This window comes from Shinella daejeonensis (assembly GCF_024281235.1).
In the GTDB taxonomy this organism is placed as follows: domain Bacteria; phylum Pseudomonadota; class Alphaproteobacteria; order Rhizobiales; family Rhizobiaceae; genus Shinella; species Shinella daejeonensis.
The window spans coordinates 682,469-738,580 of record NZ_JAHWXY010000002.1 but is presented as its reverse complement, the minus strand read 5'-3'; the positions used below and the strand labels follow the sequence as shown (position 1 = coordinate 738,580).

Annotated in this window: 55 protein-coding genes and 1 pseudogene (2 of these 56 only partly in view); 18 read left to right on the top strand and 38 right to left on the bottom strand. The window is 65.1% G+C overall.

What is annotated here, in order from left to right; all coding sequences use genetic code 11:
• Together KYK29_RS09995 and tkt are read right to left on the bottom strand one after the other, a co-directional pair.
• A protein-coding gene (locus tag KYK29_RS09995; protein ID WP_254690731.1) for a xylulokinase crosses the window boundary here: on the bottom strand, nt 1–765 show its 5' portion. Its footprint begins 681 nt before the window's first position; the window shows 765 of its 1,446 coding nt (coding positions 1–765); its start codon is at nt 763–765; its stop codon lies off the left edge, out of view.
• A gap of 29 nt (nt 766–794) precedes the next feature.
• Nucleotides 795–2,789, bottom strand: a complete 1,995-nt coding sequence (tkt, locus tag KYK29_RS09990) for a transketolase (RefSeq protein ID WP_254690730.1) — start codon at nt 2,787–2,789, stop codon at nt 795–797.
• A 444-nt stretch (nt 2,790–3,233) separates the two neighbouring features.
• Between tkt and KYK29_RS09985 the strand changes: the two genes are divergently transcribed.
• Nucleotides 3,234–3,518, top strand: coding sequence for a DUF2934 domain-containing protein (locus tag KYK29_RS09985; RefSeq protein ID WP_254690729.1), 285 nt, complete (start codon nt 3,234–3,236; stop codon nt 3,516–3,518).
• Nucleotides 3,519–3,668: 150 nt separating this feature from the next.
• Nucleotides 3,669–4,046, top strand: a complete 378-nt coding sequence (locus tag KYK29_RS09980) for a YbaN family protein (protein WP_254690882.1) — start codon at nt 3,669–3,671, stop codon at nt 4,044–4,046.
• A 26-nt stretch (nt 4,047–4,072) separates the two neighbouring features.
• Here KYK29_RS09980 and phnN read toward each other — a convergent pair whose 3' ends face one another.
• The 14 genes from phnN to phnG form a co-directional block, all read right to left on the bottom strand.
• Nucleotides 4,073–4,624 carry a phosphonate metabolism protein/1,5-bisphosphokinase (PRPP-forming) PhnN gene (gene phnN / locus KYK29_RS09975; RefSeq protein ID WP_254690728.1) on the bottom strand — a complete coding sequence of 184 codons (552 nt, stop codon included), beginning with the start codon at nt 4,622–4,624 and terminating at the stop codon, nt 4,073–4,075.
• Between the two features lie 20 nt (nt 4,625–4,644).
• Nucleotides 4,645–5,784, bottom strand: a complete 1,140-nt coding sequence (locus tag KYK29_RS09970) for an alpha-D-ribose 1-methylphosphonate 5-triphosphate diphosphatase (protein WP_254690727.1) — start codon at nt 5,782–5,784, stop codon at nt 4,645–4,647.
• Nucleotide 5,785: 1 nt separating this feature from the next.
• Nucleotides 5,786–6,493 (bottom strand): DUF1045 domain-containing protein, encoded by a 708-nt coding sequence (locus KYK29_RS09965; RefSeq protein WP_254690726.1) that lies wholly within the window; start codon nt 6,491–6,493, stop codon nt 5,786–5,788.
• A gap of 83 nt (nt 6,494–6,576) precedes the next feature.
• On the bottom strand, nt 6,577–8,085 hold the full coding sequence (gene phnE, locus KYK29_RS09960) for a phosphonate ABC transporter, permease protein PhnE (protein ID WP_254690725.1): 1,509 nt from the start codon (nt 8,083–8,085) through the stop codon (nt 6,577–6,579).
• Between the two features lie 9 nt (nt 8,086–8,094).
• Nucleotides 8,095–9,057 carry a phosphonate ABC transporter, permease protein PhnE gene (gene phnE, locus KYK29_RS09955; protein ID WP_254690724.1) on the bottom strand — a complete coding sequence of 321 codons (963 nt, stop codon included), beginning with the start codon at nt 9,055–9,057 and terminating at the stop codon, nt 8,095–8,097.
• 74 nt (nt 9,058–9,131) lie between these two features.
• Nucleotides 9,132–10,037, bottom strand: coding sequence for a phosphonate ABC transporter substrate-binding protein (gene phnD / locus KYK29_RS09950; protein ID WP_254690723.1), 906 nt, complete (start codon nt 10,035–10,037; stop codon nt 9,132–9,134).
• Nucleotides 10,038–10,116: 79 nt separating this feature from the next.
• A complete protein-coding gene (phnC, locus tag KYK29_RS09945; protein ID WP_254690722.1) occupies nt 10,117–10,959 on the bottom strand; it encodes a phosphonate ABC transporter ATP-binding protein in 843 nt (280 codons plus the stop codon).
• Nucleotides 10,960–11,095: 136 nt separating this feature from the next.
• Nucleotides 11,096–11,710, bottom strand: a complete 615-nt coding sequence (locus KYK29_RS09940) for a DapH/DapD/GlmU-related protein (RefSeq protein ID WP_254690721.1) — start codon at nt 11,708–11,710, stop codon at nt 11,096–11,098.
• Nucleotides 11,707–12,414, bottom strand: coding sequence for a phosphonate C-P lyase system protein PhnL (phnL, locus tag KYK29_RS09935; RefSeq protein ID WP_254690720.1), 708 nt, complete (start codon nt 12,412–12,414; stop codon nt 11,707–11,709). The genes KYK29_RS09940 and phnL overlap by 4 nt, the downstream gene beginning before the upstream one ends.
• Nucleotides 12,415–12,477: 63 nt before the next feature.
• The gene (phnK, locus tag KYK29_RS09930) at nt 12,478–13,254 is read right to left on the bottom strand and encodes a phosphonate C-P lyase system protein PhnK (protein ID WP_254690719.1); all 777 of its coding nucleotides are present in this window, start codon (nt 13,252–13,254) and stop codon (nt 12,478–12,480) included.
• The gene (locus KYK29_RS09925) at nt 13,251–14,135 is read right to left on the bottom strand and encodes an alpha-D-ribose 1-methylphosphonate 5-phosphate C-P-lyase PhnJ (protein WP_254690718.1); all 885 of its coding nucleotides are present in this window, start codon (nt 14,133–14,135) and stop codon (nt 13,251–13,253) included. Before KYK29_RS09925 ends, phnK begins: the two co-directional genes overlap by 4 nt.
• A complete protein-coding gene (locus tag KYK29_RS09920) occupies nt 14,135–15,235 on the bottom strand; it encodes a carbon-phosphorus lyase complex subunit (RefSeq protein WP_254690717.1) in 1,101 nt (366 codons plus the stop codon). The genes KYK29_RS09925 and KYK29_RS09920 overlap by 1 nt, the downstream gene beginning before the upstream one ends.
• Nucleotides 15,236–15,239: 4 nt before the next feature.
• Nucleotides 15,240–15,848 carry a phosphonate C-P lyase system protein PhnH gene (gene phnH, locus KYK29_RS09915; RefSeq protein WP_254690716.1) on the bottom strand — a complete coding sequence of 203 codons (609 nt, stop codon included), beginning with the start codon at nt 15,846–15,848 and terminating at the stop codon, nt 15,240–15,242.
• On the bottom strand, nt 15,848–16,327 hold the full coding sequence (phnG, locus tag KYK29_RS09910) for a phosphonate C-P lyase system protein PhnG (protein ID WP_254690715.1): 480 nt from the start codon (nt 16,325–16,327) through the stop codon (nt 15,848–15,850). Before phnG ends, phnH begins: the two co-directional genes overlap by 1 nt.
• 197 nt (nt 16,328–16,524) lie before the next feature.
• Between phnG and phnF the strand changes: the two genes are divergently transcribed.
• Complete coding sequence (gene phnF, locus KYK29_RS09905; protein ID WP_254690714.1) at nt 16,525–17,253, top strand: phosphonate metabolism transcriptional regulator PhnF; 729 nt, start codon at nt 16,525–16,527, stop codon at nt 17,251–17,253.
• A gap of 15 nt (nt 17,254–17,268) precedes the next feature.
• On the opposite strand, the gene KYK29_RS09900 is transcribed toward phnF, so the two are convergent.
• The 5 genes from KYK29_RS09900 to ltnD form a co-directional block, all read right to left on the bottom strand.
• Nucleotides 17,269–17,583 (bottom strand): plasmid stabilization protein, encoded by a 315-nt coding sequence (locus KYK29_RS09900; RefSeq protein ID WP_254690713.1) that lies wholly within the window; start codon nt 17,581–17,583, stop codon nt 17,269–17,271.
• Nucleotides 17,584–17,715: 132 nt separating this feature from the next.
• Complete coding sequence (locus KYK29_RS09895; RefSeq protein WP_254690712.1) at nt 17,716–17,931, bottom strand: hypothetical protein; 216 nt, start codon at nt 17,929–17,931, stop codon at nt 17,716–17,718.
• An 88-nt stretch (nt 17,932–18,019) separates the two neighbouring features.
• Nucleotides 18,020–18,277 carry a hypothetical protein gene (locus KYK29_RS09890; protein WP_254690711.1) on the bottom strand — a complete coding sequence of 86 codons (258 nt, stop codon included), beginning with the start codon at nt 18,275–18,277 and terminating at the stop codon, nt 18,020–18,022.
• 61 nt (nt 18,278–18,338) lie between these two features.
• Nucleotides 18,339–19,106 (bottom strand): 2-oxo-tetronate isomerase, encoded by a 768-nt coding sequence (gene otnI, locus KYK29_RS09885; protein WP_254690710.1) that lies wholly within the window; start codon nt 19,104–19,106, stop codon nt 18,339–18,341.
• 2 nt (nt 19,107–19,108) lie between these two features.
• Nucleotides 19,109–20,023 carry an L-threonate dehydrogenase gene (ltnD, locus tag KYK29_RS09880; protein ID WP_254690709.1) on the bottom strand — a complete coding sequence of 305 codons (915 nt, stop codon included), beginning with the start codon at nt 20,021–20,023 and terminating at the stop codon, nt 19,109–19,111.
• A 143-nt stretch (nt 20,024–20,166) separates the two neighbouring features.
• On the opposite strand from ltnD, the gene KYK29_RS09875 reads away from it, so the two are divergent.
• Genes KYK29_RS09875 through otnC form a run of 3 tightly spaced genes read left to right on the top strand, consistent with a single transcriptional unit; the run spans nt 20,167 to nt 23,082 of the window.
• On the top strand, nt 20,167–21,162 hold the full coding sequence (locus tag KYK29_RS09875) for a LacI family DNA-binding transcriptional regulator (RefSeq protein ID WP_254690881.1): 996 nt from the start codon (nt 20,167–20,169) through the stop codon (nt 21,160–21,162).
• A 13-nt stretch (nt 21,163–21,175) separates the two neighbouring features.
• Nucleotides 21,176–22,441, top strand: a complete 1,266-nt coding sequence (gene otnK, locus KYK29_RS09870) for a 3-oxo-tetronate kinase (protein ID WP_254690708.1) — start codon at nt 21,176–21,178, stop codon at nt 22,439–22,441.
• Entirely contained in the window at nt 22,438–23,082 is a 645-nt protein-coding gene (gene otnC, locus KYK29_RS09865) for a 3-oxo-tetronate 4-phosphate decarboxylase (RefSeq protein ID WP_254690707.1), read from the top strand. Before otnK ends, otnC begins: the two co-directional genes overlap by 4 nt.
• Before the next feature lie 4 nt (nt 23,083–23,086).
• On the opposite strand, the gene KYK29_RS09860 is transcribed toward otnC, so the two are convergent.
• The 5 genes and pseudogenes from KYK29_RS09860 to KYK29_RS09840 form a co-directional block, all read right to left on the bottom strand.
• Entirely contained in the window at nt 23,087–23,392 is a 306-nt protein-coding gene (locus KYK29_RS09860) for a DUF6074 family protein (protein WP_254690706.1), read from the bottom strand.
• An 87-nt stretch (nt 23,393–23,479) separates the two neighbouring features.
• Nucleotides 23,480–24,880: pseudogene (locus KYK29_RS09855) on the bottom strand (NAD(P)-dependent oxidoreductase); the annotation flags it as partial.
• A gap of 162 nt (nt 24,881–25,042) precedes the next feature.
• Complete coding sequence (locus KYK29_RS09850) at nt 25,043–28,216, bottom strand: error-prone DNA polymerase (protein WP_437437246.1); 3,174 nt, start codon at nt 28,214–28,216, stop codon at nt 25,043–25,045.
• Nucleotides 28,213–29,733, bottom strand: coding sequence for a Y-family DNA polymerase (locus KYK29_RS09845; RefSeq protein ID WP_254690704.1), 1,521 nt, complete (start codon nt 29,731–29,733; stop codon nt 28,213–28,215). The genes KYK29_RS09850 and KYK29_RS09845 overlap by 4 nt, the downstream gene beginning before the upstream one ends.
• A complete protein-coding gene (locus tag KYK29_RS09840) occupies nt 29,648–30,409 on the bottom strand; it encodes an ImuA family protein (RefSeq protein WP_254690703.1) in 762 nt (253 codons plus the stop codon). Before KYK29_RS09840 ends, KYK29_RS09845 begins: the two co-directional genes overlap by 86 nt.
• Nucleotides 30,410–30,577: 168 nt before the next feature.
• Between KYK29_RS09840 and KYK29_RS09835 the strand changes: the two genes are divergently transcribed.
• The gene (locus KYK29_RS09835) at nt 30,578–30,880 is read left to right on the top strand and encodes a hypothetical protein (protein ID WP_254690702.1); all 303 of its coding nucleotides are present in this window, start codon (nt 30,578–30,580) and stop codon (nt 30,878–30,880) included.
• A 404-nt stretch (nt 30,881–31,284) separates the two neighbouring features.
• Here KYK29_RS09835 and KYK29_RS09830 read toward each other — a convergent pair whose 3' ends face one another.
• The 6 genes from KYK29_RS09830 to KYK29_RS09805 form a co-directional block, all read right to left on the bottom strand.
• A complete protein-coding gene (locus KYK29_RS09830; RefSeq protein WP_254690701.1) occupies nt 31,285–32,244 on the bottom strand; it encodes a sugar phosphate isomerase/epimerase family protein in 960 nt (319 codons plus the stop codon).
• An 8-nt stretch (nt 32,245–32,252) separates the two neighbouring features.
• The gene (locus KYK29_RS09825) at nt 32,253–33,263 is read right to left on the bottom strand and encodes a Gfo/Idh/MocA family oxidoreductase (protein ID WP_254690700.1); all 1,011 of its coding nucleotides are present in this window, start codon (nt 33,261–33,263) and stop codon (nt 32,253–32,255) included.
• Nucleotides 33,264–33,273: 10 nt separating this feature from the next.
• The gene (locus KYK29_RS09820) at nt 33,274–34,248 is read right to left on the bottom strand and encodes an ABC transporter permease (RefSeq protein WP_254690699.1); all 975 of its coding nucleotides are present in this window, start codon (nt 34,246–34,248) and stop codon (nt 33,274–33,276) included.
• A complete protein-coding gene (locus KYK29_RS09815) occupies nt 34,248–35,024 on the bottom strand; it encodes an ATP-binding cassette domain-containing protein (RefSeq protein WP_254690698.1) in 777 nt (258 codons plus the stop codon). Before KYK29_RS09815 ends, KYK29_RS09820 begins: the two co-directional genes overlap by 1 nt.
• A gap of 17 nt (nt 35,025–35,041) precedes the next feature.
• Complete coding sequence (locus KYK29_RS09810) at nt 35,042–35,998, bottom strand: ABC transporter permease (protein WP_254690697.1); 957 nt, start codon at nt 35,996–35,998, stop codon at nt 35,042–35,044.
• A gap of 102 nt (nt 35,999–36,100) precedes the next feature.
• Entirely contained in the window at nt 36,101–37,135 is a 1,035-nt protein-coding gene (locus tag KYK29_RS09805) for a sugar ABC transporter substrate-binding protein (protein ID WP_254690696.1), read from the bottom strand.
• Nucleotides 37,136–37,340: 205 nt separating this feature from the next.
• On the opposite strand from KYK29_RS09805, the gene KYK29_RS09800 reads away from it, so the two are divergent.
• The 7 genes from KYK29_RS09800 (at nt 37,341) to KYK29_RS09770 (ending at nt 45,451) form a co-directional block, all read left to right on the top strand.
• Entirely contained in the window at nt 37,341–38,360 is a 1,020-nt protein-coding gene (locus tag KYK29_RS09800; RefSeq protein WP_254690695.1) for a LacI family DNA-binding transcriptional regulator, read from the top strand.
• 250 nt (nt 38,361–38,610) lie between these two features.
• Nucleotides 38,611–39,714 (top strand): ABC transporter ATP-binding protein, encoded by a 1,104-nt coding sequence (locus tag KYK29_RS09795; protein WP_254690694.1) that lies wholly within the window; start codon nt 38,611–38,613, stop codon nt 39,712–39,714.
• Nucleotides 39,715–39,716: 2 nt separating this feature from the next.
• On the top strand, nt 39,717–40,643 hold the full coding sequence (locus tag KYK29_RS09790; RefSeq protein ID WP_254690693.1) for an ABC transporter permease: 927 nt from the start codon (nt 39,717–39,719) through the stop codon (nt 40,641–40,643).
• Nucleotides 40,636–41,448, top strand: coding sequence for an ABC transporter permease (locus KYK29_RS09785; protein WP_254690692.1), 813 nt, complete (start codon nt 40,636–40,638; stop codon nt 41,446–41,448). Before KYK29_RS09790 ends, KYK29_RS09785 begins: the two co-directional genes overlap by 8 nt.
• Nucleotides 41,449–41,465: 17 nt before the next feature.
• Nucleotides 41,466–42,500: an extracellular solute-binding protein gene (locus tag KYK29_RS09780; protein WP_254690691.1), complete on the top strand. Its 1,035-nt coding sequence runs from the start codon at nt 41,466–41,468 to the stop codon at nt 42,498–42,500.
• 76 nt (nt 42,501–42,576) lie between these two features.
• Entirely contained in the window at nt 42,577–43,758 is a 1,182-nt protein-coding gene (locus KYK29_RS09775; protein ID WP_254690690.1) for a serine hydrolase domain-containing protein, read from the top strand.
• A 19-nt stretch (nt 43,759–43,777) separates the two neighbouring features.
• On the top strand, nt 43,778–45,451 hold the full coding sequence (locus KYK29_RS09770; protein ID WP_254690689.1) for an amidohydrolase: 1,674 nt from the start codon (nt 43,778–43,780) through the stop codon (nt 45,449–45,451).
• Between the two features lie 22 nt (nt 45,452–45,473).
• Here KYK29_RS09770 and KYK29_RS09765 read toward each other — a convergent pair whose 3' ends face one another.
• The 6 genes from KYK29_RS09765 to speB all read right to left on the bottom strand — a co-directional run bounded on the left by KYK29_RS09765 (nt 45,474) and on the right by speB (nt 51,321).
• Nucleotides 45,474–46,256 (bottom strand): carbon-nitrogen hydrolase family protein, encoded by a 783-nt coding sequence (locus KYK29_RS09765; RefSeq protein ID WP_254690688.1) that lies wholly within the window; start codon nt 46,254–46,256, stop codon nt 45,474–45,476.
• Between the two features lie 58 nt (nt 46,257–46,314).
• Nucleotides 46,315–47,112, bottom strand: a complete 798-nt coding sequence (locus tag KYK29_RS09760) for an ABC transporter permease (RefSeq protein WP_254690687.1) — start codon at nt 47,110–47,112, stop codon at nt 46,315–46,317.
• Nucleotides 47,109–47,963 carry an ABC transporter permease gene (locus KYK29_RS09755; protein WP_254690686.1) on the bottom strand — a complete coding sequence of 285 codons (855 nt, stop codon included), beginning with the start codon at nt 47,961–47,963 and terminating at the stop codon, nt 47,109–47,111. The genes KYK29_RS09760 and KYK29_RS09755 overlap by 4 nt, the downstream gene beginning before the upstream one ends.
• Entirely contained in the window at nt 47,960–48,997 is a 1,038-nt protein-coding gene (locus KYK29_RS09750) for an ABC transporter ATP-binding protein (RefSeq protein WP_254690685.1), read from the bottom strand. Before KYK29_RS09750 ends, KYK29_RS09755 begins: the two co-directional genes overlap by 4 nt.
• 104 nt (nt 48,998–49,101) lie before the next feature.
• Nucleotides 49,102–50,190, bottom strand: coding sequence for an ABC transporter substrate-binding protein (locus tag KYK29_RS09745; RefSeq protein ID WP_302795450.1), 1,089 nt, complete (start codon nt 50,188–50,190; stop codon nt 49,102–49,104).
• A 72-nt stretch (nt 50,191–50,262) separates the two neighbouring features.
• Nucleotides 50,263–51,321 carry an agmatinase gene (speB, locus tag KYK29_RS09740; protein WP_254690684.1) on the bottom strand — a complete coding sequence of 353 codons (1,059 nt, stop codon included), beginning with the start codon at nt 51,319–51,321 and terminating at the stop codon, nt 50,263–50,265.
• Between the two features lie 178 nt (nt 51,322–51,499).
• Between speB and KYK29_RS09735 the strand changes: the two genes are divergently transcribed.
• From KYK29_RS09735 to KYK29_RS09720, 4 genes are all read left to right on the top strand, one after another.
• The gene (locus KYK29_RS09735) at nt 51,500–52,516 is read left to right on the top strand and encodes a LysR substrate-binding domain-containing protein (RefSeq protein WP_254690683.1); all 1,017 of its coding nucleotides are present in this window, start codon (nt 51,500–51,502) and stop codon (nt 52,514–52,516) included.
• Nucleotides 52,517–52,534: 18 nt separating this feature from the next.
• Nucleotides 52,535–53,707 (top strand): aminotransferase, encoded by a 1,173-nt coding sequence (locus tag KYK29_RS09730; RefSeq protein WP_254690879.1) that lies wholly within the window; start codon nt 52,535–52,537, stop codon nt 53,705–53,707.
• A gap of 171 nt (nt 53,708–53,878) precedes the next feature.
• On the top strand, nt 53,879–55,312 hold the full coding sequence (locus KYK29_RS09725; RefSeq protein WP_254690682.1) for an aldehyde dehydrogenase family protein: 1,434 nt from the start codon (nt 53,879–53,881) through the stop codon (nt 55,310–55,312).
• A 275-nt stretch (nt 55,313–55,587) separates the two neighbouring features.
• On the top strand, nt 55,588–56,112 hold the 5' portion of the coding sequence (locus KYK29_RS09720; RefSeq protein ID WP_437437245.1) for a DMT family transporter. The gene runs 402 nt beyond the window's last position; only the first 525 of its 927 coding nucleotides appear in the window; its start codon is at nt 55,588–55,590; the stop codon falls past the right edge of the window.

Sequence of the window (56,112 nt, the reverse complement as noted above, 5' to 3'; positions counted from 1 at the left end):
GGATCCGACTTGCAGGATCGTCGAGCCGGGCGTCGTCTGGCCCATGCCGAAAAGGCAGGCAGCCGAATCGGCAAGTCCGGCGGCGACGGGCGTGCCGGCCGGAAGCCCGAATTCGGCGGCCACAGTCGCCGACAGCCGGCCCGCGACCGCGTGGGATTCGACCACCGGCGCAAGGATCGCCGGGTCGATCGAGAGGGCTGCAAGGAAGTCCGTCGCCCAGCAGTCGGCGTTAATGTCGTAGAGCAGCGTCATCGAGGCGTCGGCAGGCTCCGTCGCCACCTCGCCCGTCATGACGAGGCGCAGCCAGTCCTTCGGCGACAGGATGCGGCGGATCGCGGCATAGCTCTGCGGCTCGTTCTCCCGCAGCCATAGCAGGGAAAGCCCCGCCATACCGCTGACCACCGGGTTGGCGAGCGGCCGCCGCACATCTTCCGGCAGTTGCAGGACACGCTCCATCTGCGCGGCCGCCCGCTGGTCCGCCCAGAGGATCGCCGGGCGCAACGGCCTTTCATCGTCACCGAGAACGACCAGGCCATGGGCCTGGCCCGAAAGCCCGATGCCACGGACCGCCCCGCCCCGCTCCCCGCAGCAGGCGCGAACGGCGGCCACCGTCTGCGCCCACCAGTCCGCAGGCGCGCTTTCCGCATAGCCGGGCCGCGGCGAGGAGACGGGATAGGTTCGGGAAGCCTCGGCGACGACCTTTCCGTCGTCGTCGATCAGAAGCGCTTTGACCGAACCGGTGCCAAGATCGATGCCGAGATACATATCCCCTCCCGCAACCCTATCGCGTCGTGTCAGCGCAGAAGCTGCCCGGCCTCGGAAACGATTCTTTCGGCCGTCAGGTTCAATGCGCGATAGATTTCCGGCCCCGGCGCGGATTCGCCGAAGCGGTCGACGCCGACGACCGTACCCGGCCCCTTGAGGAACTGATACCAGTAGATCGGCGACGCCGCCTCGACAAAGACCGCCGGCGTTCCGAAAGCAAGCACGCTATCTTGATATTCACGATCCTGCGCCGCGAAAAGATTGCCGTTGGGAATGGAGACGACGCGCACGGCCTTGCCCTGGCTTTCGAGCGCCACACCGGCCTCCAGCACAAGCGCAAGCTCCGTACCCGTCGCCACGAGGACGATATCGGGCTTGCCATCGGCCTCCCGCAGCACATAGCCGCCCTTGCGAATGCCTTCGAGGTCGTCCGGGCCATGCATCACGGCCGCACCGTCCTGACGGGCCGCGACGATGACGCTCGGCCCCTGGCGCTTCAGCGCGCAATCCCATGCGGCCAGCGCCTCCAGCTCGCTGCCCGGCCGCCACAGCGACATGTTCGGAATGGCCCGCAGCGCCACCAGCTGCTCGCAGGGCTGATGCGTCGGCCCGTCCTCGCCCACACCGATGGAATCGTGCGTATAGACGAAGATCGACTTGAGGCCCATCAGCGCCGAAAGACGAACGGCGTTGCGGCTGTAGTCGCTGAAAACCAGATAGCAGGCGCCATAGGGAATAAGGCCGCCGTGGGCCGCCATGCCGTTCATCATCGCCGACATGCCGAATTCACGCACGCCGTAATGCACGAAATTGCCCGAGAAGTCGTCGGGGGTGATCGAACGCGCCGCGCCGGTCCAGGCCAGCGTCGACAGCGACACGTCGGCCGAACCGCCGATCACTTCGGGAAGGGATTGCAGAAGGTTGCCGAGAACCCGGTTCGAAGCCTTCCGAACCGGCTGCCTGACCGGTCCGGCGGCAAGGATCCGCTCCACCTCTCCCGACACCAGGGCATCGAAACCCTCCGGGAGATCGCCGGCCAGACGACGCTCCAGTTCCGCCGCGAGCGCGGGATGGGCAGCCTTGTAGGCGTCAAAAAGCGCGCGCCATTCGGCCTCCACCTTCTCGCCGCGCGGACGGGCGTCCCAGGCCCGCATGATCGCATCCGGCACGACGAAAGCCTCATGCGGCCAGCCGAGATGCTCGCGGGTGCGGGCGACCTCGTCGGCCCCGAGCGGCGCGCCGTGCACCTCTTCCTTACCCTGCTTGTTGGGAGACCCATAGCCGATGATCGTCTTGCAGCAGATCAGCGTGGGCTTGTCGGACGAACGGCGCGCGGCGGCGAAAGCATCGGCGATGGCCTGCGCATCGTGACCATCGACATCCGCAACGACGTTCCAGCCGAGCGCGCGGAAGCGCGCGGCGCTATCGTCGGCGAACCAGCCGGGCGTCTCGCCATCGATGGATATCTTGTTGTCGTCATAAACGGCGATCAGCTTGTTGAGCTTGAGGGTACCGGCAAGCGAGGCCGCCTCCTGAGCGATCCCCTCCATCAGGCATCCGTCACCGACAAAAACGTAGGTATGGTGATCGACGACGTCGAAACCGTCGCGATTGAACTCCTGCGCCAGCTTGCGCTCTGCAAGCGCCATGCCGACAGCCGTGGCGAAACCCTGGCCGAGAGGGCCGGTCGTGGTCTCGACGCCGGCCGTGATGCCATATTCCGGATGGCCCGGCGTCCGGGAATGCATCTTGCGATGGTCCTTGAGATCCTGGACCGTCAGGCCATAGCCGGAAAGGTGCAGAAGCGAATAGATCAGCATCGAACCATGGCCGTTCGACTGCACGAAGCGATCGCGATTGGGCCATTTCGGATTGGCGGGATTGTGCCGGAGAAAGTCGTTCCACAGGACTTCGGCGATATCCGCCATGCCCATGGCGGTGCCGGGGTGGCCCGAATTCGCCTTCTGCACGACATCGATGGTCAGGAAACGAATGGCATTCGCCAATTCACGGCGGTCAGACATGTCAGATAGCCTCCAGAAATCTTTTCTCATCCTATAATGTTATCATTACAACATGACAAGATGGTATTTGTGGGCATGCGGGCCGCTGCCGGCAAAGGCGTGAAAAGAAATGCCCCATCCCGATTACGTTCCGGACACGAGAGTAAATGCAAGCGATGCGCAACCGGCACCGGCTTTGGCCGTCACCGGGCGGCCAGATCCACAATCTCCACGTGCATAAGGAGAGCACGCAGCCGCGACGCTCTTGAAGACGCGACGCTTTGCGCGCATTCTGACGGGAACGATTCGAAGGGTAAACCTGCTCCCTTCACGGCCGGAAGGCCCGGAGCGAACGGTGCCGGAAATCGGATGAAGCCTGTACGGCTTGCATCCGGGCGTATCGCGCTTCGGATTGCCGATACAACCGCAGCGCGCCATCAACCACTCCGACGCAGAGGACGAGCCATGACGGACGCACACAGGGAATGGATCAGCAAAAGGGCCTATGCTCTCTGGGAAGAGGCCGGCCGGCCGCATGGTCTCGACGCCGTGCACTGGGCGCAGGCGGAGCAGGAACATGAAGCCGCCGGGCAGAACAGACCTGGATCTGCTGCGACCTCCACGAAAGCGGCCAAGCCGCTGATCGAGATTTCGCCGCGGGACGACGCGGGTAAGGCCCCGGGGGCGGGAGCGACAGCATCCCGCGCGAAGCGCACGAAAACTCCGGCGACCGGTCAAGGACCGAACTGAGCCTTTACGCCGCCTCTCCGGACCGGCGGGGCGGCGCATATCGCCGCATGGCCTTCGCGCGGGAATCGCCCTAAATCGATGGGCTGAAAGACCCGGTCCCGGGTCCGTTCGATGCTGTTGCAAGAGGGAACGACCGTGCGGTCCATCTATATGCTGGCGGGATTTGCGATGACGGCGCTCGGCATCGCCGGTGTCTTTCTGCCGCTTTTGCCCACGACGCCGTTTCTTCTGGCCGCCGCCTGGCTCTTCTCGCGCTCTTCCCCGCGTTTCGAACGCTGGCTGCTGGACCATCCCCGGCTGGGGCCGCCGCTTCGCGACTGGCGCCGGGAAGGCGCGATTTCCCTTCGGGCTAAGATTATTTCCATTGGATTGATGGCGGCCGGCTTCGTATTCTTCTGCTACCGGGTCACCCCCTCCTGGCTGCTTGCCGGCGTCGTCGCCCTCATTCTATGCACCAGCGGCCTGTTCATCCTGACACGGCCATTACCCCGCAGAGCCGGCGAGAATCGCCCGATCGGCCGTAAGTAGAGCATTTCCGCTTTCGCGAAACAGCGCTATCCGGTTTGCGGGGACCGCTCCAGGGTTTCTTCCAGCAGTGCGATAAAGGTTGCGCCCGCCTCCGCCAGCGCGCCGCTGTTGTCGATCACCATCGCTCCCGGCGTTTCCGCCACGGCCCGCCGGAGCCGGCCGGCGATGGCCTCGGGGCCTTCGCGTCCGCGCGCGGCAAGGCGGGCGGCCAGGATATCCGGCCGGGCGGTGACCGTGACGACCCGCAGGCGCGGATAGGCCGCGGCGATCGCCGGTAGCGCCGCGCGGCTGCCATTGGCGACCAACGTCATGCCCCTGTCCAGCATATCCAGCGTTTCGCGGGGAAAGGCATAGCAAAGGCCGTGGGCTTCCCAGGAGACCGCAAACGCACCCTCGGCCCGTCGCCGCGCGAACTCCTCGACGCCGACCGCCTCATGCGCCTCGAACCCTCCATCCGGCGGCCGGGTTATGATACGCCGCACGAGGGCAAGGCGCGGATTGCCGGCGAAATGGCGGGCGGCGTAGGCGATCACGCTGTCCTTGCCGGCGCCGCTCGGGCCGACAACGACCACCATCATGCCTGCATCCGCCTGCCCGCTCATGCCACGCGCCGTCCCTCGCGCCAGACCGACCGCACGACCGGCACGCCGGAGGGACGGCGGACACGCACGATATCGGCGCGCTTGCCAGGCGCGATATGGCCGCGATCGTCAAGCCCGACGGTGCGGGCCGGCTTCGCCGAGACCATGGTCACCGCCTGCGGCAGGTCGATGCTCTCGACCGTATCGGCGAGGATGAAGGGCGCATGCAGCAGGCTGAAGGGCACATAATCGGAAGAAAGCACATCGAGCACACCCAGCCGCACCAGATCGCTGGCGGCGATATTGCCGGAATGGGACTGGCCGCGCACGATGTTCGGCGCGCCCATCAGCACGCTCATGCCCGCCTCGTGCGAGGCTCTCGCCGCCGCGACGCTGGTGGGAAATTCCGCAAGGCGCACGCCGTAGCCGATGGCTTCCTCGACGTGGTCCAGCGTGGCGTCGTCATGGCTTGCCACCGTGATGTCGCGCGCCGCGCAGGCCGCCGCGATGGCATCGCGATTCGGCTTGGCGTAGCGGGCGGAAGACGCTTGCTGGCGCGCGCAGAACGTCGCGAACTCGGCGTCCGACATGCCGCGCTTGCCCTGATAATAGGCCGCATATTGCTCCAGCGTCTGGAATTGTCGCTGGCCCGGCGCATGGTCCATCAGCGAGACGAGGCGCACCAGCGGATCGTCGTCAAACGCCCCGAAATGTTCAAGGACGTTGTCGGTCGAAACCTCGCAGCGCAGATGGATGAGGTGCTGGGCGCGCAGCCGGTCCTCGCGCTGGGCTTCGGCAAGGGCATCGGCCATGGCGCGCATCTCGCCCATTTCAAAACCGCTTTCGGCGTCCGCTCCCATGCGCAGGCAATCGAAGACGGTCGTGATGCCGGAAGCCGCCACCTGCGCATCGTGGGCCTGAAGCGCCGCCATCTTGCTCCAGCGCACGCCGGGACGCGGCGCGTAATGGGCCTCCAGATGGTCGGTATGCAACTCCACCAGTCCGGGGAGAAGGTAATCCCCTTCCATGTCCTCGCCCCCGGCCGAAGGCCTGTCGGCAATCTCGGCGATCAGCCCGTCGCGCAGCACGAGCGTGCCGTCGACGATCCGATCCTCCAGGACGATACGGGCATTGGAAAGAATGGTCTCGCGGGTCATGTCATGCGCTCTTTCTGTTGGCCGCTCCACCGAGCGGAAAAAGGGAATGGACGCTGAAATCCGCGCCGCGCGCCGGCTCGCGGAACAGCGCCAGATGATCGATTTCGAGCGGGCGGCCGTGGAAGGCGGCGAAATGGTCGAGAAGCGCCTTTCCGACCGTCTCCCGGTTCTCGGGCGCTACCCGGCCCGTCAACGTCATATGAAAGCGGAATTCGTCGAAAACGTAAGGATAGCCCCATTGGACAAGGTTCTGGCGCTCCGCCGGTCCCAGTTCGTCCGGCTTGCGGCGCGCGATATCGGCCGATGTGAGCGGCGCACGGAACCTTTCGAAGCGGCGCACGGTTTCGGCGGCGAGATCCTGCAACGCATCGCAGGGGTCGGCCGTGACCAGCGCGAAGAAGGAGCCGAGCCGACCGACGACGACTTCCGGTATCCGGACCGGACCGCTTTCGGCGGCAAAGCGCCCCACGGCCTCGATCAGTTCGGCCTCGCTCCGGCCCTCCGCCAGCGTGAAGGGCGCTTTCAGCGTGGCATGAAAACCGTAGCGGCGCGGATCGACGGTCAGGGCGGCAAACGCCTTTGCGTCAAGTCCCGCCACAACGGCCGGATCGACGGCCGCGCCGGTGAAGGCGTCGCGGCCGAGCCAGCGCCGGGCGGCAAGCGCCAGCGGATCGGCCGCCGGCGGCGTGAAATAAAGGGCGTAACGCAAAGGTTTACTCCTGTTGTCCCCGCAAGGGGCGGCCCGTGGCGCGGCGGAGGACATGGACGGCGGCATCGCGTTCTCTCCTGCCATCATCGCGCCGGCCTTCCCATGAGCCGCGAGCGCAACCTATTGGAAAGGCCGTCGAAGATGAAGACCACGACGAGGATGAGCAGCACCATATAGGCGACATTCTCCCAATCCGAGTTGGTGCGCATCGCCTCCCACAGCTTCAGGCCGATGCCGCCGGCGCCGACCGCCCCGATAATCGTCGCCGAGCGGGTGTTGGACTCCCAGAAATAGAGTGCCTGGGAAGCGAAAACCGGCAGGACCTGCGGCAGCACGCCGTAACGCTGCACCGCGGCGGGCGCGGCCCCAACCGATTTCACACCCTCGCGCTGCTTGTCGTCGATATTCTCCAGCGCCTCGGAATAGAGCTTGCCCAGCGTTCCGGTGTCCGTGAAAAAGATCGCGGAAATGCCGGCAAGCGGCCCCGGACCGAAGGCGCGGGTGAAGAACAGCGCCCAGATCAGCATATCGACGGAGCGCAAGAAATCGAACAGCCGCTTGCTGAGCTGGTTCGACAGCCAGTTGCGGGTGATGTTGCGCGCGGCGAGGAACGACAGCGGAAACGCCGCAAGCATCGCAAAGAGCGTGCCGACGAAGGCCATGACGATGGTTTGCAGCAGCTTGGTCCAGACGTCGAGATGCTGCCATTCCGCGTTGTAGAGGATATTGTCCCAGGCGAGCGACAGATTGGACCGCGCCGGATCGATCCGCTCGCCGGAAAGGACCAGCGAGGCGACCTCTCCCATCGGCCTGCCATGGAACGGCGAATTGATATCGAACAGGAAATTCGCCCAGCCGAAAAACCGCCTGCGAACCGTCACCCCGTCGGTATCGATATCGCCCCGGCCGGAAAAACCGAAGGAGAAGGTGATCTTCTCGCCCGGAGCCTTCTGGGCCGCCCAGCCGGGAAGCGCCCCCTCGACTAAAACCCCTTTCTCCTGATCGAGACGGACGGCGAGCCGCTCCCCGCCATGTTCGACCATCACCCGCTCGGGCCACACATCGATGACACCTGCGGAACCGATGCGGATACGGGCGTGGGTCACGACCTCCTCCTCCGTGCGGACCTCCGTTTGGCCGGAGACGACGGGCTCCGCTCCGCCGGTCGCCGCACCGGGCGCCATGAAGCTGCTTGCCGCCGACGGCTGCGCCGGAGCGGGGACGGCCACGGCCTGCGCCACCGGCTTCACGCGCATCATCATCGCCCGCTCGACATCCACCCAGTCGGGCGAAGCGTCCGGCCCGAGCGGCGAGGAGCGAGGATAGGAAAGCTCCATCGCCCCGTCCGGCGCGATCCTGACGCTCGGGCGGACCTCGTAGGACACCCAGTCCGCCAGATAGGTGCCGGCAATGCCCCAGTTGGCGGAGCCGAGCACCTGGCCGATGGCGAAGAACCACCAGCAATAGACCACATAGAGCAGCACGCCGGCAGCCAGCAGCACGACGCGGAAGCGATGGCGGAAGGGGCTCTTGATGAGGCCGGCGTGGCGGTCGGCGATATCCTGCATGCGGGCGGGGGCGATGACGGTCATATCGTGCTCCTACTGGGCCAGCCGGAAGGCCTGATCACCGACCAGGCGGCGGCGCAACCAGGCGGAAAACTGGTCGACAGCGATAATGGTGGCGAGCAGCAGAAGAACGATGGCGAGCGTCTTGGCCTCGTGCCGCTGCCCGATGGAAAGCCTGAGCAGTTCGCCAATGCCGCCGCCGCCGACCGCGCCGATGATGGTCGAGGCCCGGACATTGATTTCCAGCCGCAGGAGAAAATAGCTGACGAAGTTCGGCAGGACCTGCGGCACGAAGCCGAACCACACGCGTTCGGTCCAGTTCGCGCCGACTGCGCGAAGCCCCTCCTCCGCCTTCATGTCGGCATTCTCGACGACCTCGAAGAACAGTTTCCCGAGCGCGCCCACCGTGTGGATCGATACGGCGATGACCGCCGGCAGCGGCCCGAGCGACAGGATGGCCAGGAAGAAACCCGCCAGAACCACCTCGGGGAAGGCACGCAGGATTTCCATCACCCGGCACGAAAATCCGCGCATGAGGCGGTTCGACATCGTATTGCGGGCGGCAAGGAAGCAGAGCACGAACCCCAGAGCCCCGCCGATGATGGTGGAGAAAAGCGCGATATTCAGCGTCTCCAGCATCTTGTGGAAATATTCCGGCACATAGAGGCTGTCGGTCAGATAGAGGCGGCCCTCTGGATAATTATACTTGAAGCTGCCGTCGTCATAGGGCGAGGCGAGATCGAACAGCGCCCGGATGACCTCCATGCCGTCACGCGGCGCGAGATCGCCGACAAAATCGAAGACATGCGGCAGCCGGTCGAAGAACTTGCCGGCATTGGTTTCGTTGGCAAACCACAGGGAACCCGACAGCGCCAGCGCGAGGACGGCGAAGCCGAGCCAGGAATAGAGCCGGCGGCGAGCGTTCAGTTCCTGCCAGTGGCGCTCGATAAGCGCTCCCTTCTCGCTGAAACCGTGTTGGAACAGGCTCGTGGCCATAGGCGATATCCGATCCGCTGGAAACAGGATGCGCCGGCCGGATACCGGCCGGCGCAAGAAGAATGAGACGAAGCTCAGCCGCCGATCGTCGCCTTGCGGGCGTCGATGATCGGCTTGTAGAAATCCGTGTCGACTTCGACGAAGCCCGTGAAATCGCCACCCATCACCGCGGAGAAGCAGGCCTGGTCCTTCTTCGGCAGATCGAGCATGAACTGCTTGAACTTGACCTTCAGCGCGTCGTCCATGGACGTGCGCACGACGATCGGACCGTTCGGGATCAGCGGCGACTTCCAGATCTCGACGAGATCGTCCATGTCGACGATGCCCTTCTCGACCATCTTGTGCAGGTTTCCGGACGTATAACCGTCCTTCCAGGCGCCAACGCCCGAACCGAAGGTCGTGCCGGCGTCGAAGGTGCCCTTCAGCACTTCCAGAACCAGATTCTCATGGCCGCCGCCGAAACCGGTTTCAGCGAAATATCCCTTGACCGGGCCGCCGATCGCGTCGGGCAGGGTGACGAGCGGAACGAGGTAACCGGACGTCGAATCCGGATCGGCGAAACCGAGTTTCTTGCCCTTGAGATCCGCAATCCCGGTGATCCCGGAATCCTTGCGGGCGACCATGATGGAATAATAGCCGGTCGAACCGTCCGTCTGGATCGTCGTCAGGATGGGCTCGACGGCATCGGCCTTGGCGAGATAGATCTTGGCGAAGCCGGATGCGCCAAGTTCGGCATAATCGAGCGTGCCGCCGAGCAGGCCCTGGATAACGCCGTCATAATCGGCGGCCGGGAAGAAGGAGACCTTCTCGAAGCCGAATTCGGCCTTCAGCTGATCGCCGAGGCACTGGTAGTTGCGCAGGCGGTCGGCTTCGTTCTCGCCGCCGATGATGCCGACGCGGAATTCCTTGAGGTCTTCGGCCTGGACGGGACCGGCAAGCGCGGCAAGCGCGACGGTGCCGAGAAGAATATTCTTCAGCATGGGTCTTTCTCCTGTTTGACCGGCCGCGCCGGACCGGAATGGTATCGACCCTTCACGCGGGCCCCTCGATCCCGGCGGCTCAGAGGCCGGCCAGTGCCAGCGGTTTGGGGCCGGCGGATTCCTTGATCTTCGCCACCGCCGGGCGGATGGCGGTGGAGGTGATGCTTTCGTCGATCCCCGCGCCGTCTTCTGTGGCGCCGTAGATCATGCGCACCGCCTCGGCGTTAAGCGCCTGTGCCGGCCCGTCGAAAACGACGCGACCGGCAGCCATGCCGATCACCCGCTCGCAATAGGCGCGCGCGGTATCGAGCGTATGGAGATTGGTGATGACGGTGATGCCCTCGCGCTCGTTGATGTCGCGAAGCGCATCCATGACGATGCGGGCATTGAGCGGATCGAGCGAGGCGATCGGCTCGTCGGCCAGCAGCATCTTCGGCCCCTGCATCAGCGCCCTGGCGATCGCCACGCGCTGCTGCTGGCCGCCGGAAAGCGTTCCGGCGGGCTGCAACGCCGTCTGCTCGATACCGAGCCGCTCGAGCGCGGCGATCGCCATGATGCGCTCCTCGCGGGTGAAGAGATTGAGGATGCTGAGCGCCGTCGGGCGATGGTTGAGCCTTCCGAGCAGCACATTGGTCAGAACGTCGAGGCGAGGCACGAGGTTGAACTGCTGGAAGATCATGGCGCAGTCGCGCTGCCAGTTGCGCAGGGCGCCGCCCCGCAGCGCCGACACCTCGAGATCATTGAAACGGATCGATCCCTCGCTGACATCGCACAGGCGATTGATCATACGCAACAGCGTGGATTTTCCCGCCCCCGAACGACCGATGACCCCGACCATCTGGCCTTGGGGGATATCGACGGTCACACCGTCCACCGCGAGGCGGTTGCCGAAACGGCGGGTGACATTGTCCAGTCGAAACATGGCGGAACCCTCTTTTGCGGAGATCGGTATCGTCATCTGCCGATCGGCTCTAAACCCGGTTGATGAAGGGGCAGTGTCATTTTCGTGTCGGGATGGTTACAGCCCACAGGGCCGGCTTGCGGGACGCAAGGCCCCCTCAACCGCCGTGGCGCTCAAGAAAGGCCTCGGCATCGAGGGCGCGGAAATCCGCAAGCGCCGCGCGCAGCCGGGCGTGGTCCCAGTTCCACCAGGCAAGCCTGTCCATGCGCTCGGCGATCGCGCGGGAAAAGCGCTCGCGGATGGGTCGGGCGGCGACGCCGCCGACGATCGTGTAGGGTTCGACATCCCTGGTGACGACGGCCCCCGAACCAATCACCGCGCCATTGCCGACGCGCACGCCCGGCAGGATGGTCGCGCCATGGCCGATCCAAACATCATGGCCGATGACGACCCGATGCCGGCGGCGCCAGGCGAAGAATTCCTCCTCGCGATCCGCATCCGCCCAGTAATCGGCGGCGCGATAGGTGAAATGATGCAGCGTCGCCCGCCATACCGGATGGTTCGTGGCGTTGATGCGCACCGACGAGGCGATATTGGCGAACCGGCCGATGGTGGCGCACCAGACGGAGCCGTCCTCCATGATATAGGAATAGTCGCCAAGCTCGGTCTCGCTGATGCGGCAACGCTCGGAAACCTCGGTATAGCGGCCGAGCGTGCAATCGACGATATTCGCCGTCGGATGGATCAGCGGCGTTTCGGACAATCTTGTCATGCGGCGGCCTTTCGTGGCGAGAAGGCGGAAACGTCAACGATATGATCGGCGACCCTTTCACGGACGTCCTCGTCATGGAAAATGCCGAGAAGGGCGACGCCGGCCGCCTTCTTCTCCGCGATCATGCCGACCACGACGGCCCGGTTCTTCGCGTCGAGCGAGGCGGTCGGCTCGTCGAGCAGCAGGATGCGGTGATCGGTGATGAAGCCGCGTGCGATATTGACGCGTTGCTGCTCGCCGCCGGAGAAGGTGGCGGGCGGCAGCTGCCACAGTTCGCGCGGCAGGTTGAGACGCGCCAGCATCTCTTGCGCCCTCGCCCCCGCCTCGGCCGCGTCGATCCCGCGGGCGGTCAGGGGCTCGGCGACCACGTCGACAGCCGCCACCCGCGGCACGGTGCGCAGGAACTGGCTGACATAGCCGAGCGTGACGCGACGGACCGCAAGGACGGTGCGCGGATCGGCGGCTGCAAGATCGACGAGCCTGCCGTCATGATCGATGAGGATCTGGCCGCTGTCGACGCCATAATTGCCGTAGACCATCTTCAGCAGCGAACTCTTGCCGATGCCGGAGGGTCCCCCCAGCACGAGGCATTCGCCGGCCTTCACCGAGAAAGCGACATTCGACATCACCGGCAGGCGGACACCGCCGCGAAGATGCATGGTGAAGCTTTTCGCCACTTCGGAAACAACGAGCGGAGTAGCCATGTCATTTTTCCCTTTCGATGCATGGTCTGGTCCGAAAGCTGGCCCGCTGCGGAGCCTGTGCCTTCACACCTGGAGAATCGAGGAGACGAGGAGCTGGGTATAGGCTTCGCGGGGATCGTCGAGCACGCGGTCGGTCAGCCCCTGTTCGATGACGACGCCATCCTTCATCACCATCATCCGGTGGGAAAGAAGCCGCGCCACGGCGAGGTCGTGCGTGACGATCAGCGCCGACAGGCCCAGATCCTGAACGAGACCGCGCAGGAGATCGAGCAGGCGCGCCTGCACCGACACGTCGAGACCGCCGGTCGGCTCGTCCATGAAGACGAGACGCGGCGCGGTGACGAGGTTACGGGCGATCTGCAGGCGCTGGCGCATGCCGCCGGAGAAGTCGCGCGGCTGGTCGTCGATGCGATCGATCCCGATCTCGACGCGGCCGAGCCAGTTGCCCGCCGTCGCGCGGATATTTCCGTAATGCCGCTCACCGACCGCCATCAGCCGCTCGCCGACATTGGCGCCGGCCGAAACGGCCATGCGCAGGCCATCGGCCGGGTTCTGATGGACGAAACCCCAGTCGGTACGCATCAGGAAGCGGCGTTCGGCCTCGCTCATGCGGGAGAGGTTGCACAATTTTCCGTCCCGCATGCGATAGTCGACAGATCCGGAGCTTGGCGACAGGCGGGTGGCAAGGCAGTTGAGCAACGTCGTCTTGCCGGAACCGGATTCGCCGACGATCGCCAGAACCTCGCCCGGCCAGAGATCGAAGGAGACATTGCGGCAGCCGATCCGCGCGCCGTAGAATTTCGAGATGTCGCGAACCTTCAGGAGGGGCGCATCGGTCATCGGACGATCTCCCCGTCATAAGCAAGAGAACCGCGATGGCCGCTCGCACAGCGTTGCTCGCAATGATCGGTGTCGGAGCAGACGAACATGCGCCCGCCTTTGTCATCGAGCACCACTTCGTCGAGGTAGACATTCTCTGCGCCGCAAAGAGCGCATGGATTCTCGAAGGATTGAATTTCGAAGGGATGGTCCTCGAAATCGAGGCTGACGACCTCGGTATGGGGCGGCACGGCATAGATGCGTTTCTCGCGCCCCGCGCCGAAGAGCTGGAGCGCCTCGGACCTGTGCATCTTCGGATTGTCGAATTTCGGCGTCGGCGACGGGTCCATCACATAGCGGCCCTCGACCTTCACCGGATAGGCATAGGTCGTGGCGATATGGCCGTTCCTGGCGATATCCTCATAGAGCTTGACATGCATCAGGCCGTATTCTTCCAATGCGTGCATCTTGCGCGTTTCGGTCTCGCGCGGTTCGAGGAAGCGCAGCGGCTCGGGGATCGGCACCTGATAGACCAGCGTCTGGCCGGGCTTCAGCTTTTCCTCGGGGATGCGATGGCGTGTCTGGATGATCGTCGCCTCCCCCGTCCTCGTCGTCACCGCCACACTGGCGACCTTCTGGAAGAAAGCGCGGATGGACACGGCGTTGGTGGTGTCGTCCGCCCCCTGGTCGATGACCTTCAGCACATCGTCGGGACCGAGGATTGCCGCCGTCACCTGCACGCCGCCGGTGCCCCAGCCGTAGGGCATGGGCATTTCACGGGAGGCGAAGGGCACCTGGTAGCCGGGAATGGCGATCGCCTTCAGGATCGCCCGGCGGATCATGCGCTTGGTCTGTTCGTCGAGATAGGCGAAATTGTAGGTCGCAAGGTTTGCCGTGTTCATCACTCAGCCGCCTCCGGGAGATCGGTATTCTGTGCGGCCTCATAGTCGCGCCGCATGCGCCGCACGAGATCGAGTTCGGCCTGGAAATCCACGTAATGCGGGAGCTTCAGATGCTCGACGAAGCCGGTCGCCTGCACATTGTCCGAATGGGAGATGACGAATTCCTCGTCTTGCGCCGGAGCGACGACATCCTCGCCGAACTCTTCCGCGCGCAGCGCCCGGTCGACCAGCGACATGGCCATGGCCTTGCGTTCGCCCTGTCCGAAGACGAGACCGTAGCCGCGGGTGAACTGCGGCGGGGTCTTCGCCGAACCCTTGAACTGGTTGACCATCTGGCACTCGGTGACCTGTATGCGGCCGAGCGGGACGGCAAAGCCGAGTTCCGGCAACTCCAGCTCGACCTCCACCATGCCGATGCGGATCTCGCCGACGAAGGGATGGCTGCGGGCGTAACCGCGCTGGGTGGAATAGCCGAGCGCCAGCAGGAAGCCCTCATCGCCCCGGGCGAGCGCCTGCAAGCGCAGATCCCGCGGCATCGGGAATTCCAGCGGCTCGCGCGTCAGGTCGCCCGCGACATGGCCCTCCGGCAAGCCGCCATCCTCCTCGACGAGCCCCTCGCCTGCGAGAATGTCGGACACCCGCATGAGCGGCTCGCCGGTATCCTCGCGTTCCGGCAGCGCTTCCACGGCTTCATCGCCGAGCAGCGACGGATCGAGCAGGCGATGCGTGTAATCGAAGGTCGGCCCGAGCAGCTGGCCACCCGGCAGATCCTTGTAGGTCGCCGATACGCGGCGCTCGACAAGCATCGCACCCGTATCGATCGGCCTGGAATACCCGAAGCGCGGCAGCGTCGTGCGATAGGCGCGCAGGATGAAGATCGCCTCGATCAGGTCTCCGCGCGCCTGCCTGATGGCCAGCGCCGCGAGCGAGCGGTCATAAAGCGAGGCTTCCGCCATCACCCGGTCGACGGCGAGGCCGAGCTGGGCGACGATCTGTCCGATACCGATAGCCGGCAGCGCACGGTCGCCACGGCGGCGGTCGGCCAGAAGACGGTGGGCGTTTGCGATGGCGGCTTCACCGCCCTTGACGGCAACATACATCGGCTCAGGCCTCCAACGGATGAACAACGGTGGTGCGCGGCAGACAGGCGATTTCCTCGCCGGCGGTCAGCACCAGATCGACACCGCAGGGAAAGGCCCGCCGGTTCTCGCTCCACATCTGCGCAAAGAGGTCGGGCAGGCCGCGCGGCGCAACGATCGCCTCGTCACGAATGCCGGGACCGGTAAGGCGGAAAGGACGGCCACCCTCGACGGCCTCGATCTCGACCACGATCGTCGTCGAGCGGTCGGGATAATCCTGGGTTCCCTGCGCGAACAGCGAAAGGCTCGGCAGCAGCGCCGCTTTCTCGATGAAGGCGAAGCGGGCGGTCTGGCGATCGTCCGTCACCGGGGCCCCCGCATGAAAGGCGAGCCAGGCCGGCAGCGCGGAACCGGCGAGGCCCGGCGTCAGCCAGACGGGCGTATCCTGATCGCAAAGCATCAGCGCCACCGCCCCGGCCATCGCCCCGAGCGGCGGCGGCGGGAGAACGGCCGGCGCGATGCGGCCGATCGTTCCCGGTCGCGCCATACAGTCCATGAGCGTGCGGAAAACCGACTGCGACTGGAAAACCGGTTCCCTGAAACCGCCGGTGAAGACAAGCGTATCGATCGTCATCAATCCTCTCCCCGCACCATGGTGAAGAAATCGACCCGCGTGGCGGCCGTCTGTCGGGCCTGCGCCTCATCCTCGCGCCGGAGGCGCGCCGCGACCACGTCGAGCAGACGTTCGACGTCCGCCCTGTGGGCGGGCTGCTGGAAGAGCCCGTCGAATATGGCCGCCAGCCGAACCGTCTCGCGATCGCCGCCGAGCGCATGGGCATGGCCGATCGTGCCGTCTTCGAGGCGGATGCTGGCGCGGCTGACGGTCGCTTCGCCAAGATTGAAGGCGGCACCGCCGCCGCCGATGCGGCCGCGCACCATCACGAGGCCGGTTTCCGGCCCGCGGACCATCCGGGCGGCAGGCTTGCCGGCAAGGCCGTTCCATGCCGCCTCGAGTTCCGCCCGGCTGGCCACGGCCAGCAAACCCATGGCCCGGCGGCGAACGTCGTCCCCGGTATCGTCCCGGCGATCGCCGGCCTTGCCTGTCGATGTCATGGCGTACTCCTGGAGCATTTCCAGCCGAAGCGATCTCGCTTCGACGTCGGATAATGCGGTAAGAACAATATATTAGAGCAATCCCGGCGAGCCGGATTTCACCGCAATTGCCCTAGATGTCTATTAATCTAGACAACCGAACATGTGGGCATTATTATGCCTTCAGCATTACAAGCATGTGACGGACGGGGAATGGCATGATGGAACGGCAGGCCGGCGTGGCGCTCTGGCGGCAGATCGCCGACCGCATGCGCCTTGCGATCAATAACGGGGACTTCGACGAAACCGGAATGATGCCGCCGGAGACCGTCCTTGCGGCGCGTTTCGGGGTCAATCGACACACGGTGCGCAGCGCGCTTGCCTCGCTTGCCGAAGAGGATATCGTCCAGCCCATGCAGGGGATCGGCACGCGGATCCTGCGAAGCCGGCACCTGCGCTTTCCGATCGGCCGGCGTACGCGCCTTTCGCAGGGTCTCGGGGCGCAGGCGCGCGAACTGGAAGGTCTGCTTCTGGAGGCGGCCTGCGAAGCCGCGCCGCAGGCGGTCACCGATGCCCTCACCCTCGCACCGGGTACGGCCTGCGTTCGGCTGGAAACCGTTCATAGCGCCGATGGCCGGCCGGTCTCGCGCTCGACCAGCTTCTTTCCGGCGTCCCGTTTTGCGGGGATCGACGCCGCCTATCGCCGCAGCGGCTCCATCACCGCCGCGCTCCGGGCTTTCGGCGTCTCCGACTATCTGCGCAAATCAACGGAAATTTCCGCCGTTCATGCCGAGGGCGACGACATGCAGAGGCTTCGTCTTTCGCCGGGAGCGATCGTCCTTACCGCGACGGCCGTCAACACCGATCTCGCCGATGTGCCGGTTCAATATGCCCGGACCCGCTTTCCGGCCGACCGCATCAAGCTGACTGTCGAGCCGGAGAGCTGACAGCGGGGCGGGGCGTCAGCTCTGCGCTTTTTCGGCGTTGCGCTTTCGCGTCGCGGCAGCCTTCTTCGCGGAGGCGGAGCGCTCCGCGGCAGACCTTGCCGCACTGGCCGCGCCGCCCTTGCGCCCGCCCTTCCGGGCTGCGGCATGGGTATCCGGCTTGCCCCGGCCGGAACCCGATTTGTTGCCGCCGCCGCTGTCCTTGTTGACGGTCGCCCAGGCCCGGCGCTCCGCCTCATCTTCCGGCACACCGCGTTCCTCGTAGCCCTCCGCGATATGCTCCGCCTTGCGTTTCTGCTTGTCCGTATAGGCTGATTTATCACCACGGGGCATGATCTCGTTTCCTCCGTTGCTAAAGCATTTCCGGCCGAAGCGAGATCGCTTCGGCGTCGGATAATGCGGTCAAAACAATAGACGAGAGAAAATCCATTTCACCGGAATTGCTCTCGTCGCGGCCCGGCGGCATCACCGCAGCCAGATTGCGATATCCGAGGGCTGGCGGGAACGGCCGGAGCGGGATTTCAGATCGAGCCTTTCCCATGCGAACAGCTGCGCCGCCGCGCGCGCCGCGTCGCGGTTCTCATAAAGATCAGGCAGTACGTAGTCTTTCCCGCTGTAGGAAAGCAGGGCCCGGCGGCTGAGGCAGTCGAAGTGAAGCTGAATGGCGTTACGGGTTTCCATGGCGTCCTCCACGCAATCGGGAATCAACGGAGAAGATGGCAAAGGGTTCCCATCCGGCCACCGGATTGCCCGTTTGCGATAAAACGCCTCAAGGCATGGTTTCTTCCACGGGGGCCGTCTGCGGCGGCGAGAGGTCGCCGGCCCCCTCCTCGGGCGCCATCGCATTGCCCCACCATTCCAGAACGGCCCAGACCAGCATCACCAGCACGAGGCTGACGAGAAGAATTTTCAGGACCGGCATGCCGAGAAAGCCTTGCCTCGTCTCGCGGGCGCTATAGTCCTTGCGAGCGGGATCATGGCTGCGGCTGAGAGGAGCGCCGCGTTCGTCCTGTTCATGAGTCATCATGCACCTCCATGTTCGATCCATGGAGGACAACCGTCAGGCTGCGGGAAGGTTCCGGAACAGATCAGTGCCGTGGCATCCAGCCGAGCCCATCTACGGTGCGTCCCTTCGGCCGGTATTCGCAGCCGACGAAACCGTCATAGCCGAGAGCATCCAGTTCCGCGAATATCCGGTCGTCGTCCAGTTCGCCGGTGCCCGGCTCATGCCGGTCCGGCACCGAGGCGATCTGAACGTGGCCAATAACCGGCATCATCGCCCGCAGCGCCATGATCACGTCGCCATGCATGATTTGCCGGTGATAGATATCGAACTGCAACCGGACATGCGGCCGGTTCAGGTCGCGCAGAAAAGAGAGCGCATCCTCGAAATCACCGAGAAAATAGCCCGGCATGTCGCGTGCGTTGATCGGCTCGATTACCAGGCCGATACCGGCCTTCTCCGTTTCGCCGGCCGCAAAGGCGAGCGCCTCCGCATAACGGCGGCGCGCACCGGGATCGGCGGCACTGGCAAGCCCGGCCATCATATGCAACAGCGGCGTGCCGATGACGCCGGCATAGTCCACCGCCTTCAGCACGCAGGCGCGGAACTCCGCCTCGCGACCGGCAAGGGCCGCAAGGCCCCGCTCGCCCTGCGCCCAGTCGCCGGGCGGCATGTTGAAGAGCGCCTGACGCAGCCCCGCCGCACGCAATCGCTCCGCCACCGCCTCCGCCGGATGGTCGTAAGGGAAGAGATATTCCACCGCCTCGAAGCCGGCATCGGCCGCCGCCTGGAAACGGTCGAGGAACGCATGTTCGGTAAACATCATCGAGAGATTGGCGGCAAAGCGCGGCATGCCTAGTCCTCCCCTGTCGCGCCGGGCAGATCGAGGCCGGCGATGCGCGCCAGCAACCGGGCCACGGAACTGTCGTCATCACGTCCCATGCCGGCCGCCTCGGTCATCAAAAAGAGTTGCAGCGCGGCACTGGCGATCGGCAGCGGAAATTTCTGCGCGCGGCCGATATCGGAAACGATGCCGAGATCCTTGGTGAAGATCGAGACGGCGCTGCGCGGCGCATAGTCGCCTGAAAGCACATGGGGAATGCGGTTTTCGAACATCCAGCTGTTGCCGGCCGAGCGGGTGATCACGTCGAACACCCGGGATATGTCGAGGTCGAGGCTCTTTGCGAAGGTTATCGCCTCGCAGGCGGCGGCGATATGCACGCCCGCCAGAAGCTGATTGACGATCTTGAAGGAGGAGCCCACACCCGGCTGGTCACCAAGTTCGTAGACGGTTCCCGCCATCGCGTCGAGAGCGGGACGCGCCCTGGCGAAGGCTTCCGGCGCACCCGACGCCATGAAGGTCAGCTCGCCGCTCGCCGCCTTGACCGCACCGCCGGAAATCGGCCCATCGAGGAAAAGCAGCCCCCGTTCCGCGGCGCGATGCGCAAAGTCGCGCGCTTCGGCGGGCGCGATGGTGGCGCAGGCCACGATGACGGATCCCGGTTGCATGACGTCGGCAATGCCGTCGGGGCCGAAGAGCACGTTTTCCGTCTGCGCCGCATTGACCACGACGATCACGGCGATATCGGCGGCCCGGGCGGCTTCCGCCGGGTTCGCCGCCGCTGCACCGCCGGCCTTGGCCAATCCGTCGAGAGCTGCGGGATCGACATCGAAGCCTGTGACGCCATGGCCTGCGGCAAGAAGCGACCGGGCCATGCCCAGCCCCATGGAGCCAAGTCCGATCACGGCAACTGCATTCCTGTCGGCCATCACCGTCCCCCGTTTTTCGGTCGATTCCAATCGCGCATCTTGCGCCTCGATATTTCCTATTGGAGGGCCTAGCCACGATCAAGAGAAATATGTTAGCGCTGAGATAAATTGTAACCGGACAGGTGGGGAGACAGCAATTGCAGATGGGAAATCCGACGCTCACGGATGTGGCCCGCCTTGCCGGCGTCAGCGAGAACACCGTCTCCCGCGTCGTTCGCGACAAGGGGCCGATCGCTGAAAAAACGCGCCGGCGGGTCATGGACGCGATCGAGCAGCTCGGCTACGTACCGAACCGCGCCGCCGGATCGCTCGCCTCCGCGTCCTCCCCCATCATCGCGGTCCTGCTGCCCTCGCTTTCGAACATCGTGTTTCCGGATGTGCTGCGGGGCATTCATGCCGGCCTTGCCGGCACGGCCTATCAGGCGATGGTGGGCGTAACGGACTACGACCCAGAAAAGGAACAGGCGTTGCTCGCCTCCCTCCTCGCCTGGCGTCCGGCAGCCGTGATAACCACCGGTTTCGACCATACGCCGGAAAGCCGGAAGATGCTCATGGACGACCGCCTGCGGGTCGCCGAACTCATGGATATCGATGGCCAGCCGATCGACATCGCGGTCGGCCTTTCTCATCACGGCGCAGGACGGGCGACCGCCCGCCACCTGCTCGCGCGCGGCTATCGGCGCATCGCCTATGTCGGGCACGACTGGAGCACCGACCGGCGCGCGCGCCGACGCTACGAGGGGATCGTCGCCGGACTGTCGGAAGCGGGCCTGTCGCTCACCGCCAAGTGCCGCCATGACGGACCGAGTTCGACTTTGGCTGGGCGGCGCGCATTGGCCCGGCTCCTGAGCGACAACATCGCCGTCGACGCCGTCATCTTCTCCAACGACGACATGGCGGTCGGCGGCGCCATGCATTGCCTCGCCGAAGGGATCCGCGTGCCGGAACGGCTTGCGCTGTTCGGCTTCAACGGTCTGGAGATCGGCGAAGCGCTGCCCCAGCCGCTGTCCACGATCCGTTCCAACCGCTTCCTGATCGGCCGGAAAGCGGTGGAAACGCTGCTGGAAACACGCAAGCGGCCCGACGAACCGCTGATCATCGATACCGGCTTCGACATCGTCGAAGGCGCAACCGCCTGAAGGAGAACGATCCATGCTTCTGGGAGCCATAGCCGACGATCTCACCGGCGCGACCGATCTCGCGCTCACCCTTTCTCGCGAAGGAATGCGCACGGTGCAGGTGGTGGGCGTTCCGCCGGAAGGTTTCACGGCCGGGGACGCGGAGGCCGTCGTCGTCGCCCTGAAATCACGCACCATTGCGCCGCAGGAGGCCGTTTCGCTCTCGCTTGCCGCGCTTGAACGCCTGCGGGCGGCGGGAGCCCGGCAGATCGTCTTCAAATATTGCTCGACCTTCGATTCCACCGAAAAGGGCAATATCGGTCCCGTGACGGACGCGCTGGCCGATACGCTCGGCACGCAGATCACCATCGTCTGCCCGTCCTTTCCGGCGAATGGACGCACCGTCTATCACGGCCATCTCTTCGTCGGCGACGACCTGCTTTCAGAAAGTCCGATGAAGGATCATCCCCTGACCCCGATGCGCGATTCCAGCCTCCTGCGGCTGATGCAGGCCCAATCGCACCGGCGTGTCGGGCTGATCCGGCGCGAGATCGTGGCCGCCGGCCCGCAAGAGGTGCATGCTGCGCTGGAGGACGCCCGGCTTGCCGGAAACGGCATCGTGGTGATCGACGCCATTTGCGACGAGGACCTGCGGACGATCGGCGCGGCAGTGGCGGACCTCCCCCTTGTGACCGGCGGCTCCGGCATCGCGCTCGGCCTACCGGCGAATTTCCGCCGGCAGGGGCTTCTCGCTCCGCCGGCCACCGCAAAGGCCTTCGGCGCCCTCGCAGGCCGCGCGGTTGTGCTCTCCGGCTCCTGTTCGAAGATGACGCGCGAACAGATCCGCACCGCGGTTCACGCCGGCATGCCGGCGCTGAAGATCGATCCGCTCCAGCTTGCCGGCGGCGACCTCACGCCGCAGGCGGCGGTCGAATGGGCGATCGCGACGAAAGACGCCATTCCCCTTCTCTATTCCAGCGCCGATCCCGCGGAGGTGCAGAAGGCGCAGAACGCGCTCGGCCGGGAACGGGCGGGCGCACTTGTCGAGGCCTTCCTCGCCGAGGTGGCGACAGCCCTGCGCGCGCAAGGGTTTTCCCGCTTCCTCGTGGCCGGCGGCGAGACATCGGGCGCGGTGGTCGAAGCGCTCCGCGTACCCGCGCTCTTCATCGGCCCCGAGATCGATCCCGGCGTCCCCTGGACCCTCGGCATCGGCATGGACCAACCGATCGCGCTCGCCTTGAAATCCGGAAATTTCGGCGGCGCCGACTTTTTTCTCAAAGCCTGGGACCTGTTGAAATGACTGCCATCCTCTCCGAAGAAACCCGTCTTCGCGACGAGATCGCCGACGTCGGGAAATCCCTGTTCGACCGTCTTTTCACGTTCGGTTCGACCGGCAATATCAGCGCGCGGCTGTCCAGCGGAGAATTGCTGATGACGCCGACCAACGCCTCGCTCGGCAATCTCGATCCGGCGCGGCTGTCGAAATTTTCAGCAGACGGCGTGCATATCGGGGGCGACAGGCCGACCAAGGAGGCCTTCCTGCATCAATGCATGTATTGCGCACGCGGCGCGGCGGGCGCGGTGGTGCACCTGCACTCCACCCACGCCGTCGCCGTCAGCATCATCGACGGGCTCGACCCGGACGATCTCCTGCCGCCGCTGACCGCCTATTATGTGATGCGCGTCGGGCGGTTGCCGCTCGTGCCCTATTATCCGCCGGGCGACGCGGCGCTGGCGGAAGCCGTCGCGCAACAGGCGCGCGACAGCCATGCGGTGCTGCTCGCCAACCACGGCCCGGTGGTCGCCGGAGCGAGCCTCAGGGAGGCCCAATATGCGACGGAGGAGCTGGAGGAAACGGCCAAACTCTATCTGATGCTGCGCGGCGAGCGGATACGGCCGCTGACGGCGGATCAGAAGACGGCGCTTCTCCCGCGCGCCTGAGGCCTCATGCGCCCTCGGCCGCCGGCTGGCCGCGCCCGGCCAGTTCCCGCTGCACCTCGTCCTGAAAGGAGAAGACGGCGGCGCGCAAATCCGCGTCGCTGCTGCCGAGCCTGCGCAGTTCCTCGGCGAGTTCGCGGCAAACGCGTATCCAGTAGAGGCGCGCTTCCTCGCCGTGCAACGCATCGAGTTCGTGCGCGCAGCGTCGTACATGGGCGATGCGGCGATCGACCGGGAAGGGAACGACCGGGTTTACGCCAGCGGCGGAGCTGTGTGTGGAACGGCGGCGTTGGGCCGAGGCATGGGATGACATCGATTCGGGCTTCCTGTTCGTCTTCCCATGATTAGGAAGCCCATGGTTAACGCGGGGTTTCCATGAGATGCGAAAGGATAGCCGCCTTCAGCCGTCCTGAGCCGGCCCGTCGAGCCCCAGTTCCTCGACCAATGTGCGATGGCGCAGCAGGCTGCGCGCGAGATAGGCCACTTCCTGCGCTGCCGCCGCCTGTTCGCGGCCGTGGTGGCTGGCGGACGACAGCGTATCGAGGATACCGGCGATTTCCTTGGTCAGGCGGTGAAGCTCGGTGAAGCGCTTGTCGGCAAGGCTGGCAGCCAGCCGCGATGCCGTCAGCCGGCCGATACCGCGCGGGGTCGTGGCCCCGGCATCCGTGTATCCTTGCGGCAGGTCGCCCTTCACGTTGAAAGCCCGCCGGTGCCGGATCAGTTCTTCAATCTGGTCGATGGCCTGACAGGCGCCGGCCACGCGCGACGGGTGGTCCGTATCCGCCGCCGCATGGGGCAGCAGTTCCAGACGACCGAGATAGCGTTCGGCAAGCGGGATATAGGGCGTCAACGGTCCGCTGAGCGCACCGCTTGCTGCATCCTTGAAAAGATCGGCATCAATGGCGGCATGGCGCAGGCGGCCGGAGGCGAGCGCCCGGTCGAGGGCCTGCGTATCCACCACCTCGCCCCGGTCGTAATTCACCAGAACCGCTCCGGGGCGCAGCGCCGAAAGCACCGTTTCGCCGACGATCCCCGCATTGGCGTAACGTCCCGTCCCGGTATCCTGCCGACCAAGACCGACATGGACGGACAACACATCCGCACCGGCAGCCGCCGCCTCCGGCGTCTCGGCATAGAAAAAGCCTTCCGCTTCGATCCAGGGGCGATGGGGCGGCCGGGCATGGACCGTGACCGACATGCCGAAGGCCCGGGCGAGCCGCGCCACCTCGCGGCCGATGTTGCCATAGCCGAGCACGGCGAAACGGCGTCCTTCGAGCTTGGCCGCCGGATAGTCCTTCAGGTCGCGGCCGGTGTCGAAATCGCCGGCGACGACGCGCCGGTGCAATTCTTCGACCGGCAGTTCGGGCAGGACCTTCAGCACGGCTTTCAGCACCATCTGCGCCGTCGCGCGGCTGTTCACCCCCGGCGTATTCATCAGTACCGCGCCGCCGCCTTCGCCATTGCCGCCGCCCCAGGATACCGACCCCATATTGCCGGTGCCGGCCCCGATCCGCACACCGGCAAGCGGGAACACCGCATCCCGGGGGATAACGGTCGCCGCAGCGATCACCGCGTCGTAGCGGCCGTCGCCCGCGGCCTTCAGGATATCCGCCTCGGTGCCGAGATGCGGCTGGTAGAAGAAATGGATCCGGCCCTTTTCCAGCGCCTGCCCTTCGAAGGCGGCTTCGTGGAACGCACCGCCACGCGCTTCGACATGCGCCCGCACCTCGCTATGATCCGGCGCGCCATCCGCCCCCAAGCGCAGGCCCACGAGATCGACGATGAGCACCCGCCAGGCGCGTTCTCCTTCAAGCCCCTCGTCGTTCGACGCGATTTGCCGATCCTGCATCTGGCCCTCCTTCCCGACTGCCGCCTCCGTAAGCCAGTTTTCCGGACGGGGCAACGGAGATCGACTCATGATCGCGCGGCCAAAGGGCAAGAGCAATGCCCGACCGGCCATCCATCAATGAAAATCACGGGTGCGCAGGGTCAGCGTTCCGGCCGGGTCCTCGGAGAGGTTTTCGTCCGCCTGCCCGCGCCGCCCCACACTTGCCAGTTCCGTGCCGAGGTCCGTCAGATGCCGTACGACGATATGCACCACCTCGCCCTCACGCTGGACACGGCCTTTCACACCGAGCATCGGCGCCCCCAGAACGAGGGGGCGATAGGCAAGGAAGACCTTTCGCCAGAGCACGAGGTTGGCGATGCCGGTCTCGTCCTCGATCGTCACGAAGACGACGCCCCGGGCCGAGCCCGGGCGCTGGCGCACCAGCACGACTCCCGCCGTTTCCACCGCCTGTCCGTCACGCAGGCCCGTCGCGTCGGCGCAGGAGAGAACGCCGCGCCGGGCAAGCCCGGCGCGCAGGAAATGCACGGGATGGTCCCGCAGCGTCAGGCCGACATGGCCATAGTCCTGCACGACCTCTCCGCCCGCCGCCATCGGGCGGAGCGCCACCGCCGGCTCGTTCAGTTCCGCCATCGCTTCTCCTGCCTGTGCCGCCGCCGCGAAAAGCGGCAGCGGCTCGTCACGCAGCGCCCGGATCGTCCAGATCGCCTCGCGGCGGGCAAGCCCGAAGGACGGGAGAAAGACGTCCGCCTCGGCAAGCTTCACCAGCGTCGCGGCCGGCAGGTCCGAGCGCCGCCAGAGATCGTCGACGGAAGCGAAAGGCTCCTCCTCGCGCGCCAGAACGAGCCGGCTCGCCTCCTTCGCATTCAGCCCCCTGACCAGCCGCAGGCCGAGCCGCACGGCAAAATGTCCCGCTTCATCCGCCGGCTCCAGCGTGCAATCCCACCGGCTGGCATTGACGCAGACCGGCCGCACCTCCACGCCATGCTCGCGCGCATCGCGAACGATCTGTGCCGGCGCATAGAAACCCATCGGCTGCGAATTGAGCAGCGCGGCGCAGAAGACCTCCGGATGATGGCATTTCACCCAGGCGGACGCATAGGCGACAAGGGCGAAACTATAGGCGTGGCTTTCCGGGAAACCGTAGGAACCGAAGCCTTCGAGCTGGCGGCACATACGCTCGGCGAAATCCTTCGCGTAGCCGTTCGCAACCATGCCGTCGATCAGTTCCTGCCGGAATTTATCGACCCCGCCCGTCTGCTTGAAGGTCGCCATGGCGCGGCGCAACTGATCCGCCCGGCCGGGCGTGAACCTGGCGCATTCGATCGCCACCTGCATGGCCTGTTCCTGGAACAGCGGCACGCCGAACGTTCTTTTCAGCACCTTTTCGAATTCCGGTTTCGGATAGTCCACCGTCTCCAGCCCCTGTCGCCGCCGGAGATAGGGATGCACCATGTCTCCCTGGATCGGGCCGGGCCTGACGATCGCCACCTGGATGACGAGATCGTAGAATTCCCGCGGCTTCAGGCGCGGCAGCATGGACATCTGCGCGCGGCTCTCGATCTGGAAGGTGCCGAGCGTGTCGGCCTTTGAAATCATCGCATAGGTGGGTTCGTCTTCCTTCGGGATGGTGGAGAGCGTCCGTATCTCATTCTTATGTTCCGCAAGCAGCGCGAAGGCGCGGCGCATGCAGGAGAGCATGCCGAGGGCCAGAACATCGACCTTCATGAAATTCAGGGATTCGATATCGTCCTTGTCCCATTCGATCACCTGCCGCTGGTCCATCGCGGCAGGCTCCACGGGCACGAGATCGTCCAGCCGGTCGCGCGTCAGCACGAAGCCGCCCGGATGCTGCGAAAGATGACGCGGCGCATCGAGAAGCTGCCGCGCCAGTTCGAAAAGCAATCGCACCCGGCGATCGTCCACATTGAGGCCGAGGCCCCTGACGTGGGAAACCGGAATTTCCCGCGACCATCCCCAGACCTGCGACGACAGGACCTTCAGCACGTCTTCCGGCATGCCGAGCGCCCGCCCGACATCCCGCATCGCGCCGCGCGAACGATAGCGGATGACGGTGGCGCAGAGGGCCGCACGATCCCGCCCGTAGGTCTCGTAGATCCACTGGATCACCTCCTCGCGCCGCTCATGCTCGAAATCCACGTCGATGTCGGGCGGCTCGCCGCGCTGCTCGGAGACGAAGCGCTCGAACAAAAGCCCGTTCTCGGTCGGCGGCACGGCGGTGATGCCGAGCACATAACAGACGGCGCTATTGGCTGCCGAACCCCGGCCCTGACAGAGGATATCGACGGAGCGGGCATGACGCACGATGGCGTTGACCGTGAGGAAATAGGGCGCGTAATCCATCTTCGCGATCAGCGCCAGTTCCTTGACGAGCTTGGCCCGCACCATCTCCGGAACCCCTTCCGGATAGCACTCCGCCGCACCTTCCCAGGTATATTTCTCCAGCGCCGCCTGCGGCGTCAGCGTCCTATGCAGCCGCTCCTCGGGATATTGGTACTTCAGTTCATCGAGCGAAAACCGGCAGCGCCCGGCCAGTTCCAGCGTGCGGGCGAGCGCCTCCGGATAACGGGAGAACAGCCGGTGCATTTCCTCCGGCGGCTTCAGGTAGCGATCGGCATGGCGCTCACGCAGGAAACCGGCCTCATCAATGACGACATTGTGCCGGATGCAGGTGACGACATCCTGCAACAGCCGACGGTCCGGCTCGTGGTACAGCACGTCATTGGTGACCACGGTCGCAACGCCGTGGGACGCGGCAAGCTCCGACAGTTGCCACAGCCGCATCTGGTCGTTCGGCCGACGCCGCAGCGTCAGCGCCAGATAACAGCGGTCGCGGAAGACGCCCCGCATCCGGCGCAGATGGAAATCCGTCGTCTCGTCCGCCTCATCGGGCAGCAGGACGGCCAGAAGCCCTTCGTTCCACTCTGCGACATCCTCCCAGCCCAGGCGGCATTTGCCCTTGCCCGCCCGCATCTTGCCGATGGAAAGCAGCCGGCAGAGCCGGCCGTAAGCCGCCCGGTCGGATGGATAGACGAGCAGCGACAGGCCGCAGGCCAGATCGAGCCGGCAGCCGATGACGAGACGGACTTTCGCCTCCTTCGCCGCCCGGTGGGCCTGCACGATACCGGCAAGACTGTTGCGATCGGCGATGCCGAGCGTCTCGATCCCGAGTTCCTTCGCACGCCGGAACAGTTCCGCGGGGCTGCTTGCCCCGCGCAGGAAGGAGAAATGAGACGTCACCTGCAATTCGGCATAACGGACGGTCATCAGAATATTCCATGCAGGAACCAGCGTCCAAGACCGCCGCTCACCGCCTTCTCGTCACCGGAACGGAAGAGCCAGAAGCGCTCACCCGCTTCATCCTCGACGTGGAAATAATCGCGCACGGCGGCGCGCTCCGCATCCCGCTTCCACCATTCGCCGAAGATACGCTCCGGCCCGTCCGCCCGCCTGACGATCCGCCGCCGGCCGCGCCAGGTGAAGGACGCCGGCGGATGGTCCGGCAGAAGCGCCATGACCGTGATTTCCTCTGGTCGCGCAAGCAGCCGCGCCGGGCGCGGCCAGCGGCTGTCCCAGGTCGCGCCGTCGTCCGGCGCAAGGGGCGGCACACGCCGGACGGAACGTTCCGGTACGTCGCTTTCGACCGGCGCCATGCGATAGAGGCGTCGTCCTCCGATCCGGTTGGCGATCAGGTCGACCAGTCCGCCGAGATCGGCGTCCTCCATCTCGCCCGGCAGGCAGGTCGCCTGCCGCAAGACGAGCGGTTCGGCCCGGCTTGCGGTGAGGCTCATGACCTCGATGCCGAAGCCGGGATCGACCGTTTCGATCCGGTCGCACAAGAGGCGGACAAGACGCTTCTCATCCCGTTCGGCGCGGGCTGTGCCGATACGGATCGCCTGTAACGTATTGTCGACCCGATAAAACAGCAGGTCGGCTCGGCGCAGGCCGAGCCCCCGGCTTTCAAGCGCGCGGCACAGGTCGCAGACGAGCTTTTGCGTATAGCGGGCGATCGTCTCCGCCGCGCCGATCGGCTCGCCGAACGCCCGGCGCACCGTCACCAGTTCCGGATCGCGGAACGGATCGACCGGTTCGGCGACGCGGCCTTCCAGCTGATCCAGCCGGCAGCCGAGGAGGGGACCGAAGCGCAGCACCAGCGGCGCGCGCGGCGCAAGACGCAGCGCGCCGATCCTGCTGAAGCCGAGAAGCCGCAAGGCCCCTGCCGCTTCCGGCTCCAGCCGGAGCCCGGCGACCGGGAGCGGATCTGCCGCCGCGCCGCCATCGCCCGGTGACGCGGCGAAAACGGGATCCGCATGGAAACGGGCGAGCGCGTGGGCCGCACCCCAGCTATCGGCGATGGCCGCGCGCGCGGCGATGCCGGACGCCTCCAGCCGGTTGACGAGGCCGGACAGCATATGCTTCTCGCCGCCGTGCAGGTGATCCGCGCCGGTCGTGTCGATCACCAGACCGTCCGGGGGATCGGGCGCGACGATCGGCGCATAATGCTGAAGGACCCAGAGCGCCAGCCGCTCCAGCGCCGCCGCATCGGCAGCCGGGGCCGCCGGCATGGTCGAAAGATCCGGCACCAGCGCATGGGCCTTGGCGAGCGGCATGCCGACCCGCACGCCGGCGGCTTCGGCCGCCCGGCTCGCCGCCGTCACGACGCGCCGCGCGCCATCACGCCCGACGAGCGCCAGCCTTGTCTCAGGCGGAGGCGCGGAAGTGCCGAGCGCCCGCCGCAACCGATCGATCGGCCAGCCGGGGAGAAAAAGCGATACGACCCTCGGCATCGGATGCCTCCACTTCGAATTCCGCGGCCTCGCCCGCCCGGCACCGGACCAGTTCCAGCCGCCAGCGCGCGCGCCCGAGGCCAGGAACGGGCAGCGCTGCGGACGGCAGCATCGAGACCCGCCAGCGCGTGAGAGCGGCGGAAGGCTGGCCATAGGGATCGACGCCACTGCGAGAATGCGGCAGCCGCAACGCCAGCCCCAGCGTTCCGCCGGTCTCCGCCGCCAGTTGCAGGCGTCGCGAGGCGGCCATCGGCAGGCGGGAGACCTCCGCCACCACCGCTCCCAGCCCGCCATGGCGCAGGCCCTCCTCGAAGCAGGCGAGCAGGTTCTTCTCGTCTTCCGCCTCCACATAGAGGACCCGCCCCGGCGGCAGTCCCGCCTGGGCCAGCGCCGGCGCGAAAAGATCCGGCCGCCTCAGGCACCACAGGACCTTTCCGCGCGTGCGCGCAGCGATACCGGCGACAAAAAGCGTGGCCGCCGCTCCGTCGTCCATCCGCGTGGCGGCTCCCGCGACCTCATGCAAAGCCGCCAGCGCAAGACCGCCCTCCGGCAGCCGCGCATCGATTTCCGGCACCTCGAACGGTAGCACCCCCCGCCCCCGCAACGCCCGGCCGTCGAGCCGCCGGATACGGTCGCGCAGATCGGCCACGACGGCATTGACGGCGGCGGCGGGCATGGGGCAGCATCTCCTGGTCAGGTCAATTGTTCTCTTTTTGTTCTTAAAGCCATCAAGAGTCAATCGCCTCGCCACGAGGGGCCGATCACAGTTTGAAACGGCCGCGGGAACATAGCGGCGCGCCGCAAGTTTCCCTTGCTGCAATCCCGTTCACCAGGAGAAGAAATAATGGCTGACGAAAAAAGCACCGGCGAAAAGCAACCGCTCGGCCTCGCAGAAGGCGCAAATGGCAACGAAGCCGGGAAAGCCGATGCCGAAGCGGCCGTACGCGAGCAGCTTGAAGCGCTCAAGGCGGAGATGATCCGGCTGAAGGAAACCGCCGGCCTGCTTGCGGAAGGCACCGGTCAACTGGCTGTGGCGCAGGCGCGATCGCTGCGCCAGGACCTGCGCGAGGCCGTTCAGGCCAATCCGCTGGCGACGCTGGCCGGTGCGGCCTTCATCGGTTATCTCTTCGGTCTGCGTCATCGCTGAAGGGGCGTCCGGGAAGCCTTTTGCTTCCCGGCAACTCTCCGGGGGCCGGATGCTGCAAATGCCGGCGGAACGCCAGTCGCATGTCCCCAAATCCCCTATAGCCGGCCCGGACGGAAAGCCGGGAAACCGTGCCGGCCGAAACGCCGCACAACCGGGCCACCGATTGAAGCGTGCCGAAAGCCAGCGCCGCAGGACAATGCAGCACCATGCGCATCACCTGTTCCTGCGGCCCGGTGAAGACGAGTTGACGCCGGACGATCCTCTGCTTCAATTCGTGGACGCTTTGAAGCGGCTCAGCGTGCGAGCGGGACGACATGCCGGACACTCCCTGATGACAACTCCCGCAAGCGGCCTCGTTTCTACCGGCCGACGGCCTTCCCCACCTTGTGAAGGAAGGCCCGATCTCAGATCGCCTGAAGACTGAAATCTCCGGCAGCGACCGGCATCACGCCTTTCAGGAGCGCAACCGACTTTTCGAGCCCTTCGAAACTGTTAAGCAGCACGTCCTCATGCTCGATCGACAGCCAGCCGTCATAGCCGGCCATGCGGAGCCGGTAGCAGAATTGCCGCCACCATTCCTCGCCGTGGCCGAAACCGAGCGTGACATAGGACCAACTGCGCGCGGGGATATCCGTCAGCGAGCCGTTTTCCAGAAGGGAGGCCGTCGCCTGGACCGGGGCGTTCAGCATCGTATCCTTGGCGTGAACGTGATGGATGGCGCCGCCGAGCGCTTCGGCGGCGACAAGCGGATCGGCGCCCATCCAGAAGAGGTGGGACGGATCGAGGTTGGCGCCGATAACCGGGCCGATCGCATCGCGCAGCTTCAACAGCGACGGCACATTATAGACGCATTGGTTGCCGTGCAGTTCGATCGCGATGCGCTCGACACCGCTTTCCCGGGCGAGCGCGCCGATCCCGGTCCAGAACGGCAGGAGCTTTTCCTCCCACTGGTAGCGCAGGATTTCCTGCGTTTCCGGCGGCCAGGAGGAAACGACCCAATTCGGCATGAGATCGCCTTCTCGCCCCGCCGGCAGGCCGGACATGGTGCAGACCGTCCGGATCCCCATCTCGCCGGCGATGCGGATCGTATCCTTCAGGCATTCGGCCTGTTCGGGCTGGGTGGGATGGAGCGGATTGCCATTCGCGTTGAGGGCTGCGATTTCGAGGCCGCGTTCCGCGAAGGCCGCGGCAAAGGCGCGCCGCGCCGCAGCACTCTCCTTCATCGCCGCAAGGTCGAAATGCGGTGCCGTCGACCAGCCGCCCGCATTGATCTCGACACCGCAGACGCCGAGCCTTGCGGCGCTGTCGAGAAGTTCGGCAAAGCTTGCGCCGCCAAGGCTGTCGGAAACGAAACCCAGTTTCATGTCTTTTCCTAACGTCGGTAAAGCGACGGCCTTTCGGCCATCCGGATATCGATACGGCCGCCGGCCTCAAGAGCCTCGACCCCGGCCTCGGCCGCGACCGCGGCGCAATAGCCATCCCAGGCATCCGCGGCGATGGCCGAAAAGAGGCCGGTGCGGACAAAATTCACGAACGCCTTGTTCTGTAGCCTGTAGGCTTCCGCAAAACGCGGCCGCCAGTCCGGCGCATAGCGCTCGAACGCCATGAGGGCGGCATTGTGGCGGCTCGGTGCCGGCGCGTTCAGGAATACCGATCCCTTCTCCCCCACGAGTTCGCCCCGCACGTCATAGCCATAGGCGGCATTGTTGTTGACCTCGATATTGACGAGCTGTCCGGCTTGCGTTTCCAGAACCATGAAGACCGGCGCTCCGGTCCGCGAGGCATCGACACCGGCCGGCTGAAAGACCGAAATCGCGTGGTAATCCGTTCCAAGCACGAAACGCACCACGTCGAATTCATGCGGGGCGGAATTGGTGATCGCCATCTGCCCCGTAAAACTGGGGGGCGCCTCCACGTTACGATGGAAATTGTGCATCATGATCGCGCTGCCGAGGAAACCGTCGTCCAGCGCCATCTTCATTTCGCGGTAGGACGGATCGAAGCGACGCATGAAGCCGACCTGAACGAAGCGGCGGCCGCGCGCGACTTCCGCCTCGATGACGCCGAGGCATTCCGCGGAGTTCTGCGACAGCGGCTTTTCGCACAGGGCCGGCTTTCCCGCCGCGATCGCCGCCTGCGTCAGCGGCGCATGGGTCTCGTCCGGGCTGGCGATGAGAATGGCGTCGACGTCGGAACGCCGGAGCGTCGCGAAAGGGTCGGTCGCGGCATCGGCCGCGCCATGCGCCTCCGCCACCTGTTTCGCCCGCTCCGGCGAGGCGTCGCAGACGACCTGGAGGACGGCGCCGGGCACATCCTCCGCGACAAGCCGGGCATGATCGGCGCCCATGATGCCGGCGCCGATGATCGCTATTCTGACTGACATGCGGAATCCTTTATTTTTTGAGCGCCCATTGGCGCAGCGTCCGGTCGCCATAAGCCGCGATAACGACGACGAGGCCGAGGATCAGGAGGAACCATTGCGGCCGCACTCCCGTGACCACGAGATAGGACTGGATGGACGACAGGACGAAGGCCCCCATCAGCGCGCCGGGCAGGGAGATCCGCCCGCCGGCAAGCAGGCAACCGCCGAGCACGCAGGCGGCGATGGCCTGAAGCTCCATCAGCCGTCCCATCGAGCCGTCGGCAAAGCCGAGCTTGCCCGCCTCCAGCGCGCCGGCGAAGGCGGCCAGCATGCCGCAGATCACGAAAGTGACGAGCTTGACGCGATCCACCCGGACACCGCGGGAATGGGCGCTTTCCGCAGATCCGCCCACGGCAAGCAGCCGGTTGCCGAAGGGCATCGCCTTCAGCACGATCATCAGGACGACGAGGGCGCCGATCAGCCAGTAAAGCGCCGTGTTGAAGCGCAGGAATTCACCGCCTCCGAAGAGGAAATAGGCCCAGCCCTTGCGATCGGCATAGGGAATGGAGAAGGAAAACCCTTCCGTCAGCGCGATGGCGATGCCGCGGAAGATCATCAGCGTTCCAAGCGTGATGATGAGCGACGGCGTGCCGCTGCGGGTGACCAGCAGCCCGTTGAACAGGCCGATGGCGGCTCCGACCGCAAGCGCTGCGAAAACCGCGACGACGGGATCGATCTGCATGGCCAGCCACAGATAGGCCAATGCGCCCATGCCGAAGGTCGAACCGACGGAGATATCGATCTCGCCCGTTCCGATGACCAGCGCCACCCCGAGGCTCATCAGTCCGAGCGTCGCCGTCATCTGGAGGATGGTGCCGATATTGTAGAGATTGGCCCATCGCCCCTCCGAGGTGGTGGCGAAAATGACGATCAGGACCGCCCCGATCAGGAAGATGCCGAGTTCGGAATGGCGGCGGATGAGGGGTTTGGCAGCCTGGAGCGCCATCAGACCGCCTCCTGCTTCTCGATGACCCGGCCGCCCTGGCGGATGACCTCCTCCAGTTCCTCGGCCGACATGGAATCCGTCATGGCGTCGGCGACCTTCTCGCCGTTCTCCATGATGACGATGCGGTCGGCGAGCTTGTGCACCTGGAAGATGTCATGCGTGATATAGATCACCAGCAGGCCCTGCTCCTTCAGTTGCACGGCCAGTTCGTTGACATGCTCGCGCTCGCGCACAGACAGGTGGTTCGTCGGCTCGTCCATGATGACGACGCGGTTCTTGAATTCGACCGCACGGCCGATCTTGACCGATTGACGCTCGCCGCCCGACAGGCGCTCCACCTCGTCGTCGGCCGAAACATTGTCCCGCAGGCCGAACTGCCGGATGACCTTTGTGGACATGTCCCGCATCCGGCTGAAGTCCAGGAAGGGAACGCCGAGGAAACGCTTCACCGGTTCCCGGCCGAGATAGAAATTCCGGGCGATCGACAGGTTGTCGCAAAGCCCGACGGACTGCTGGATCGTCTCGATCCCCTGGTCGATGGCGAGCTTGGGGTGGAATTTCACGATCTTCCGTCCGTCGAAGAACACCTCCCCGGAGGTCGGCGTATGGATGCCGCAGAGGACGCGGATCAGCGTGGTCTTGCCGGCGCCATTGTCGCCGACGAGGCCGACCAGTTCGCCGGCGTGGAAATCGACCGAGACATTCTTGAGGGCGTGAAAGGCGCCGAAGTAGAGATCGAGGTTGCGCACCTGGATCAGCGGTTGATTGTTCGTCATTTACGCGTCCTCCCGCATCACACGCTATGGCCGAGAAAGCGGGCCAGTTTCTGGTTGAAGATGACCGCCACGATTAGGACCGCACCGACGAAGGTGATGTACCAGGAGGACGGCGCACCGAGCGCGATCAGTTCGTAGCGGAAGCTTACCACGATCAGCGCTCCGAGAATGGCGCCGAGGATCGAGCCGCGGCCCCCGCTCAGGAGACAGCCGCCGATAACCGCGGCGGCGATGGCCTCCAGCTCCATGTTCTCCCCGAGCGTGACATGGGTCTGCGGCTGGTTGCAGAGCGTCAGGATACCGGCGAAGCCCGCAAGCAGCGAACACAGCACGAAGGCCCATATCTTGACGCGATCCGTGCGAACGCCGCGCGATTCCGCGCTCTCCCGGCTGCCGCCGGTCGCCAGCAGGCGGTTGCCGAACGGCATGCGCCAGAGCACGACGGACAGAAGCCCCGCCACGAAGACCAGCCAGAAGATCGCCGCCTCGATGCCCAACAGTTCGCCCCCGAACAGCCGGGTGAGCGGATGCAGGCGCGCATCGGCCGAGAAATTATGGATGGCGCCGCCCGTCCAGACGTAGATCACCCCGCGCACGGCGAAGAGACCGCCGAGCGTGACGATCATCGACGGCAACTGCCCCTTGACGACGGCGACACCCTGAAGGACGCCCACAAACGCCGCCATGGCCATCGCGACGAGAAAGGAGCCGGGCACGCCGAGCGCCGGTTCCAGCGTGATGAAGGCCACCCCCGCCAGCCCGTAGACCGAGCCGACCGACAGGTCGATTTCCCTGGTCATGATGACCAGCGCCTGGCCGATGGCCACGAAGGCCAGAATGGCGGTGAACTGGGTGACGTTGGCGAGCGTCTGGATTGTCCACCAACCGGAAAAGTCGATCAGGGTGAAAGCGGCGAGCATGACGGCAACGCCGATGATCGCGCCGAGCCCCTGGCTTCGCACAAGCTGTTTCATGAGATAACGCTCGCTCGTTTCATGGCGCGGCCGCAGGCGCGCGAGAAATCGGGAGCAGCCGGAACCTTGCGGCGACCGGCTGCCCCACGCGGGAGGAACCCCTTACCAGGTGTTCTGCTCGTCGTAGGCCTTGTCGCCGAAGACGCCGCGGACCAGCTCGGCCCATTTGTCGGCGTTATCCTTCGTGATGATGACCGGGCCCGTCAGAATATCCGACTGCGGCGCATAGCCGAATTCCTTGTTCCAGTAGAGCCATTCCATCGGCGCATAGCCCTGCAACCAGAAGCCCTGGCTGTTCGTCGCCAGAACGTGGCCCGCACGCACCCCCTCGATCGAGACCGGACCCTCGTCGACGGTCAGGACCGTCACGCCCTTGTCGTCGACGTCGGGATCGAGCTTCATGTCGTTGGCAACACCCCAGGCCCAGGGCGACGACCAGCCGGCGACGGTGAAGATATAGTTGGTGTCCGGATTGGCCTGGAGAAAGGATTGCAACGTGTTGCGAGCGGTGGCGGGCTCGGCGCCGATGAACAGTTCATCGAACTTGGCGCCTGCGGCCTCCATCACTTCCTTCATGCCGGCGCAGCGCGCCTTGAGGCCCTGGTGGGCGGAATCATGGCTGGCGCAGACGATCCGCGTCGGCTTCGGAATCTCGCCGGCTTCCGCCTGTGCGACCGCATATTCGCCGAGCTTCTTGCCGGTGAGATATTCGTCGCCGCCGACATAGGTCAGATAGGGGATCCGCTCGCCTTCCGGACGGCCGTCGGCGATGTTGAAGGCGACGACCGGAATGCCGGCCTCGATGGCGCGCCGCAGCGGCCCTTCGAAAGCGTCGGAGCTGACGATCGGCACGGCGATGCCGTCCGGCTGGGTGGAGATCGCCTGTTCGAGAAGGCGCACATGCTCCTGCACCGAGTAATTGTTGGTGGAAATATACTCCGTCTTGACGTTCGGGTACTTCTTCTCGAACTCCGCCAGCGACATGGTCAGCCAGTTCATGTTCGGATCGTTCGATCCGATATGGGAAACCATGACGAAGCGATATTCTTTCTCGCTGTCCTGCGCATGGGCGGCGCCGCCGATGAAAATGGCGGCTGCCGCCAGTGCCGAAAGCAGCACGGGTGTCCTGATTTTCATGATGTCCTCCTCCAAATGACATTGTCATTATTCCGGATTCAAAACACATCCTTCAAGTTCGAAGTCGTCATATTTTGATTGGAAATACATCAAAAATTCATATTTGCTAAATTTCACGCCAATGCTTAGGAAAGCAGCGATTGTAAAACCGATGACAGGCAATAATGATGTGCCAGCCATCAAATTTTTTGGAGAATTCGCCCCTATGCGCCTCAACGGACAGGGATGGAAGGGACCGACGATCCCCGAAATCGCAAAACTGGCGGGCGTCGGTCCCGCGACCGTCGACCGTGTGCTCAACAACCGCAACGGCGTGCGGGAGAAGACCCGCACCAAGGTCATGGATGCGCTGAAAAAGCTCTCTTCCGAACATTCCGAAAGAAACAGGCCGCTTCTCATCCGCCTTTTCTGCGATTCCGGGGAAGCGTTCAACGCGGCCATGGAGACCGCCACGACCGATGTGAACCGCTCGGTGCCCGGCATCGACGTCGAGGGCACCTTTATCTTCACCAATGAAGTCGACCCCAACGCCTTCGCCCGGCAGATCGAGAAGGACGGCAGCGAAGCCGACGGCGTCGTCGTCATCGCCCGGGAGCATCCGGCCTTCAATCGCGCCATCCGCAAGCTGCGCAGCTTCGGCATCCCGGTGGTATGCCTGACCTCCGACCTGCCCAGTTCACGCCGCAGCGCCTATGTCGGCAACGACCAATATGCCGCCGGCAGCGTCGCGGCCCTCCTGATCGGCCACGCCCTGCCGAAGGAACCGAACAGCGTCTTGATCGTCATGAGCGCCCCCTTCCGCAGCCAGCAGGAGCGGGAGATGGGGTTCCGGCGCGTGTTGCGCTCCGATTTTCCCTATCTGAAGCTTGAGGAGCGGCTGATCACCAACGACCGCCCCGACGGCACCAGCGAACAGGTGAGCCGCTATTTCGAGACGAACGGCTATCCCGCCGCCATCTACAATGTCGCCGGCGGCAACCGCGGCGTCGCCCGGGCGCTGGAGAAAGCCGGCCGGGCCGACACCACCATCTTCGTCGGTCATGAACTGACGAACTATTCGCGCACCCTGCTGGAAGCGGGCGCCATGGACTATGTCATCTCACACGACTTCACCGAGGAACTGGCGGCGGCGGTGAAATGGATCCGGGACAATCTCGACGGGGTGAACGTGGAGCCGAACTATTCCCAGATCCTGATAAACACCCGCTATAATTGCGGCCTGTGATCCCCCCGCACCAGACCGGAAAGCCGGCTGGGCGCGCCTTTTCATCGGACACGGGCTGCAAACGGGGATTGATGAAAGGCCCGGCGGGTAGCGCGGAAAGACCCCTTTACAGGCCGGCAAAGACTTGCTTTGATCGTGATCATAAACAAGACAATAATATCACATGAAGCCGTGAAACAGAGCCTGTGCCGGCTCGCCGTCCAGAGGGGAAGAGGAGATCCCGGCTGGAGGGATGAAAAACGGGGAACGGATGACCATATCCCGCGCGACCGCAGCCCATGGCGGCACGATCGGCCTGCATGGCATCAAGAAAAGGTTCGGCTCCTTCCAGGCCGTCGACGACGTCACGCTGGATATCCGTTCCAATGAATTCTTCACGCTTCTGGGACCGTCCGGTTGTGGCAAGACGACGCTCCTGCGGATGATCGCAGGCTTCGAACTGCCGACGGAAGGCCGTGTTCTGCTCGACGGCGCCGACATCTCCGGCCTCCTGCCCAACCAGCGGCCCGTCAACACGGTCTTCCAGAACTACGCGCTTTTCCCGCATCTGAGCGTCGCCGAAAACATCGGTTTCGGGCTGAAGATGCTCGGCAGGCCGAAAAGCGAGGTCGGAGCGGTCGTCGCCGACATGCTGAAGCTCGTCCATCTGGAGGGTCGCGGCGACCACCCGGTGACGCAGCTCTCCGGCGGCCAGCAGCAACGCGTGGCGCTTGCCCGGGCGCTGGCGCCGCGGCCCAAGGTGCTGCTGCTCGACGAGCCGCTTTCGGCGCTCGACCTCAAGTTGCGCAAATCGATGCAGATCGAACTGAAGCGGCTTCAGGCGGAAACCGGCATCACCTTCGTCTTCGTCACCCACGACCAGGAAGAAGCGCTGACCATGTCGGATCGCATCGCCGTCATGTCCGAAGGACAGGTGCGGCAGGTGGGCACGGCCCGCGAAATCTACGACCGCCCCGCCGACCGCTTCGTCGCCGATTTCATCGGCGAGACCAATTTCCTGACCGGCACCGTCGAAAGGACGGAAGGCCGGCGGGCGACCCTGCGGCTGGCCACCGGCGCGACGATAACGGCCGGCCTGCCGGACACCGCCACGCCCTCCGGCGCCGTGACGCTGGTGATCCGGCCCGAACATGCCGATCTTGTCACCGCCGGCGCGGGCACGATGGACGGGACGCTCGGCGACATCGTCTATTTCGGCACGGACACCCATTATCATGTGCATCTCGACGACGGGACGGATTTCATCGTGCGCCGGCAGAACAGCCGCGCCGGCAGCGAGGGCGACGCGCCCGAAACCGGCCACCGCATCGGCGTGCGTTTCAGCGACAACGCCGCGCAGATTCTGAAGGACTGATCATGGCGATCGATGCGCGGCAGATCGGCGAGGAGCGCCAGCGGAAAGAGATCCGGGACCGCTGGCTGCTCAGTGCGCCCGCCCTCTTTCTGATCGTGGCGGCCAGCGTCGGGCCGCTCGCCATCGTCGTGCTCTATTCCTTCCTCGCGCCCGGCAACTACGGCGACGTGAAATGGGCGTTTTCCACCGAAGGCTGGTTCAACGTCTTTCTGTCGCGGGACATCTTCGACGGCACGGTCTCGCTGGCCGACGCCCATTTCTCGATCATCTGGCGGAGCGTGAAGCTTGCCTTCATCACGACGCTGCTCTGCCTGATCTTCGGCTTTCCCACCGCCTATTTCATTGCCACACGCACGCCGCATACCCGGTCGCTGTGGCTTTTCCTCGTCACCATCCCCTTCTGGACGAACATGCTGATCCGCGCCTTCGCCATTCAGGAAGCGATCCGCAGCGAGGGCATCGTCAATACCGTGCTCATGACCCTCGGGCTGATCTCGACTCCGATCCAGATGCTGTTCACCGATTTCGCCGTGCTGCTCGGCATGACCTATGTGTTCCTGCCGCTGATGGTGCTGCCGCTCTACGCCAGCCTGGAAAAACTTGATTTCCGGCTGGTGGAGGCCGGCTACGACCTCTACGCCTCGCGCTTCGGCGTGCTCACCCGCATTGTCGTGCCGATGGTCAGGCCCGGCATCGTCGCCGGATCGATCCTCGTCTTCGTCCCCGCCCTCTCCTCCTATGTCATTCCCAGGGTGCTGGGCGGCGGCAAGGCGCTGATGATCGGCAATCTCATCGAATTGCAGTTCGGCCAGGGCCGAAACTGGCCGCTCGGCGCGGCGCTGTCCGTCGCGCTCGTCGTCGTCGTGCTCTTCGTGCTTCTGTTCTACGTGCGCAATACCGGAAAATCCGGAGGCGGCGCCCATGGCTAGGCCGTTCTCGATCAAGCGGCAGCCGGGCTTTGCGACCATCGCGATGCTGTGCTTCTTCCTGCTCTATCTGCCGATCGCCACGCTGGTGGTCTACGCCTTCAACGCCGGCGTCTCCATCGCCGTATGGGAAGGCTTCTCCTTCCGCTGGTTCGAAAGCGCCTGGAACAATGCGCAAGTCATCGAGGCCTCCTGGCGCTCGCTGAAAATCGCGGCGAGTGCTGCCGTCATCGCCACGACCTGCGCCACGCTCGCCGCGCTCGCCACCACGCGCACCGCCCCCTATCGCGGCCTCACCTTCAAATATTCCATCATCAACATGCCGCTGCTGGTGCCGGAGATCGTCACGGCGGTGGCGCTGCTCATTCTTTTCTCGCGCATCAAGGTGTGGACCGGCTATTCCGGCCTCGGCTACCTCATCCTCGCCCATTCGGCCTTCTGCGTGCCCTTCGCCTATCTGCCGATCCGCGCGCGGCTTGAAAGCATGGACCTGTCGCTGGAACGGGCGGCAGCGGATCTCTACGCCAGCCCCTTCCAGACCTTTCGCCATGTCACGCTGCCGTTGCTCTGGCCCGGTATCCTCGCCGGGCTCATGCTCGCCTTCGTGATTTCGCTCGATGACGTGGTCATCACCGAGTTCGTGAAGTCGGGCGGCCAGGACACGCTGCCGACCTATATGCTCGGACAGTTGCGCCGGGTGGTCACGCCGGAAATGAACGCGATCTCGACGGTCTTCCTCGTCCTGTCGCTGGCGATCGTGACACTCTTCTTCTTCCTCAGCAGGAACCCGCAGAAACAAAAGACCTAACCAACAGGAGAACGGCCATGCGATGCAAACTGGGATTGATGGCGCTTGCCGCGGGCCTCATGGCCACGACGGCCGTGGCGCATGCCGAAGGCGAGCTCAACATCTTCAACTGGGGCAATTACACCAGCCCCGAGATGATCAAGAAGTTCGAGGAAACCTATGACGTCAAGGTGACGATCACCGACTACGATTCCAACGACACCGCGCTTGCCAAGGTTCGCCAGGGCGGCCACGGTTTCGACATCGTCGTCCCTTCCGCCAACGTCATGCCGATCTGGATTTCGGAAGGCCTCCTCCTGGAGGCCCGGCCCGACCAGATGGAGAACTTCAAGAATGTCGATCCGCAATGGGTCGACGTGGTGTTCGATCCCGGCCGCCACTATTCGGTTCCCTGGCAATGGGGCACGACCGGCGTGATGGTCAACAAGAAGATCTATTCGGGCGATCCCAACACTTCCGCCATCTTCATGGACCCGCCGGAAGAACTGGTCGGCAAGGTCAACGTTCTGCCGGAGATGTCCGACGTCATTCACCTCGCCGTCGCCTATGTCGGCGGAAAGCCCTGCTCCGGCGATCTCGACATGCTCAAGAAGATGCGCGACAAGCTGAACGAGGCGAAGCCGAAATGGCTGTCGATGGACTACAGCTCCATCGAAAAGGTCGTGAAGGGCGATATTTCCGGCGGTGTGGAATGGAACGGCGCGGCCTTCCGCGCCCGCCTGCAAAATCCCGATATCGTCTATGGCTATCCGAAGGAAGGCTTCCCGATCTGGATGGACAACGCCGCCATCCTTGCCGATGCCCGCAACGTGGAAAACGCCAAGCTCTTCCTGAATTTCATCATGGAGCCGGAAAACGCCGCGATGCTTTCCTCCTTCGCCCGCTACGCTAACGGCATCAAGGGATCGGAAGCCTTCATGCCGGACGACATGAAGGATGCGCCCGAGATCGTGGTCCCCGAAGAACTGAAGGCCGCCGGCGAATTCAATCTCGCCTGCCCGCCGGAAGTCCAGGAGCTTTATACCAGGATCTGGACCGAGCTTCAGAAATAGGCGGCTTGCGCCGCCACCGACCAATAACGACCCACGCGGAAGGGCCACGCGCCTTTCCGCGTCTTGCGGATGGATCATGACCAAGACTTTCAAGGAACGGCACGGCTTTTCCCGCGCCGAGGTGACGCTGGCGAACTGGCGCACCGCCCCCTATAGCCGCTGGAGCTTCCAGAATGTCCGCGACCTCGTGCCGACGGCCGCCATCGCCGCCGCCGCCCCCGTCGCCGAAACCCCTCTCCCCTCGGACACTTTTCTCGATGCGCCGATGGAAACCGGACTTGCCGGCGCCGGCACGGCCCGCGCCTTCCTCGATTACGCCCATACCGACGCCTTCGTCCTGATGCGCAAGGGAGAGATCGTCGCGGAACATTATGCGGCGCATGCCGATAGCGATGCCGCCCACCTGATCTTCTCCATCTCCAAGTCGCTGACGGCCCTCATCTCGGGCATCCTCGAAGCGGAAGGCGTCATCGAGCCCGACCGGCCGGTGACCGACTATCTCCCGGAAGCGAAAGGCAGCGTCTATGGCGACTGCACCTATCGCGACGTGCTCGACATGCGCGTAAGCCTCGACTTCGAGGAAGCCTATCTCGACCCCTACGGTCTCTTCGCGCGCTATCGCCGCGCCATGCTCTGGAACCCGCCGCAGCCGGACACCGAACCGGAGACGCTCGCCGCTTTCCTGCTGACGCTCTCCAAGGCCGAGCGCCCGCATGGCGGTCCGTTCTATTATGCCTCGCCCAATGCCGACCTACTCGGCGTGATCATCGAGCGCGCGACGGGCGCGCGCTTCGGCGATCTCCTGTCGGAGCACGTCTGGAAGCCGATGGGCGCGAAGGGCGACGGCTGCGTGAGCGTCGATGCGATCGGCACGCCGCGCACGGCGGGCGGCGTCTGCGTGCGGGCACGCGACCTCGCCCGTCTCGGCGAATTGCTGCGCATGGACGGCGCAATCGAGGGCCGGCAGATCGTGCCGGCCGCCTGGATCGCCGACATGCGGCAGAACGGCGACCGCGAGGCCTGGCTTGCGGGCATGAATGTCGATCTGCCCAACGGGCGCTACCGCAGCCAGTGGTATCAGTCGGGCGAAGCCGACGGCGCCTTCTGCGCCATCGGCATCCATGGCCAGTGGCTTTATGTCGATCCGAGCGCGGAAACGGTGATCGTCAAACTGTCGTCGCAGCCCGATCCGCTGGGCGACGAGGACAATCAGGACATGTTCGCCTTCTTCCGCGCGCTCTGCCGCCGGACGTTCTGAACAACGGGAGGGATATGCGATGCAGACCGAAGCGAGCTTTATCATCCGCAACGCGCGGGTGCTGACGATGGACGACGCCCGTCCCCGGGCCGAAGCCATCGCAATCGGCGCCAACCGTATCCTGGCGGTCGGCTCGGAGGCGGAGGTGGATGCTTTCTCCGGCCCCGATACCCATGTCATCGACGCCCGGGGCGGATCGGTCCTGCCCGGCTTCAACGAAGCCCATATGCATATATTCGGCGGCTCGGCCGAACTCAGCGAACTGTCCCTGATGGGCATCAGGGGGTTCGACGCGCTGGACGCGGCCATCAAGGCCTATGCCGCGCAATATCCCGAGCGCCGGCTGCTGGTGGCGCAGCAGGCGGAATATACCATCCTCTCCGACCACGAACGGCTGACCCGCCATCATCTCGATCGCATCCTGCCGGACCGACCGCTCTTCCTCTGTGCCTACGATCATCACACCGGCTGGGCGAACACCGCCGCCCTGAAGATGGCGGGCATTCTCGAAGGAGGCGAAGTCGGGGTCGGCAACGAGATCGTCATGGGTGAGGACGGGCTGGCCAACGGCGAATTGCGCGAAAGCGACGCCATGGCGCCGGTCGCCGCTTTCGGCGAGAGCGGCGGACGCGACATGCTGGGTATCACCACCGGCGGCGATCCCGCGCATGTCACGGCGGAAGAGCGCGCAAGCGACATCGAGACACTGAAGAAGGGTCTTGCCTATGTCGCTTCCCTCGGCATCACATCGTTGCAGAACATGGACGGCAGCCTCTACCAGCTCGAACTTCTCGACGAGATCGAACGTACCACCGGGCTGCCGGTACGCGTGCGGATGCCCTTCCACATGAAGAATTTCATGCCGCTTTCCGATCTTACGGAGAAGGCCGCCGTCTGGCGCGCCCGCTTCAGCGGCGACCGGCTGCGCTGCGATTTCGTCAAGCTGTTCATGGACGGCGTCACCGAATCCGGCACCGCCGTCTTCATCGACGACTATTGCCACCGACCCGGCTGGAAGGGCGAACCGCTGTTCTCGCAGACGCATTTCGACACGATCGCCACCGCCGCAGACCGGCTCGGCCTGCAAATCGCCGTCCACGCCATCGGCGACGGCGCGGTGAACATGGTCCTGAACGGCTACGAGGCGGCGATCCGGGCCAACGGCCGGCGCGACAGCCGCCACCGCATCGAACATATCGAGGTGGTGCAGCCGTCCGACATTCCGCGTTTTCAGGCGCTTGGGACGGTCGCCTCGATGCAGCCCGTGCATCCGCCGGGCGTCGCGGGACTGCCGCTCGAACCCTATCTGTCCTATATCGGCGAGGATCGCTGGCCCCATGCCTTCGCATGGAAGACGCTGGTCGACGCGGGCACGAACATCGTCTTCGCCACCGACTGGCCGGTCTCCCCGCTCGATCCGATGAACTGCATCCAATGCGCCATGACCCGTCCCGTCTGGAAGGAGGGACTGGAAGACCAGCGCCTGTCCTTGCAGGAAACGCTCGCCGCCTATACGCGCACGGGGGCCTGGGTCGAATTCATGGAGGATCGCAAGGGCATGCTGAAGGCGGGCTATCTTGCCGATATCGTCGTCCTGTCCGCAAACGTCGAGACCTCACCGCACGACGAACTGGCCTCGATCCGGCCCGTCCTGACGATCTGCGATGGCCGCGTCACCCATCAGGCAGGGTAACGGGGCCGGCCGGCCTTTGCGATCAGCCGCCGAGGCGGGCCAGATCCTGAAGATAGCTGTTTTCGGCGCGCGAAGCCGCAAAATCGGCCGGCCGGATCTCGGCGAACAGCAGCGTCTCGCCTTCGTCCGGCCCGGCCGCCAGAACCGCTCCGTCCGGCGCCGCAATACAGGACAGGCCCGCATAGGAGAAGCGGTCGTCCGCGCCGCAGTGGTTGACATAGGCGACGAACGTCTGGTTCTCGAAGGCGCGCACCCGGATCATATGGCTGGCGATGAACGTTCCCGCGGCTCCCTTGGGCACCGCGGTCGGCACCACCACGAGATCCGCGCCCGCCAGCGCCAGGCGACGGACATTTTCCGGAAACTCCACATCGTAGCAGATCAGCATGCCGAGCCGGATGCCGCCCAGTTCGACCAGCACGGAACCCGGCGCATCGGCGCGGAACCAGCGACGCTCGTATTCGCCATAAAGATGGGACTTGCGATAGACCGCCTGCGTGCCGATGCCGTCGGTAAAGAGCGCACTATTGTAGAGATTTGCCCCTTCCCGCTCGGCGAAACCCGCAACGATCGCCAGACGGTTCTCCCGCGCAATGGCGCCGAGGCGCTGCGCGACCGGCCCCGAAGCCGGCGAACCGAGCCGTTCGAAGGCCGCATCCGCGCCATAGCCGGTGACCGCCAGTTCCGGCAGGATCAGCAGTTTCGCACCACCCGACGCGGCATCCGCCGCCGCCATGGCGATCCGCTCCAGATTGGTGTCCGGATCACCGGGAATCGCATGCATCTGAAAGGCGGCAATCCGCATCGGATCTCTCCCAAAACCCTGTGAGAAACACCGGAAAGCCGGCGTTTCAACGATTATCTCACTCGCGCGACGACATTGCGCCCAAGAGCTTCGGCAGGTCGCCGAACCGGGCGACCAGCCCGAAGATCGTCGCCGCGACGACGACGAACAGGATGGTCACCGACGCCATCGTCGGCGTGTAGCCGTAGCGCAGCGCGTTGAAGATCTTGATCGGCAGCGTCTCCAGCGTGAAACCGACGGTCATATAGGCCACGATATATTCGTTGAGCGACAGCACGAAGGCAAAGGCATAGCCCGAAACGAGATAAGGCCGGATCAGCGGCAGCACCACGGTGCGGAACACCGTCCTGTCGTCCGCGCCCATGGTCGCCGCAGCCTCGACGAGCGAGCGGTCGATGGAGGAAAAGCCGAGCGACAAGGTCACCAGCGGCAGCGTCACGAAGAAGATCGCGTGGCTGATCACCGCCGTCGCCGGCTGGCCGTAGAAGCCCGTCGTCGCCCAGAACGTCAGGAAGCCGAGCGCGGTGATGACCGGCGGCAGGGTGAAGGGCGCGATGCCGAGAAGCTGGAAGACATTGGCCCAGGGCGCATGCCGCCGCCACAGGAACCAGGCAAGCGGCAAGGCGATGATCAGGGCCAGCGCCGCCGAGAGGGCGGCGAGCGTCAGGGAGGCGATCAGGGCGCTGCGCCATTCCGGATTGGCGAAGATCTCACCGTACCAGGACAGCGAGAACCCCTGCGGCGGAAAGGCCAGCGTCTGCTTCTCGTTGACCGAGACACCGGCGACCACGATGAGCGGCATCGCCAGGAACAGGCCGAAGAGCGCGAAATAGCATCGTTGCAGGAACGTGTTCATGCCGCTTCTCCCTTGCGGCCGGCGTAGACCGTCAGCGCGACGAGCGCGAGCGTGACGAGCACGAGGAAGACGGCCATGGCCGCCGCGAACGGCATGTTCGACTGGTAGATCGCCTGATCGGTGATCAGCACCGAGAGCGTCCAGTGCTGCGGCCGGCCGAGAATCTGCGGCAGCAGATAGGAGCCGAGCGCGAAGATGAAGACCATGATCAGCGTGGCGAGGATGGTGTTGCGCAACGCCGGCACCACGACGGTGAAAAAGGCCCGAAGCGGCGATGCGCCAAGCGTGCGCGCGGCTTCGGTCAGGGTCGGATCGAGCCGCACGAGCGCCGGATAGAGGACGAGAACCGTATAGGGCAGCGCCTGATAGACCATGGCGGTCAGCACCGCGCCGAAACTCGGATTGAGCGCCACCGCCTCCGACATCAGGCCGAGGGCGACGAAGAGATTGGTAATGCCGGCCGTGCGGGAAAACAGCGTCGACCAGGCGAAACCGATGATCACCTCCGACAGCGACAGCACGGAAAGGAGCGCCACGAGCCAGAGGACCTGGGTCTTGCGGCGGGTGCGCGCCAGGAGATAGGTGAAGGGCACGGCCAGAACCACACAGCAGATCGCCACGGCGATGGCCAGAAACAGCGAGAAGCCGAGCACCTTGCCGAAGAACAGGCTGAGGAAGCGGGCGTAATTATCGAAGACGAAATCGGGCGTATAGAAGCCCGCCGGATCGCGGCGGAAGAAGGAAACGGCGATCATCGTGGCGAAGGGCACGACGAAGAAGACGATCAGCATGCCCGCCGGAAAGACCAGCGGGCCATAATCAGCGAGCTTCTGCGGCGGTTCGCGTCTCATGATTTCAGCACCACGCAGGCTTCGGGACGCAGCCGGACGCCGACCGGCTGGCCGACCGTCACATCGGGCCGCGCATGGGGCATGGAGACCGCGACGAGCTGCCTGCCGCCAACCTCGACGAAGGTCTCGACGGTGCCGCCGAGATCGCGAAGGAAGGTGACGACACCGGCAAGCGCACCGTTGCCGGGCGCCGTCAGTTCCAGGTCCTCGGGCCGCACGGACAGCACGCCGGAGGCCACGCCCGTTGGCGCGGCGAGCCCTTCGACCGTGGTGCCGAGCACCACGACCCGGCCGGCGCTGTCGACCGTGAAATCGACGAGGTTCGTCGAGCCGATGAAATCGGCGACGAAGGCGTCGGCGGGGCGGCGATAGATATCGACGGGCGGGGCGGCCTGCCGGATCCGGCCGCCATTCATCACGACCACCGTGTCGGCCATGGTCATCGCCTCGCGCTGGTCATGGGTGACGACGATCGTCGTGATGCCGAGCTGTTGCTGGAGCTGGCGCAGTTCCACCTGCATCGCTTCGCGCAACTTGGCGTCCAGCGCCGAAAGCGGCTCGTCCAGCAGGAAAAGCCGGGGCGAGATCGCCAGCGCCCGGGCGATGGCGACACGCTGGCGTTGGCCGCCGGAAAGCTTGCCGACCGGGCGATCCCCGAAGCCCTGGAGATGGATCATCGACAGAAGCTCGTCGACGCGTTTCCTCTGCTCTTCCTTGCCGATACCGCGAATGCGCAGCGAATAGGCGATATTCTCGCCGACGGTCAGGTGAGGAAAAAGCGCAAGCGACTGGAAGACCATGCCAAGATCGCGCTTGTGCGTCGGCACCTGCGTGATGTCGGCGCCATCGAGCCGGATTCCGCCGCTCGTCGGCAGGTCGAGGCCGGCGATCATGCGCATGAGGGTCGTCTTGCCGCAGCCCGAAGGGCCGAGCAGGCAGACGAAAGTGCCATGCGGCACCGAAAGGTCGACCTTGTCGACGGCCGTAAACGAGCCGAACTGCTTCGTCACGTTTTCGAGGGTCAGTCCGGGCATGGTCTCTCCGTTCGGCGCGCTCCGGTTTCAAAAGATCGAACCGGCATGCCGCGCCCCGAAGGACGCGACACAGCCGGCTGAAGGCAACAAGGTCTTCGGGCCTCTCAGCCCGCGATCATTTCCGTCCACTTCTGGTTCAGCCAGTCGGACTTGCTGGTATAGAGATCGTAACGCGGGATGATCGGCTCGATCTCGGAGGAAACGGCGGCAAATTCCTCCGCCGTCAGATCCAGCAGCTCGCGCTTGATCGTGGGGGCGGTGCCGACCTTGCGCGACAGCGCCGCCTGGATTTCCGGCTGGCACATGTAGTTGACGAAGAGATGGGCTTCTTCCGACTTCGTCGAGGCCCGCGACAGCGCCCAGCAGCCGGAATCCATGATGCCGCCCTCCTTCGGGAAGGTGGAGCGGACGGGATGGCCATCCATTGCCGCAAGGCCGGTCACGTCGTGATAATATTGCCCCATCGGGATTTCGCCGGACTTCAGGGCCTGTTCGAATTGCGCCTCGTCACGATACCACAGGCGGACGTTCGGCTTGACTTCCGCGAGTTTCTCGAAGGCCTTGATCTGGCCTTCCTCGGTGTCGAGCGCATTGGTGCCGCCGAAGAACGTCTTGGCCGTCACCTCCAGAAGGAAGGAGTTGGAGACCAGCGCCAGCAGGCCGAGCTTGTCGGCATTCGCCGGATCCCACAGCGCTTCCCAGGAGGTCGGCGCTTCGGGATAGACGTTCGTGTTGGTGACGAGCGTGATGTACCAGGCCACGGCCCCGATACCGGCGACGCGCCCGTCCGGATACTTGTTGACGAAATGGTCGATGAGATTGTCGTAATTGGAAAGCTTGGCCGGATCGAGAGGCGCCCAGAGGTCCGTCGCCTGGCCCTTCAGCATGGCCACCTGCGACATCATCGACAGGTCGGCGGGCGCCTGACCGGCGCGGGCCGCCTGCTCGAGTTGTACGAGCCAGGCCTCGCCCGTCGGCTCGGCGACGGATTCGACCGCGATACCGGTCGCCTTGGTGAATTCCGGGAAGATGTTCTTGTCGAAGGAATCCTTGAAATAGCCGCCGTAAACGCCGATCTTCAGCGACTTGTCCTGCGCGCGCAGCACCGCCGGCATCGCGAGCATCGATGCGCCGGCCACGCCTGCGCCGAGTATCGCGCGGCGGCTGACATTGGTCTTGAGGATATCACGCATATTGTTTCTCCTTTTTTCCGGACTGGCGGCGCCGGTCCGGTTCGTTCCCGGTTTTGCTGTGGTTATTTTACGTCAGGCAGTAGCCTGAACGGAAGGGCTGAAGACCATGAGGCTCAGGATTTCGAAAAGAACCTGCGCGCCGGCATGGGCGGTATTGGTCGTGGCGTCATATTGCGGCGCCACTTCCACCACGTCTCCCCCCACCAGATTGACGCCCTTGAGGCCGCGGATGAGTTCCAGCACCTCGCGGGTGGTGAAGCCGCCGATCTCCGGCGTTCCCGTACCGGGGGCGAAGCTCGGATCGAGGCTGTCGATATCGAAGGAGAGATAGGTCGGGCCGTCGCCGACGACCGCCCTGGCCTTCTCGATGAGCGCCGGAATGCCGATGCCGGAAATCTCCTCCGCATGGATGACCGTCATGCCGGATTCATAGGAGAATTCCCACAGGTACTCCGACGAACCGCGAATGCCGATCTGGATCGTCCGGGTCGGGTCCAGCACGCCGTCGAGGACCGCATTGCGGAACGGCCCGCCGTGGTGGAACTTGGTCTGGTCGAAAGCGCCGCCGGTGTCGCAATGGGCGTCGATATGGATCAGGCCGACCGGCGCGTTCTTGCCGACCGCCTTCATGATCGGATGGGTGATGGAATGGTCGCCGCCCACGGCAAGCGGAATGACGCCGGCGTCGACGATCTGGTTGAAGCGCTTCTCGATATCGTCATGGCTGAGTTCCAGCCGATAGCGGCTCTGGAACGGAACGTCGCCGATATCGGCGACCCGGAGGTCATGAACGGGCGCGCAGTCCAGCACATGGTGATAGGGACCGATGCGCTCGATCGAACGCATCGCCCGCGGCCCGAAGCGCGAGCCGGGCCGGTTCGTCACGCCGAGATCCATCGGCACGCCGGTGATCGCCACTTGCAGGTTGCCGAAGTCCGGAGCCTCGGCATCGACCGGCATATAGGGCGCGGACAGGAACGTAGGGACGCCCGCATAAGGGGCAAGCCGCGTCCCGCCCTTGGAGAAGATCTTGTCGGCCACCTTGCGGAAGGCCGGGTCGAACAGTTCGCCGCCGTGGCTTTCGCCGTATTTGGCCTTGAGGTCATCGAGCTTGCTGCGGTCGAATGCCATGACGTCGTTCCTTCCGGTGATCGCAAACGGAGGACGGCGCGCCAGAAATGCACCCAATTCCGTTCCCCGCGGGCTTATGCCCTTGTTTTTCGCATTATCGTAACAAACCGTCTGGAAAAGCAATTGCCATTGTTATAGCTTTTGCCGTGAGAAAAATTCACACAAGGTTCCCCTTCCGATGGTCTCGCGGCTGCCTCCGCTCAATCCGTTGCGCGCTTTCGAGGCGACCGCCCGCCTGGGATCGGTCTCGGCGGCGGCGCGCGAGCTGAGCGTGACCCACGGCGCGGTGAGCCATCAGATCCGTGGCCTCGAAGAGGCGCTTGAAACCACGCTTTTCAAGCGTGGCGGCAAGAGGCTGAAACTGACGGCGCAGGGCGCCCTGCTGCTGCCCGCCGTCACCAACGCCTTCGGCGAGATCGCCGCGGCGACCGCGCTGATGAAGCGGCCGGAAACCCGTGGCGACCTGACCGTCACCGGCGTTCCCGCGCTGCTTTCCTTCTGGATCGTTCCCCGGCTCAATCAGTTCACCGAGCAATATCCGGGCATCAGCGTGACGCTGAACGCCTCCAACGACCCCGCCCACCTGCGGTCGCCGGATGTCGACGTCTGCGTGCTCTATGGCGACGGCAACTGGCCGGACTGCTGGACGCGGCTGTGGTCGAACCTGAAGCTCTTTCCCGTGGCGAGCCCGACGCTGCTCAACAGCCACCCGCTGCGCTCGGTGCGCGATCTGGGAGATCACACCCTGCTGCACGGCGACGATGGCCGGGAATGGAATACCTGGCTTTCGGCCGCCGACGCCACCGACCTCGCGCGCGGCCGCCAGCATTTCATGGGCGATGCGCGCCTTTCCACCGAGGCCGCCCTCCATGGCCAGGGCATAGCGCTCGGCGATACGATCACCGCCGGCAACCTGGTGGCGCGCGGCGAGCTTGCCGTGCCCTTCGACCTTACGGTTCCGGCCAACGACGCCTTCTATGTCGCCTGCCGGCAGGCCGTGCGCCAGGCGCCGATCGTCCGGGTGTTCATCGACTGGCTGTTCGCCTCCCTGGAGGCCGACCGCCTGCCGGAGCCGCAGGTTTCCGCCCGCATGCTGCTGCGCAATCGCGGCCGCGGGCCTGACGCCCTTCGCCCCGTTTCCACGCCGGCCGATCGCCCGGCGCCGCCTCTTTCGCAACGCAAGTCCCCTTCCTAACGTCGGTTCGCCATGTCCCTGCCCCGCTTCAATCCCTTCGTCGAAACGCTCGCCGCTCCGCCCATTCCGTCCGTCTTCGCCTGGACCGCCGCCTATGACGGGCGCAACGGGCCGATGATCGACCTGTCGCAGGCCGTACCCGGCTATCCTCCCCACCCAGAGATGCTGCGCCTTCTCGGCGAATGCGCGGCCTCGCGCGCCTGGACCGGCTATGGGCCGATCGAAGGCGAGGACGCGTTGCGGCGCGCCTATGCGGACCATGTTCGCGGCGTCTATGACGCCGGCATCGCCGCCGCGAATATCCATATCACCGCCGGCTGCAACCAGGCTTTCATCTGCGCGGCGATGGCGGTCGCGGGAGCGGACGACGCCGTCCTGATGACCGACCCCTATTATTTCAATCAGGAAACCACGCTCGCCATGCTGGGCGTCAGGACGCGGCTTGCCGCCTGCGATCCGGACAACGGCTTCCTGCCCGACGTGGAAGCGCTTGCCGCGGCGGTCACCCCGGACGTGCGGGCGATCGCGCTCGTCTCTCCGAACAATCCGACCGGCGCCGTCTATCCTCCCCGCCTTCTCGGCGAGATCTACGATCTTTGCGCCAGCCGCGGCATCTGGCTCATCCTCGACGAGACCTATCGCGACTTCCTGCCGGAAGGCGCCGGCCGCCCGCATGATCTCTTCGGCCGCCCCGGCTGGGAAAACACGCTGATCGGGCTCTACAGCTTCTCGAAATCTTTCTGCATCCCCGGCCATCGCCTGGGCGCGATCACCGCCGGCACGGCCGCCGTCGAGCAGATCGCCAAGATCATGGACAACATGCAGATCTGCCCGCCGCGCGCCGCGCAGGCCGCCGTCGCCACCGCCTTGCCGGCGCTTGCCGGCTGGCGCGAGGAAAACCGCCGCGAGATCGCCCGGCGGGCTATCGCCTTGCGGGAAACCATGGCGGCCGCCGCCGGCTGGAAGATCGGCGCGGTCGGCGCCTATTTCGCCTTTATCGGCCATCCGTTTTCAGGCGTCGCCTCGGCCGATGTGGCGGAAAGGCTGGCGAAGAAGGCCGGCGTCCTCTGCCTGCCCGGCAGCTATTTCGGCCCGGGACAGGAAGGCTACCTGCGCTTCGCCTTCGCCAATGCCGACGCCGATACGATCGCCCTGCTGCGGCAACGGCTGTCGGGTTTCACGCTCGACTGACCTTCGACACGCCGCTTGACCTTCCACCGCAGGCCGCTAGCATCGCCCTTTCCGGGGAGGACGCGGGCGGGCAGGAGACCCGCATGCCTTTTTCCACCTTGCCGGCCGCCGGCGGTTGTCCAACCCATGGCCGGACGGCAAGGCGACGCAACAACAGGACGGGAGACCGACATGCTCGACAAGCGCAAGTTCTATATCGACGGCCAATGGGTCGATCCGCTGACACCCAACGACCTGCCGGTGATCAACCCGGCGACGGAAGAAGCGGTAGCGACGATTTCCATGGGCACCGCCGCCGATATCGACCGGGCCGTCGCCGCCGCGCGGAAGGCCTTTGCGACCTACAGCCTGACGAGCGTCGACGAGCGCATCGCGCTGCTGGAAAAGCTCCTTGCCATCTACAAGCGCCGCTATGACGAAATGGCCCGCACCATCACGCTCGAACTCGGCGCGCCGATCACCATGAGCGGCGAGCAGCAGGCCGATGTCGGCGTCGGCCACCTCCAGGGCTTCATCGACGGGCTGAAGCGGCTGAAGATGCGCGAGACGCTGCCGAACGGCGACATGCTTCGCCGCGAGCCGATCGGCGTCTGCGGCCTCATCACGCCCTGGAACTGGCCGATCAACCAGATCGCGCTGAAAGTGGCGCCGGCGCTGGCCAGCGGCTGCACCTGCGTGCTGAAACCCTCCGAATTCACGCCGCTCAACGCCCTTCTCTATGCCGAGATGGTGCATGAGGCCGGCTTCCCGGCCGGCACGTTCAATCTCGTCAACGGCGACGGCGCGGAATGCGGCGCAGCACTTTCGAAGCACAAGGATATCGACATGATGTCGTTCACCGGCTCCACCCGGGCCGGTATCGCCGTCAGCAAGGATGCCGCCGACACCGTCAAGCGCGTCACGCTGGAGCTTGGCGGCAAATCGCCGAACATCGTTTTCGAAGACGCCGACCTGGAGGACCGTATTCCCGCCAGCGTCGCCGAATGCTTCAACAATTCCGGCCAGTCCTGCGATGCGCCTACCCGCATGCTCGTGCAGCGTTCCGTCTACGACAAGGTGGTCGCGCTCGCCGAAGAGGCAGGGAAGGCGGCGAAGGTCGGCAACCCGCAGGAGGAAGGCGGTCATATCGGCCCGCTCGTCTCGCATATCCAGTTCGGCCGGGTGCAGGCGCTGATCGAGGCCGGCGTCGCCGAGGGCGCACGCGTGCTCGTCGGCGGGCCCGGCAAGCCCGAGGGCTTCGAAGCGGGCTATTTCGTGCGTCCGACCATCTTCGCCGACGTGAACAACACCATGCGCATTGCACGTGAGGAGATCTTCGGCCCCGTCCTGTCGATCATTCCCTTCGACACCGAGGAAGAAGCCATCGCCATCGCCAACGACACGCCCTACGGGCTTGCCGCCTATATCCAGACGGGCGATCCGGAACGGGCCGAGCGGGTGGCTGCGCGCCTGCGGGCCGGCATGGTGCATATCAACGGCGGGCCGCACCGCTACGGCAGCCCCTTCGGCGGCTACAGGCAATCCGGCAACGGCCGCGAGGGCGGCATCTTCGGCCTCGAGGACTTCATGGAAGTCAAGACCGTGCACCGGCCCGACGCCGCCTGACGGCAGCCAAGCCCTTCCCAGGGGCAGCGCTTTGCGGGCGCTGCCCCGGTTTTTTCGCCGGATCGCCACAAAAGGCGCGCACCGCCGCAATTTCCCGCCCGCTTGTCGCGTTCCGGTCTGGCCGGCGGGGGCGACCTCTGCTAGGGGCTTGGCTGTTTGCCGAAACCGTCAAGCATCGTTTCGACGAACACGCCGTATTTCGAATTGATCGTTGCTGAATGACACAGCGCCGCCAGCGCGTTTCGGACGCCCGGCCGCTGTCGGCGCGCATGCGAATGCCGCCCTACCACCGGACCGCTGCCTTGGCTGAGATATCGCTTCCGAACGTTGTCGGCTCGTCGCACAAACGACTGGCTTTCGTCGCTCTGCTCGTCGGCGCGGTCGCCATCGGCGGATCGCCCATTTTCGTCCGTCTTTCCGAACTGGGGCCGCTTGCCACCGCCTTCTGGCGCGTCGCGCTCGCCTTCCTGCCCTTCCTGATGGCGCAGCGCCTGATGCCTCAGGCAGCCGGCGACGCACGCCCGGCCGGCTTGCGCGATTATCTGCTGCTGCTCTTGCCGGGCGTCTTCCTCACCGCCGACCTTGCCGCCTGGCATCTGGCGCTCACCATGACGTCCGTCGCCAATGCGACGCTATTGTCCAACCTTGCGCCGGTTTTCGTGACGCTCGGTTCCTGGCTTTTGTTTCGCACGCGCATCACTCCCGTCTTCCTGACCGGCCTTGCGATGACGCTTGCCGGCATCTTCGTGCTGAAGGGCGGCTTTGGCGTCACGGCCGGCGGGCAAACCGCCGGCGACCTC

Coding starts and splice junctions, on each gene's coding strand:
- phnL (WP_254690720.1), bottom strand. CDS start 12,414: ATGGCTACTCCGCTCGTTGTTTCCGAAGTGGCGAAAAGCTTCACCATG.
- KYK29_RS09860 (WP_254690706.1), bottom strand. CDS start 23,392: ATGTCATCCCATGCCTCGGCCCAACGCCGCCGTTCCACACACAGCTCC.
- KYK29_RS09790 (WP_254690693.1), top strand. CDS start 39,717: ATGGCGATCGATGCGCGGCAGATCGGCGAGGAGCGCCAGCGGAAAGAG.
- phnN (WP_254690728.1), bottom strand. CDS start 4,624: ATGATGGTGGTCGTTGTCGGCCCGAGCGGCGCCGGCAAGGACAGCGTG.
- KYK29_RS09875 (WP_254690881.1), top strand. CDS start 20,167: ATGGGAAATCCGACGCTCACGGATGTGGCCCGCCTTGCCGGCGTCAGC.
- phnD (WP_254690723.1), bottom strand. CDS start 10,037: ATGCTGAAGAATATTCTTCTCGGCACCGTCGCGCTTGCCGCGCTTGCC.
- KYK29_RS09830 (WP_254690701.1), bottom strand. CDS start 32,244: ATGAAACTGGGTTTCGTTTCCGACAGCCTTGGCGGCGCAAGCTTTGCC.
- ltnD (WP_254690709.1), bottom strand. CDS start 20,023: ATGGCCGACAGGAATGCAGTTGCCGTGATCGGACTTGGCTCCATGGGG.
- KYK29_RS09825 (WP_254690700.1), bottom strand. CDS start 33,263: ATGTCAGTCAGAATAGCGATCATCGGCGCCGGCATCATGGGCGCCGAT.
- KYK29_RS09750 (WP_254690685.1), bottom strand. CDS start 48,997: ATGCCCGGACTGACCCTCGAAAACGTGACGAAGCAGTTCGGCTCGTTT.
- KYK29_RS09795 (WP_254690694.1), top strand. CDS start 38,611: ATGACCATATCCCGCGCGACCGCAGCCCATGGCGGCACGATCGGCCTG.
- KYK29_RS09725 (WP_254690682.1), top strand. CDS start 53,879: ATGCTCGACAAGCGCAAGTTCTATATCGACGGCCAATGGGTCGATCCG.
- KYK29_RS09785 (WP_254690692.1), top strand. CDS start 40,636: ATGGCTAGGCCGTTCTCGATCAAGCGGCAGCCGGGCTTTGCGACCATC.
- KYK29_RS09755 (WP_254690686.1), bottom strand. CDS start 47,963: ATGAGACGCGAACCGCCGCAGAAGCTCGCTGATTATGGCCCGCTGGTC.
- KYK29_RS09985 (WP_254690729.1), top strand. CDS start 3,234: ATGACGGACGCACACAGGGAATGGATCAGCAAAAGGGCCTATGCTCTC.
- KYK29_RS09845 (WP_254690704.1), bottom strand. CDS start 29,733: ATGCCGAGGGTCGTATCGCTTTTTCTCCCCGGCTGGCCGATCGATCGG.
- otnC (WP_254690707.1), top strand. CDS start 22,438: ATGACTGCCATCCTCTCCGAAGAAACCCGTCTTCGCGACGAGATCGCC.
- phnH (WP_254690716.1), bottom strand. CDS start 15,848: ATGACGATCGATACGCTTGTCTTCACCGGCGGTTTCAGGGAACCGGTT.
- KYK29_RS09980 (WP_254690882.1), top strand. CDS start 3,669: ATGCTGGCGGGATTTGCGATGACGGCGCTCGGCATCGCCGGTGTCTTT.
- KYK29_RS09745 (WP_302795450.1), bottom strand. CDS start 50,190: ATGCGTGATATCCTCAAGACCAATGTCAGCCGCCGCGCGATACTCGGC.
- phnG (WP_254690715.1), bottom strand. CDS start 16,327: ATGACATCGACAGGCAAGGCCGGCGATCGCCGGGACGATACCGGGGAC.
- KYK29_RS09970 (WP_254690727.1), bottom strand. CDS start 5,784: ATGACCCGCGAGACCATTCTTTCCAATGCCCGTATCGTCCTGGAGGAT.
- tkt (WP_254690730.1), bottom strand. CDS start 2,789: ATGTCTGACCGCCGTGAATTGGCGAATGCCATTCGTTTCCTGACCATC.
- KYK29_RS09800 (WP_254690695.1), top strand. CDS start 37,341: ATGCGCCTCAACGGACAGGGATGGAAGGGACCGACGATCCCCGAAATC.
- KYK29_RS09770 (WP_254690689.1), top strand. CDS start 43,778: ATGCAGACCGAAGCGAGCTTTATCATCCGCAACGCGCGGGTGCTGACG.
- KYK29_RS09925 (WP_254690718.1), bottom strand. CDS start 14,135: ATGAACACGGCAAACCTTGCGACCTACAATTTCGCCTATCTCGACGAA.
- otnK (WP_254690708.1), top strand. CDS start 21,176: ATGCTTCTGGGAGCCATAGCCGACGATCTCACCGGCGCGACCGATCTC.
- KYK29_RS09820 (WP_254690699.1), bottom strand. CDS start 34,248: ATGGCGCTCCAGGCTGCCAAACCCCTCATCCGCCGCCATTCCGAACTC.
- phnE (WP_254690724.1), bottom strand. CDS start 9,057: ATGGCCACGAGCCTGTTCCAACACGGTTTCAGCGAGAAGGGAGCGCTT.
- KYK29_RS09890 (WP_254690711.1), bottom strand. CDS start 18,277: ATGATGACTCATGAACAGGACGAACGCGGCGCTCCTCTCAGCCGCAGC.
- phnF (WP_254690714.1), top strand. CDS start 16,525: ATGATGGAACGGCAGGCCGGCGTGGCGCTCTGGCGGCAGATCGCCGAC.
- KYK29_RS09810 (WP_254690697.1), bottom strand. CDS start 35,998: ATGAAACAGCTTGTGCGAAGCCAGGGGCTCGGCGCGATCATCGGCGTT.
- otnI (WP_254690710.1), bottom strand. CDS start 19,106: ATGCCGCGCTTTGCCGCCAATCTCTCGATGATGTTTACCGAACATGCG.
- phnK (WP_254690719.1), bottom strand. CDS start 13,254: ATGACCGATGCGCCCCTCCTGAAGGTTCGCGACATCTCGAAATTCTAC.
- KYK29_RS09940 (WP_254690721.1), bottom strand. CDS start 11,710: ATGACAAGATTGTCCGAAACGCCGCTGATCCATCCGACGGCGAATATC.
- KYK29_RS09760 (WP_254690687.1), bottom strand. CDS start 47,112: ATGAACACGTTCCTGCAACGATGCTATTTCGCGCTCTTCGGCCTGTTC.
- KYK29_RS09805 (WP_254690696.1), bottom strand. CDS start 37,135: ATGAAAATCAGGACACCCGTGCTGCTTTCGGCACTGGCGGCAGCCGCC.
- KYK29_RS09835 (WP_254690702.1), top strand. CDS start 30,578: ATGGCTGACGAAAAAAGCACCGGCGAAAAGCAACCGCTCGGCCTCGCA.
- phnC (WP_254690722.1), bottom strand. CDS start 10,959: ATGTTTCGACTGGACAATGTCACCCGCCGTTTCGGCAACCGCCTCGCG.
- KYK29_RS09900 (WP_254690713.1), bottom strand. CDS start 17,583: ATGCCCCGTGGTGATAAATCAGCCTATACGGACAAGCAGAAACGCAAG.
- KYK29_RS09775 (WP_254690690.1), top strand. CDS start 42,577: ATGACCAAGACTTTCAAGGAACGGCACGGCTTTTCCCGCGCCGAGGTG.
- KYK29_RS09815 (WP_254690698.1), bottom strand. CDS start 35,024: ATGACGAACAATCAACCGCTGATCCAGGTGCGCAACCTCGATCTCTAC.
- speB (WP_254690684.1), bottom strand. CDS start 51,321: ATGGCATTCGACCGCAGCAAGCTCGATGACCTCAAGGCCAAATACGGC.
- KYK29_RS09895 (WP_254690712.1), bottom strand. CDS start 17,931: ATGGAAACCCGTAACGCCATTCAGCTTCACTTCGACTGCCTCAGCCGC.
- KYK29_RS09920 (WP_254690717.1), bottom strand. CDS start 15,235: ATGTATGTTGCCGTCAAGGGCGGTGAAGCCGCCATCGCAAACGCCCAC.
- KYK29_RS09780 (WP_254690691.1), top strand. CDS start 41,466: ATGCGATGCAAACTGGGATTGATGGCGCTTGCCGCGGGCCTCATGGCC.
- phnE (WP_254690725.1), bottom strand. CDS start 8,085: ATGACCGTCATCGCCCCCGCCCGCATGCAGGATATCGCCGACCGCCAC.
- KYK29_RS09735 (WP_254690683.1), top strand. CDS start 51,500: ATGGTCTCGCGGCTGCCTCCGCTCAATCCGTTGCGCGCTTTCGAGGCG.
- KYK29_RS09840 (WP_254690703.1), bottom strand. CDS start 30,409: ATGCCCGCCGCCGCCGTCAATGCCGTCGTGGCCGATCTGCGCGACCGT.
- KYK29_RS09765 (WP_254690688.1), bottom strand. CDS start 46,256: ATGCGGATTGCCGCCTTTCAGATGCATGCGATTCCCGGTGATCCGGAC.